Below are 56,603 nucleotides of genomic sequence, written 5' to 3'. Positions count from 1 at the left end.
CGATCACCGATTCTGTGATCACGGAGCTCGAGGGCCTGCTCGAGAAGGGCGACCTCGTGATCGACGGCGGCAACTCTCGCTTCACGGAGGACTTCAAGCACGCCGAACTGCTGGCTCCGAAGGGCATCGATTACGTCGACGCCGGCGTCTCCGGCGGAATCTGGGGGCTCGAGAACGGCTACGGCCTCATGGTCGGCGGCAGCGCCGAGCAGGTCGAGCGTGTGATGCCCGTGTTCGACGCGCTGCGCCCCGACGGCCCTCGCGACGAGGGCTTCGTGCACGTGGGCGAGGTGGGCGCGGGCCACTACGCCAAGATGGTGCACAACGGCATCGAGTACGCCCTCATGCAGGCCTACGCCGAGGGTTACGAACTGCTCGACACGCGCACCGACATCATCAAGGACGTCACGGGAACGTTCAAGGCGTGGCAGCGCGGCACGGTTGTTCGCTCCTGGCTGCTCGAGCTTCTGGTGCGTGCGCTCGAGCAGGATCCGGAATTCGAGCACATCGAGGGCTACGTGCAGGACTCCGGTGAGGGCCGCTGGACCATCGAGGAGGCGCTCGACAATGCGGTACCCGTTCCGACCATCAGCGCGTCGATCTTCGCGCGGTTCGTCTCCCGCCAGGAGGATTCGCCGGCGATGAAGGCCGTCGCAGCCCTGCGCAACCAGTTCGGCGGCCACGCGGTCAAGGCGGTCGACTAGCCGCGATTGGGAGACGAGCGATGCGCATCGTGCACCTCTCTCTTGCAGACTTCCGCAACTATGAGCGGGCCGAGGTCGCGCTCGAGCCCGGGCCCAACCTGTTCGTCGGCCGCAATGGGCAGGGCAAGACCAACCTCGTGGAGTCACTGGCCTACCTGAGCACGCTCGCATCGCATCGCGTCTCGAGTGACGCGGCGATGATCCGCCAGGGGCAGGATGCCGCCGTCGTGCGCGCGCTTGCGGAACACGCCGGCCGCGAGTTCCTCGTGGAACTGCAGCTCAACCGGTCTGCGCCGAACAGGGCCCAGGTGAACAGGGCGGCGATCAAGCCTCGCGATCTGCCACGGTACGTGAGCACCGTGCTCTTCGCGCCGGAAGACCTCGCCCTCGTGCGCGGGGAGCCCGGTGTTCGCCGGCGCTTCGCCGACGAGCTGCTCGTGCAGAGAAACCCGCGGCTCTCGGGTGTGCTCGCCGACTACGACCGTGTGCTGCGGCAACGCAACACGCTTCTGAAGTCGGCACGCGCATCCGGTGTCAAGGCGCAGAATCTCAGCACCCTCGACATCTGGGACGACCGCCTCGTGGCCCTCGGTTCTGAGATCATCGACGCGCGTCTCGAGCTTGCGAGGCGCCTGAGTGAACCGCTGAGTTCGGCGTATCGTTCGGTCGCCGGCGGCGAGCACGGGCCGCGCATCGGCATGCTCTCGAGCATCGGCGACGACTCGGATCTCGACACTACCGAGGGGGCATTCGACCTTCAGCGAGGCGATACCGCCGAAACCTTCCGCACCGCGCTGCCCGGGCTGCGGGCCAAAGAGCTGGAGCGAGGCGTGACCCTCGCCGGCCCGCATCGCGACGACCTCCTCTTCGAACTCAACGGCCTGCCCGCGAAGGGCTACGCCAGCCACGGCGAATCCTGGTCGTTCGCGCTCGGGTTGCGACTGGCATCCGCTGAGCTTCTGCGCGAGGACTCAAGCTCGGGCGACCCTGTGCTCATTCTCGACGACGTGTTCGCCGAACTCGACCAGAACAGGCGCCGCATGCTGGCGTCGGCCGTACAGGGCTACCGCCAGGTTCTCATCACCGCGGCGGTCTTCGACGACGTGCCAGAGCAACTGCGGGCGCACACCGTGCACATCGAGGCCGGCCGCGTGATCGAAGCCCGCCGCGTGATCGAAGCAGGTGGCGCGGTGGGCGACGAGAGTGACCCTGACGCTGCTGCTGGTGTCGGTAGTGAGAAGAGAGCAACGGATGTCTGAGCACCGCGATCCCGCCGGCGGCGACCCGGCCACCGAGTCCGCCGCGGTGTACCTGCGCTTCAAGGCCCTGTTCGGCGGAACGACGAGCCGGGCGGCGGGGCGGCGCCGGCGGCGAGTGGAGCCGAACGAATCGGTACCGTACGGCGTCGGCCGCGACCCGCGCGGTCTCGGTGACGTGGTCGACGACCTGACGAGTGAGCTCGGCTGGAACTCGCCGCTCGCCCGGTCGGAGGTCATCGCATCCTGGCCAGACCTCGTGGGAATGGAGACGGCGGCGCATTCCGAGCCGGTCGGCATCGACAACGGGGTTCTGACGGTGAGCTGCGCCTCGACCGCGTGGGCAACGCAGCTGCGGATCATGCGCGGCGAGCTGATGAAGCACATCGCGCTGCGGTTTCCCGAGGCGGGCATCGAGTCCATTCGTTTTCGCGGGCCAGACGCCCCTTCGTGGAAAAGAGGACCCAGAGCGGTTCCAGGGCGTGGTCCACGCGATACCTACGGTTGAGAAGACAAATTCGGTCAACCATCCACAGAAAGCGGCTCAGAGGGCCGTTTGTGGCCGTTCCCCAACCGATTGCTTGGTAGACTGGGAAGGTCACGAATTGTGCGGTCAGGAGCCTAATTTCATATGACAGCGGAACCAAGCAACGCTCTTCCCGAAGACGCCGAAACGGCCGTCGAGAACACCCAGACTCCGAGCGCTGCTCCGGCCGAACGCGCACACGTCGAGCACAGCTATGGTGCGAGCGATATTCAGGTTCTCGAGGGTCTCGAAGCGGTGCGCAAGCGGCCCGGAATGTACATCGGCTCGACCGGGCCGCGTGGCCTGCACCACCTTGTCTATGAGATTGTGGATAACTCGGTCGACGAGGCTCTTGCGGGCTTCTGCGACACCATCAAGGTGACGATCAATACCGACGGCAGTATTCGCGTCATCGACAACGGCCGCGGGATTCCGGTCGATCCGCACCCCGTCGAGAAGATCTCGACCGTCGAGGTCGTTCTCACGAAGCTGCACGCCGGCGGCAAGTTCGGTGGCGGCGGCTATGCGGTATCCGGTGGTCTGCACGGCGTCGGCAGCTCGGTGGTCAACGCCCTCTCGACGCGCTTCGAGGTCGAGGTGCGCCGGAACGGGTATTCGTGGAGCATGGACTTCGCCAACGGGGTACCGAATCGGCCTCTCGAGCGCGGCGAAGCGACCGACGAGACCGGCACAATCATCACCTTCTGGCCCAACGCCGACATCTTCGAGACGACAGACTTCGACTACGAGACGCTGCGCACCCGGTTCCAGCAGATGGCGTTTCTGAACAAGGGGCTGCGCATCATGCTGCGCGACCTTCGCGCGCCCGAGGAGGGTGAGGACTCGCGGGTCGAGGAGTTCTTCTACGAGCACGGCCTCGTCGACTACGTTCACTACCTCAACAACCTCAAGAAGTCCGAGGTCGTGCACGACGAGATCATCTCGTTCGAGTCCGAGGACACCGACCGCAAGATAGCGCTCGAGGTGGCCATGCAGTGGACCACCGCGTACTCGGAGAGCGTGTACACCTACGCGAACACGATCAACACGCACGAGGGCGGCACGCACGAGGAGGGGTTCCGCGCGGCGCTGACGACGCTGGTCAATCGCACGGCGCGTGAGCGCGGCATCCTCAAGGAGAAAGACGAGAACCTCTCCGGTGACGACGTGCGTGAGGGGCTGACAGCGGTCATCTCGGTGAAGCTGGCGGAACCGCAGTTCGAGGGCCAGACGAAGACCAAGCTCGGAAACACCGAGGCAAAGGCCTTCGTGCAGAAGATCGTCTTCGACCAGTTGGGCGACTGGTTCGCACGAAACCCGAACCAGACCAAGGAGATCATTCGCAAGTCGCTCTCGGCAGCAAGCGCCAGGCTCGCGGCCCGCAAGGCCCGCGAGACCGCCAGACGCAAGGGCCTGCTCGAGTCGGGCGGAATGCCCGGCAAGCTCAAGGACTGCCAGTCGAAAGATCCGACGGTCTCCGAGATCTTCATCGTCGAGGGTGACTCGGCCGGCGGCTCGGCCGTGCAGGGCCGAAACCCCGAGACGCAGGCGATCCTGCCGCTGCGCGGAAAGATCCTGAACGTCGAGAAGGCGCGTCTTGACCGTGCGCTGAACAACAATGAGGTTCAGGCGATGATCACGGCGTTCGGCGCGGGGATCGGCGAGGACTTCGACCCCGCGAAGGCCCGGTACCACAAGATCGTGCTCATGGCCGATGCCGACGTCGACGGCCAGCACATCACCACGCTGCTGTTGACGCTGCTCTTCCGTTACATGCGCCCGCTCATCGAACTCGGTTACGTCTACCTGGCGCAGCCGCCGCTGTTCCGGTTGAAGTGGAGCAACTCGCCACATGAGTACGTGTACTCGGACGCGGAACGCGACGCGCTGCTCGTGGCCGGGCAGGCGGCGGGCAAGCGCATCCCGAAAGATAACGGAATTCAGCGCTACAAGGGCCTTGGCGAGATGGACTACAAGGAGCTCTGGGAGACGACCATGAGCCCCGAGACGCGCACGCTGCTTCAGGTCACGCTCGACGACGCCGCGGCTGCCGACGAGATCTTCGCCACGCTCATGGGTGAAGACGTGGAGTCGCGTCGCAGCTTCATCCAGAAGAACGCGAAAGACGTGCGCTTCCTCGACATCTAGGTGACGCGGGCTGAGGAGCGCGACGCGCGTCTCGAAGCCCGACATCCGTGATGACCTCCAACTGAACATCTGGGTTTCGAGATGGCCCTTTGGGCCTCCTCAACCCGCTGGTACCAACGAAGAGAAGAACTGATGGCAGACGACACGAACAACGCCGACGAGCACATGGAAGCCGCGGAAGAGGGCGGCACCTCGAGGTACGGAGTGCACGGCCGGATCGACCAGGTCGACCTGCAGCTCGAGATGCAGCGGTCGTACCTCGACTACGCGATGAGCGTCATCGTCGGTCGCGCGCTGCCCGAGGTGCGTGACGGCCTCAAGCCGGTGCACCGGCGCGTGATCTACGCCATGTTCGATGGCGGTTACCGGCCAGACAAGGCGTTCTCGAAGTGCGCGCGCGTCGTGGGCGACGTGATGGGGCAGTTCCACCCGCACGGTGATTCGGCGATCTATGACGCGCTCGTGCGTCTCGTTCAGCCGTGGAGCCTGCGCTACCCGCTCGCGCTCGGGCAGGGCAACTTCGGCTCGCCCGGCAACGACGGTGCGGCCGCCCCGCGATACACCGAGACGAAGATGGCCCCGCTGGCACTCGAGATGGTGCGGGACATCGACGAGGACACCGTCGATTTCATCGACAACTATGACGGCCGCACACAGGAGCCGTTCGTTCTGCCGAGCCGGTTCCCGAACCTGCTCGTCAACGGGTCAGTCGGCATTGCGGTCGGCATGGCCACCAACATTCCGCCGCACAACCTGCGTGAGGTCTCCGAGGGTGCGCTCTGGCACCTCGCGAACCCGGATGCCACCCGTGAGGAGCTTCTCGCCGCGCTCATGCAGCGCATCAAGGGCCCCGACTTCCCGACCGGCGCCCAGATTCTCGGCGTCAAGGGCATTCACGACGCGTACACCACCGGCCGCGGCTCGATCACGATGCGCGCGGTCGTCAGCGTGGAGGAGATCCAGGGCCGCACGTGCCTGGTCGTCACCGAGCTCCCGTACCAGGTGAACCCGGACAACCTCGCCATCAAGATCGCCGAGATGGTCAAGGATGGCCGCATCTCCGGAATCGCCGACATCCGCGACGAGACGTCGGGCCGTACCGGCCAGCGGCTCGTCATCGTGCTCAAGCGCGACGCGGTCGCCAAGGTGGTGCTGAACAACCTCTACAAGCACACGCAGCTGCAGGAGAACTTCGGCGCGAACATGCTGGCCATCGTCGATGGCGTGCCCCGCACGCTTCCGCTCGACGGCTTCATCACCGCGTGGGTCGACCACCAGATCGAGGTGATCGTTCGGCGCACGCAGTTCAGGCTGAAGAAGGCCGAGGCCGAGGCTCACATTCAGCGTGGCTACGTGAAGGCGCTCGACGCTCTCGACGACGTCATTGCGCTCATCCGACGTTCCCCCACGGTGGACGAGGCTCGTGAGGGTCTCATCGCGCTGCTCAACATCGACCAGTTGCAGGCCGACGCCATCCTCACCATGCAGCTGCGACGCCTCGCTGCGCTCGAGCGACAGAAGATCATCGACCGGCTCGCCGAGCTCGAGCTCGAGATCGCCGAATACCAGGCGATCCTCGCCGACCCGGTTCGCCAGCGCACGATTGTCAGCGATGAACTCACGGAGATCGTCGACAAGTTCGGTGACGACCGCCGCACCGAGATCATGTTCGGCTTCGACGGCGACATGTCGATGGAAGACCTGATTCCCGAAGAGGAGATGGTCATCACGGTCACCCGCGGTGGCTACATCAAGCGCACGCGCAGTGACAACTACCGATCCCAGCACCGCGGCGGCAAGGGCGTGCGCGGTGCGCAGCTGCGAGCGGATGACGTGGTGGAGCACTTCTTCGTCACCACGACCCATCACTGGCTGCTCTTCTTCACGAACAAGGGCCGTGTCTACCGTGCCAAGGCGTACGAGGTGCAGGAGGCCGGCCGCGACGCGAAGGGCCAGCACGTCGCCAACCTGCTCGCCATGCAGCCCGACGAGGAGATCGCCGAGATCCTCGACATTCGCGACTATCAGGCCGCGACCTACCTTGTGCTCGCCACGCGAGACGGGCTGGTGAAAAAGACCGCGCTCGAGGAGTACGACACCAACCGCTCCGGGGGCATCATCGCCATCAAGCTGCGCGAGGAGGACGAGCTCGTCGCAGCCCTTCTCGTGAACGAGGATTCGGATGTGCTGCTCGTGTCGCACAAGGGCATGTCGATTCGCTTCACCGCGTCCGACTCCGCCCTGAGGCCGATGGGGCGCTCGACGTCTGGCGTGATCGGGATGCACTTCCGTGGAGACGACAGCCTGCTCGCGGCATCCGTCGTCAGTGATGACGGGTACGTGTTCGTCGTGACCGAGGGCGGCTACGCCAAGCGCACCTCGGTGGAGCAGTACCGGCTTCAGGGGCGTGGCGGCCTGGGTATCAAGGTGGCCAAGCTGAGCGAGGATCGAGGCGACCTGATCGGCTCGCTGATCGTTGACGCAGAGGACGAGGTTCTTGCGGTTCTTGCCAGTGGCAAGGTGGTACGCTCTGCCGTGGCCGAGGTTCCTGCCAAGGGCAGGGACACCATGGGGGTGGTCTTCGCGCGGTTCGCCGACAACGATCGGATCATCGCACTGGCCAAGAACAGTGAACGACCCCTGGCCATCGAATTGGACGAGCAGGAGCAGCCGGAGGGCGAGCTGCCGAAGGAAGAGACCACAGATGAGCAATAGCGTCGCCGAGAAGCTGGCCCGAAAGTCGACGACCCGAAAGCCGAACTCGAAGCAGGTACGGCTGAAGCTGGTCTACATCGACTTCTGGTCGAGCGTGAAGCTGGCATTTCTTGTGGGGCTGTGCCTGGCGATCATCGCCATCGTCGGCATGTTCCTGGTCTGGACCATGCTCAACCAGTTCGACATCTTCGACAAGCTCAACAGCGTCTTCAAGGACATCTCGGGCACATCGGGCAGCGATTTGAAGTCGATTCTCAGCCTGGGCCAGGTCATGGGATTCTCGATCATCGTCGCGATTCTCGACATCGTCGTGGCAACCGTGCTCGGCGCCGTCTTCGCCCTGCTGTACAACCTCAGCGTGAAGATCACGGGCGGTCTGCTCGTTGGTTTCACGAACAACTGAATTCGCAAGTAGGGCACGGGTCAGGTAGTCTTCTATCTGCCCAATCGGGGATATAGCTCAGGCGGTTAGAGCGCTTCGCTGATAACGAAGAGGTCCGAGGTTCAAGTCCTCGTATCCCCACGGAATTGATTCCTGGCGGCGCCGGTCCTCGGCCGGCGCTCGCTCGCTCCGGCGCCATTCACGCTGTCGCCTTCGCTAGGATCGATACGCAGGGGGCCATAGCTCAATTGGTAGAGCGCCTGCTTTGCAAGCAGGAGGTCCGGGGTTCGATTCCCCGTGGCTCCACCAGATCACGTGAACGAAGCGGATGACGAAGAAGGCGGCACCCGCGCGGGTGCCGCCTTCTTCGTGTACGGGGTTGCGCCCGCGATTAGCGCTACTCGAGGTTGCCAGGGGTGCTCGGATCGGCCGCCGCAGCGATCGGCTCCTCGTCATCGGCCACCCAGAGCTCGTCGTCGGCACGGAAGGTCTGCCACACCGCGTAAGCGAGCCCGATCGCGGCAACCGCGGCCACGCCGAGCGCAATGAACGTGCCGGCGCCCGGGCCCGACTTGGTGACCTTCTTCTTGGCCTTGCCCATGCGGTCGACCGCGGCCTTCACCCGGGTGTCCTTCGCGATGTCGGCGACCGACAGCGCGGTTCCCAGCGCGGTGCCCACGGCCGGGATCACCGAGCGCTCTATTGTGTGACCGGCGCGCTGAGCGAGGTCACGAGCATCCGAGACGCGCGGGCGAACGTAGTTGTCGTACCCCTCACGCAGCCGGGGGCTCACCTCTTCTCGCGTGAGGTGCCCGAGCTGCTGCCGTGCCTCGCGCGCAACGGTGTTCGCGCGATCCATGACTGCCTGCTGCTGGCCCCACAGCTCTTCGGCGCTCGCGCGCAGTCGCTTGAGTTCCCTCTTGCGCTTGCGTGTCAGACTCATCCGAACCTCCATTGCGTCGTATGGCGAACGCATCCATCTTGCCACCATTGCCCTGAGAGCGCCCGCGAGCTGCGCGGAACTCGGGCACGCACCGCCCGTGCAAGAATTGAACCCATGTCCAAGCACACCGCCGTCGCCACGCTGCACACCAACTACGGAGACATCAACGTCAACCTCTTCGGCAACCACGCGCCGAAGACGGTGAGAAACTTCGTCGGCCTCGCCACGGGTGAGATCGAGTGGACCCACCCGCAGACCGGCAAGAAGAGCAACGACCCGCTCTACGACGGCGTGGTCTTCCACCGCATCATCCCCGGCTTCATGATCCAGGGCGGCGACCCGCTCGGCCAGGGTGTCGGCGGCCCGGGCTACCAGTTCGACGACGAGATCAACCCCGAGCTCGACTTCACGAAGCCGTACATTCTCGCCATGGCGAACGCTGGAATCCAGGGCGGCCGCGGCACGAACGGCTCCCAGTTCTTCATCACGGTGGGCCCGACCACGTGGCTGCAGGGCAAGCACTCCATCTTCGGCGAGGTGGCCGACGACGAGTCGCGTGCGGTGGTCGACAAGCTGGCGAACCTGCCGACGGATGCGCGTGACCGCCCTCTCGACGACGTTGTGATCGAGTCGGTCAGCGTCGAGAACGTCTGACGGCGACCCGAGGACCACTGCGTGAGAACGGGTCGCACGACGTGAGCCGCGCTGAGGAGAGTGCCGACCACTGCTACCGGCACCCGAACCGGCAGAGCTTCGTGCTCTGCCAGCGCTGCGGCCGCACCATCTGTCCCGAGTGCCAGACACCCGCCGCCGTTGGTGTGGTCTGCCCCGAGTGCATGCGCGAGCAGCGGGCGAACGCGCCGCGCACGAAGCCGCAGGTGCTCACCCGGGTGAAGCGGATGTCGGGCGCTGGCGCGCCCGTGGTCACCTACACGCTGATCGCCATCTGCGTGGTGGTCTACATTCTGCAGTTCACCCCCGGCATCGGCGGGAACGTGACTCAGGCGCTGCAGTACGCGGGTGCCTACTCAGACCCGGTGCTGTTCCAGCCGTGGCGCATGATCACGAGCATCTTTGCGCACGCATCGATCCTGCACATCGGCCTGAACATGTATACGCTCTGGATCTTCGGCCAGGTGCTCGAGCCGCTCATCGGCAAGGGCCGCTACCTCGCCCTGTTCCTCATGAGTGGCTTCGGCGGATCGCTCGCAGTGCTGCTGCTGGCCTCGCCGTTGCAGGGGGTGATCGGCGCCTCGGGCGCGATCTTCGGAATGATGGGGGCGTTCCTCGTCATTCAGCGCAGACTGGGCGGCAGCGCGACGCAGCTGCTCATTCTCGTGGGCATCAACCTCGTGATCAGCTTCATACCCGGATTCAACATCGCCTGGCAGGCGCACGTGGGCGGACTCGTGGTCGGCGCCATCATCGGGCTCATCTATGTGGAGACGAGACCGCGATCTCGGCGGCCGCTGCAGATCGGCCTGATGGTTGCGCTCGGCGTGGTTCTCGTGGTGGCAAGTCTGTGGCGGGTGTTCGCGTAGGGTGCGACTGGGTTTCGAGACGACCGCTTCGCGGTCTCCTCAACCCGCGTAGGTGAGTTTCGAGACGACCGCTTCGCGGTCTCCTCAACGAGCGTAGGTGAGTTTCGAGACGACCGCTTCGCGGTCTCCTCAACCCGCCTTGGCGAGTTATCCACAGGGTTATTCACACTGGGGAAAGTTACACCGGTGTAATTGGCACTCGTTTGGGGTGCGTGTGGGGGACGCGGCTCAGCGCCACCGGGTCGTCATGAGGAAGCCGATGAAGGCGATGCCGAAGCCGATGAGAATGTTCCAGTTCTCGAGAGCCGGAATGGGGTATTGGCTGCCGCTCAGGTAGTACACGATGATCCACGCCAAACCGAGCAGCATGAAGCCGAACATGACGGGCTTGAACCACACGGGATTCGGGAGGTCCTCGCGCGAGCGGTTCTCCGTTGAAGGGCGCTCGGGCTCGTTGCGTGACTTGGTGCGTGCCATGGCCCCGAGTCTATCGGTTCGCGTCGCCGTTAGGATTGGTCGCATGACCGACCCCCGCGAGCCGAGCCCCGGCGCGGGCGAGCGCCGCGCGAGCGCACGACTGAGCGTTGTCGGCCTGATCGGCGAACTGCTCATCACGGCGGGCGTTCTCGTCGCCCTCTTCCTCGGCTGGCAGCTGTGGTGGAACAACGTGGTGTCGTCGAGCGCCCAGGAACGAGCCGCCACCTCGCAGAGCGAGAGGTGGCTCGAGCAGGCGAGGGCGGAGCCTGACGCGAGCGGGCAGGCGCCGGCGCCATCCGATAACCCGAACGCCGGCGGCACGACGGGCGGCACTGTGAGCACCGACCCTCCCGTGATGAAGCCGGCCGGGCTGTACCAGCCCTTTGCCGTGATCTACGTGCCGCGGTTCGGCGACGAGTGGCGGCGCGTGGTCAAGGAGGGTGTCAGCGCTCCGCACGTCCTCAACAGCGAGCACTCGGGCATCGGCCACTACCCCGGCACTCAGATGCCCGGGCAGGTGGGCAACTTCGCGATCGCCGGCCACGTGAACGGGTACGGCAACGCGTTCATCGACATGTCGAAGCTGCGGCTCGGCGATCGCATCTACATTCAGACGAGCCAGGGCTGGTACACCTACCGGTTCCGCGACTATGAGTACGTGCAGCCCGACGCTGTCGCGGTTCTGCTGCCCGTGCCGCGCGAGCCCAGCACGGCGCCCGAAGACCGCCTCATCACCATGACGACGTGCAACCCGCCGTTCCACTCGGGCGAACGGCTCGTGGCCTACGGCGTCTTCGAGTCGTACCAGCCCCTGACCGCCGGTGCGCCGGCCGAGATCGCGGCCCACGTGGCCGCTGTTGGAGGATAGTAGATGTATGCGGCGCTCTGGCGCGTGCTTCCCGGGCCGGTGTGGGTGCGCATCCTCATTCTCATCGTGCTCGCGGCACTCGTTCTCTTCGCCCTCGTGACCTGGGTGTTCCCCTGGGTCGACTCCATGATCGCCACGCAGGAAGACACGGTGAGCGTATGACACGCGTGCTCGTCATCGACAACTACGACAGCTTCGTCTACACGCTGAACGGCTACCTGCATGAGCTGGGAGCCGAGACCGACGTCATGCGAAACGACGCATTTTCTGCAGCGGATGCCGGTGAGACGCTCTCGTCGTATGACGCCGTGCTGCTCTCACCCGGCCCCGGCAAGCCCGCCGACGCGGGAGTATCGATCCCGCTCGTCGTCGCCGCCGTCGACGCGGGGACGCCCCTACTCGGCGTGTGCCTCGGTCACCAGGCGATCGCGGAGGCCTTCGGCGCGACCGTGACGAACGCCGAGGAGCTCATGCACGGCAAGACGTCGCTCGTGGAGCATGACGACGGGCCGTTCTATGAGGGAGTTGCGCAGCCGTTCACGGCCACCCGGTATCACTCCCTGGCCGTGGTCGACGGCACCGTGCCCGACGTGCTCGAGGTCACGGCGCGCACGACCGCCGGCGTGATCATGGGGCTGCGGCATCGTGACGCGCCGATTGAGGGTGTGCAGTTCCACCCGGAGTCGGTGCTGACCGAGGGCGGGTACCAGATGCTCGGCAACTGGCTCGAGTCGGCTGGACTCGCGGGTGCCGCGGCCGCAGCCGAAGGGCGCACGCCGCTGGTGCGGCTGAGCTGAACGCGGGGTTGGCGGGGGCGGGGTTCGAGACGTGGCCTTCGGCCACCCTCAACCCGCGGTCAGGTCGACTCAACCCGCGGTCACGTCAGCCGGTGCAGTACGTGAGCGTGACGGTCGAGCCCTGTGGCACCTCGCCGGGTGCGAGTGACTGCTGCGAAACGGTTGCCTGACCCTCGGCCGGGCACGAGGGATCTGACTTCGGGATTGCCGTGAGCTGCAGATCCGAGCCCTGCAGTTTCTGCGTGGCATCAGAGACGCTCAGGCCCGTCACGTCGGGCAGCAGTACGGTGCCGCTCGAGACGACGAAGTTGATGACGTCGTCTTTGTGCGCCTTCGTACCCTGCGCCGGATCCGTCGACATGACGATGCCGGCGACGATGGTGGGCGAGTCGACCCGATCGACCTGGCCGGGCGTGAAGCCGGCGGTGGTGATCGCGGCCTGCGCGTCATCGATGCTCATGTTGCGCACGTCTGGCACGGATGCGGTCTTCGTGCCGCTCGAGACGTAGACGGTGACCGTCTCGCCCTTGGTCATGATGGTGCCGTGCCCGGGGTCACTGCGTGTGACCTGCCCCTCGGGCGTCTTCGCGCTGGCCTCGGCAACGCGTTCCGCCTTCAACTGCACGGCCTTCAGGCTCGCGACGGCCTCGTCGTACGTCTTGCCGACGAGCGTCGGCACACGGCGCGAGGTCTCGGGCAGAGTGCTCGTGGGCGCCTGGCTGAAGAACCACGAGAGAACGGCGATCACGATGACGGCGACCACGGCGATGCCGGCCCAGATCCAGACGACGGGCGGCCGGTGCTGGGTGTGTGACATCGTCTCGTCGTCGGTGAGCTGGCGCAACGCTGCCTGCGGGCTGGCGATGGCGCCGGTCGGCGCGCCGAAGAGGGTGTCTTCGAACTCGTCGTGCTCCTTGTGCACCGGCACGTGCCCGGAGCCGGCCGACTCGACATCGTCGCGGAACTCGGCGGCGCTCTGGTAGCGCAGCGAACGATCCTTGATGAGTGCGTGCGCGACCACGACGTCGAGTGCGGGCGAGACCTTGGGGTTGATCGAGCTGGGCTTGGCCGGCGTCTCGCTCACGTGCTGGTACGCGACGGCGACGGCGGTGTCGCCACGGAAGGGCGCTCGGCCCGTGAGCATCTCGAAGAGCACGACGCCAGCGGAATAGAGGTCGGTGCGCGCATCCACCGACTCGCCCTTGGCCTGCTCGGGGGAGAAGTAGCTGGCGGTGCCGAGGATGGCCGTGGTCTGTGCCACGGTCGTCGATGAATCGCTGATGGCGCGGGCGATGCCGAAGTCCATGACCTTGACCTGGCCGGCGCGCGTGATCATGATGTTGCCCGGTTTGATGTCACGGTGCACGACGCCGGCGCGGTGCGAGTACTCGAGGGCGGTCAGGATGCCGGAGGTGATGCGCACCGCCTCGGCGGGGTCGAGCGGGCCCTCGGCGATGATGTCGCGCAGAAGCCGCCCCTCGACGTATTCCATGATGATGAAGGGCAGCTGCATCTCGCGCCCGTCCGGCGTGAGGATGGTCTCCTCGCCGGCGTCGAAGACGCGCACGATGGTGGGATGCGCCATGCGCGCCGCGGCCTGAGCCTCCTGCCGGAAGCGGGTGCGGAACGCGGGGTCGACCGCGAGGCTCGGCTTGAGCAGCTTGACGGCGACCGTGCGGCCAAGGCGCGTGTCGGTACCGCGATGCACGTCGGACATGCCGCCACGACCGAGAAGCTCACCGACGAGGTATCGCCCTGCGAGCAGGCGGCTTTCATCGGTCACGTATGCACTCCCGGTCGGTCTGATGTCGTCTCGAGTGTATCGGGCCGATACTGGGTGTCTGCTATGGGGCCGGTGGCTCCGTCGACCCCGGCGTCACGGTGATCGACGTTGCCTGTGACTGGGGTGATTGCACCGAGCCCTCACCGCAGTACACGGTGTATGTGAACGAGTGCTTCGTGCCCGTGGTGTCGGTCGCGGGGACCACCCACGTCGTGGTCGGCGTCTTCACCGGATCCTGCGCGGTTCCATCGACGTAGAGCGAGTGCCCGTTGACGGATTGGCCGGCGGGGCAGATGCCGTTTCCAAAGGTCACGGTCACCGTATCGCCGGGTGCCGGCGTGGCGTTATCGACCGTGGGAGTGTCACCAGGCGCATCCGGTGTGACGTGATCGCCGAAGACGTAGAACGTGATGACCGCCGTCTTCTTGACGTTACCCGTCGGATTCACGTCGTACACCGTGCCCGGCTTGTCGTCGGGGCCAGCCGCCTTTCCGACGTTTCGCGTCGGTGCCGTGACCATGCCCTTCGAGCTCAGGGTGGCGGACGCGACCTCGAAGGTCGTTCCGACGTAGTCGTCCTTGACGATGTCGACGAGGTCGCTATCCGGAGTCGCCTTCGGGGTGTCGACCGGTGTCTTCGGAGTCTTCACGGTCTGCTTGTCGCTTGTCGGCGGCGGCGTGACCGTGCCCGACTGGGTGACCAGGGCGATGATGGTGCCCGCCAGAACGATGGCGAGCAGGGCGATGAGGGCGATGAGGGGCCAGGTCCACGGGCTGCGCTTCTTGGTGGTGGTCGGCGCCGGAGTGGTTGCCGCGCCTGCCGCGGCGCCTGCCCCCGCGCCGATGGCGGCGGTGACACCGCCCGCGCCGAGAACGGTCGTGGCCTCGGTCGCGGCGCCCGGGCCGGGCATGAGCTGGGTCGCCGCGGTGGCCGCCACTCCACCAAGGATGGCCGGGACCGCCCCGGCGGCGGCCTGCACGTCGCCACGTCGCAGCGCCTGCGCGGCGCGCGCGAGGTGGGCGGAGGACGCCGGGCGATCCGCCGGATTCTTGGCGATGCACGAGAACACGAGGTTGCGCACCGGCTCGGAGACGGTGACCGGAAGGTCGGGCGGCGCCTCGTTGATCTGTGCCATGGCGATGGCGACCTGGGACTCGCCGGTGAACGGCCGGCGCCCCGCTAGAGATTCGTAGGCGACGATGCCGAGCGAGTAGATGTCGGTCGACGGCGATGCCGGGTGGCCGGAAGCCTGCTCGGGCGAGAGGTACTGCACGGTTCCCATGACCTGGCCGGTGGCGGTCAGGGGCACCTGGTCGGCGATGCGCGCGATGCCGAAGTCTGTGATCTTCACCCGGCCGTCCGGTGTGATGAGCAGGTTGCCTGGCTTGATGTCGCGGTGAACGAGGCCCGCGGCGTGCGCCGCGTGCAGGGCTGCCGCCGTCTGCGCGACGATGTCGAGCACCTTGTCGGTGGAGAGAACGTGCTCGCGCTCGAGGATGGTGGAGAGGGCCTCGCCCGGCACGAGTTCCATCACGAGGAAGGCGCTGCCGTCTTCCTCGCCGTAGTCGAAGACGTTCGCGATTCCTTCGTGGTTCACGAGTGCGGCGTGGCGGGCCTCGGCGCGGAAGCGCTCGAGGAATCCCGGGTCACCCAGGTACTCGTCCTTCAGGATCTTGAGCGCGACCGTGCGCCCGATGACGCTGTCGGTCGCCTTCCAGACCTCGCCCATGCCGCCGATCGCGATGCGCGACTGCAGCTCGTATCGTCCCCCGAAGGTGAGCCCTGCTGTGGGTCTCATTTGCTAAGCACCGCCTCTAGTACTTTCTTCGCGATAGGCGCGGCAACCGTGTTGCCGACACCGCTTTGACCGTGTCCTCCGCCATTCTCAACAACGACCGCGATGGCGTACTGCGGGTTGTCGGCGGGGGCGAATCCCTCGAACCAGAGTGTGTACGGCTGGCCGGGGCCGTTCTCTGCTGTGCCCGTTTTACCGCCCACGCTGACGCCGTCTATTCTCGCATTACCGGCCACACCGCGATTGACGTCGTCGACCATCACGCTCGCGATGGTGTCAGCCGTCTGCGCGCTCGTCGCCTGGTTGAAGACGGTCGGGGAGAACGACTCCGTCGTCTCCAGATCGGCAGAACGGATGGACTGCACGAGGTTCGGGTACATCACCTTGCCGCCGTTCGCAATGCCCGCCGTCACCATGGCCATCTGCAGCGGCGTAGCCCGATCGCTCGCCTGACCGAACGCGCTCAGCGCGGTCTGCGGCTCGTTGTAGTCGTCGGGATAGCTGCTCGGTGTCACGGGCATGGGGATCTTCAGACTCTGGTTGAAGCCGAAGGCCTCGGCCTGCTTGCGGATCGTCTTGGTGCCGAGCTTCATTCCGAGTTCCGCGAACGGGATGTTGCACGAATTGATGAGCGCAAGGGTGATGGTGACCTCGCCGCCACCGACGCACGTGCCGAAGTTGTCGTTGTGCACGACCGAGTTGGTGCCGGGGAGGGGGAGCGTTGCGACATCCGGCAGCGTGCTGTCTTTCGTGAAGTCGCCGGTGCCGAGCGCCGCGGCGAAGACGATGGGCTTGAACGTGGAGCCGGGGAAGTTGAGGTCGCCGGCGATGGCCCGGTTCTTGAGGGGTGCGCCCGGGGCGGTCAGCAGCGACTGGTAGGTCTTCTCGACCTGCGTGGTGTCGTGGCCGGCCAGGGTGTTCGGGTCGAAGTCTGGCTTGGAGACCATGGCGAGGATCTTGCCGGTCTTCGGCTCGAGCATGACGACGGCGCCCTGCAGGTCACCGAGGGCATCGTAGGCGGCCTGCTGCGCCACCGGGTCGATCGTGAGTTCGACCGAGGCGCCCTGCGGGTTCTTGCCCGTGAGAATGGCGTTCACCCTGTCAAGGAACTGGGCGTTCGAGGTTCCGGAGAGCTTCTCGTTCAACGCGCCTTCGATGCCCGTCGGGGCGCCGTTGATGGGGAAGAAGCCGGTGACCGAGGAGTAGAGCGGCCCGTTGCTGTAGGTGCGCTGGTACCGGTACGAGTCGTCCGACGGCACCGACTGGGCGATGGGCTGCCCGGCAACGAGGATGGCGCCGCGCTGAGCGAGGTAGCTGTCCTGCCGCACGCGCTGGTTGCGGGGGTCGGCCGCGAGCGTGTCGGCCTGGAACACCGTGAGGATCGAGGTCGAGACGAACAGTGTGACGAACATGGCGAGCACGACGAAGCTCACGCGCTTGAGCTCACGATTCATGTCAGATCACCATCCTCGGTTGACTTCGTACGGTGTCGGAGAGCCGCAACAGCAGGGCCACGATGATCCAGTTCGCGACAAGCGAGGAACCACCCGCCGCCAGGAACGGTGTGGTCAGGCCCGTGAGGGGGATGACGCGGGTGATGCCGCCGACGACGATGAAGCACTGCAGGGCGAGGGTGAACGCGAGCCCGACTGCGAGCAGCTTGCCGAAGTCGTCCTGCCCGGCGAAGCCGATGCGCAGCCCGCGCGAGACGAAGAGAAGGTAGAGCGCGAAGATGGCGAACAGGCCGGCGAGGCCGAGCTCTTCGCCCAGGCTGGCCACGATGTAGTCGCTTTGCGCGACCGGCGTCGTCGCGGGCCTGCCCTCGCCGAGACCGGTGCCGATGATGCCGCCGTACGCGATGCCGAACAGCCCCTGCACGAGCTGGAAGCTGCCGCCGCGCGCGTTGTACACCTGCTGACTGAACGGGTCGAGCCAGTTCTGGAACCGGTCGCCGACGTAGGCGAGCACCTGGCTGGCGATGAGCGCACCACCCACGAAGAGGGTGAGTCCGAGCAGCACCCAGCTGAGCCGCGAGGTGGCGACGTAGATCATGACGAGGAACAGGCCGAAGTAGAGCAGGCCTGTGCCGAGGTCGCGCTGGAAGACGATGACGGCCATCGAGATGGCCCACAGCACGAGGATGGGCCCGAGGTCGCGCCAGCGCGGGAAGCGCATGCCGAGAACCTTCCTGCCCACCATCGAGAGCGAGTCGCGGTGCTGCACCAGGTAGCCCGCGAAGAAGACGGCGAGGGCGAGCTTGGCGATCTCGCCCGGCTGGAAGCTGAACGGGCCGAGAGCGATCCAGATGCGCGCGCCATAAACCGTGACGCCGAGCCCCGGGATCATGGGCAGCAGCAGCAGGATGACGGCGCCGAGACCGAAGAGATAGGTATAGCGCTGCAGGAACCGGTGGTTGCGCACGATGAGGATCACGGCGATCGCAATAGCGATGGCGATCGCCGTCCACGCGATCTGCTTGACCGACGCGCTGTCCCACCCGCTCTTATGCAGCTCGAGGTCGATGCGATAGATCTCGGCGATGCCGAGGCCGTTGAGCACGGTGGCGATGGGCAGAATGAACGGGTCGGCGTTCGGCGCGACAATGCGCATGGTGATGTGCAGGCCGATCACGAGCACCGACAGTGCGACGCCGAAGTAGAGGAGTGAGAAGTCCACGCGCTTGAGCGCACCGAGCTGCACCAGCAGGATCGCCGACGCGTTGATGAGGCACGCGACCAGCAGCAGCAGCAGCTCGAGGTTGCGCAGCTTGGCAGGCAGACGGATGCGGCCGGCCGCCTGCGGTGCGGCCTGGCCTGCCGCGGCGCCCTTCGCCGCGCGCGCGTTCTCAACTGCCGGGGGCATCGTTCAACTGCTCCACAATGTGTCTGGCGTGCGTCAGGGAGTCGGCGTTCATGGTCTGCTCGACCTGCTGGCGCTCGTACGGGCTGAGAGTGGAGACCGAAACGTCGGTCTCGTCGTACACGTGCGAGAGCGAGAACGGGCCGACCCCCTGCTGCACGCCCTGGTAGATGGCGACGTGCCCGTCGCTCACGCCCACGTAGTACCGCGTCTGCGTCCACTGATAGCCGAGGATTCCCGCCGCGACGAGGGCGGCGACCACGACGACGATGGCCACGAGCCAGGTGACGCGGCGACGGCGCGCCCGCCGAGCATCCTCTTCTATGAGCTCGTCGAGGTAGTCCTCACTCTCGGGCTCGAAGTGCGTGGGGCCGGCCGGCGGGCGCATGGGGTGCAGGCGGAGCGTCGGCAGGCGCAGCGCGCGGCTGCGGCCGAGCTCCTGCTCGAAGGCGAGGGGGGCCGCGGCGGAGCCGACCGTGAGGGGCTGCGAGCCGTGGGCGCCGGGCATCTGGTCGGCGATGTCGAGGATGACGACGGTGACGTTGTCGGGGGCTCCGCCGTCGAGGGTGAGCTGCACAAGACGCTGCGCGGCATCCGCTGGATTGTCTGTTGTTGCGAGGGCCGACTGGATGTCCTCGTGCTTGACGACCCCGCTGAGGCCGTCTGAGCAGAGCATCCAGCGGTCGCCCGGCTTCGTGTCGAGGCACCAGGTGTCGATCTCGGGAGAGGCGTCGACGTCGCCGAGCACGCGCATGAGCACGCTGCGCCTCGGGTGCACCATGGCCTCCTCCTCGGTGATGCGGCCGCTGTCGACGAGACGCTGCACGAAGGTGTGGTCGGTGGAGACCTGCTTGAGTTCGCCGTCGCGCAGCAAATAGATGCGCGAGTCGCCGATGTGGGCGAGCGCGATCTCGTCGCCGACCCGGGCGATGGCGCTCACGGTGGTGCCCATGCCGGTGAGCTCGGGATGCTCGAACACGGTCTCGGCGAGCTGCGCGTTGGCGGCGATGAGCGCGGCCTGCAGCGAGAACTCGGCCTCCTCGCCGCTCAGGTATTCGCGGTCGGCCTCGCGGATGCGCTGCAGGGCGATGGCCGAGGCGACGTCGCCGCCCGCGTGCCCGCCCATTCCGTCGGCGACGACGAACAGGTGAGCGCCGGCGTAGCCGGAATCCTGGTTGTTCGACCGGATCTTGCCGACGTGCGAAGCGGCGGCGGCGCGGTTGACCTCTGCCACGCGCTACCGCCGCAGCTCGAACGTGGTCGTGCCGATCTTGATCGGGGTGTCGAGCGGGATCTTGGCCGGTGAGGTGACGCGCTTGCCGTCGAGGAACGTTCCGTTGGTCGAGTCCAGATCCTGCAGCATCCACGTATCGTTCCACAGCATGAGCCGGGCATGGTGGGTCGACGTGTAGTCGTCGCGGATGACGAGGCCCGACTCGGCCGAGCGGCCGATCGTGATCGGCTCGCGCCCGAGGTCGATCGAGGTGCCCTGCTTCTGGCCGGACGTGATCACCAGGTGGGCAGCGGTGGAGGTGGTGGCCAACGGGTGACTGGGACCGTCCGCGGCCGCGCCGGGCATGTTGCTGAGCGGCGGATGCTGCATGACGATGCCGCCGGAGGACGCGGCCGGCGGGGGGAAGGGGGACGAGGGGGCCTGGCGGCCAGGCGCGGATGCGGCATCCGCTGGCATCTTTCGCACGCGCTGGCCGAAGAGGTCGCTGCGGAGGGCATAGACGATGCCGAAGACGAAGAACCAGAGCAGCAGCAGGAAGCCGATGCGCAGTATGAGGAGCGTGAGTTCGCTGGTCACGGGGCGTCCCAGAAGCCGCCGATGTCGTGGCGCCTCGTCGCGTCGTCGCGCTGGCGGTCTGCTGCGCTGCGGTCGTTCGCGCCGCGGTCATGGGAGGCCTGGGGGAGCACCTTGAACACGATACGGGTGCGGCCGATGGAGATGACCGAGTCTGGCTCGAGAACCGCCTTCTTGAGGGGGCGGCCGTCGAGCTGGGAGCCGTTGGTCGAGCCGAGATCGACGGCCTGGGCGCGCCTGCCGTCCCAGACGACCTCGACGTGGTGGCGGGAGATTCCGGTGTCGTCGACCGTGATGTCGGCGCTCGAGCTGCGGCCGATCACGGTGTGCTCCTGCGTGAGGGGGTAACGCGTGCCGGCGATCTCGAGCACGGGCACCCACGTGACGGTGCCCTTCACGTTCTCGGACTCGACGGTGAGCAGGCCCTCGCTGAGGTGCGGGTCTTCTTCGAGCCTGATCGAGATGCCGCCCGCGAACTGGTAGTTCTGCGCGGCGGCGTGCTGCTCGACGAACTGGGTGAGGTCGTCGATGAGGGTGGGGCCGATGCGGCGCATGCGCTGAAGGTCGGCGGTGCTCATGCGCAGGGTGAAGTCGTTGGGCGCGAGCACGCGGTCGCGGCTGACGACGGCCGCCTTGGTGTCGAGCTCGCGGCGCAGGCCACTCGTGAGCTCGACCGGCTGCAGCCCCGAGCGGAAGGTCTTGGCGAAGGCACCGTTGACGGCGCGCTCAAGACCCTTCTCGAAGTTGTCCAGTATGCCCACAGGTCTCCCGATCTCGGCTCGACGACTATGTGCATGTTAGTAGGCCGGGGTGAGAAGGCGCCCGTGGTGCGCGGTTTCTCGCGGAATATCGTTCGAGCGAGGGACGTGGGGTGGCGGCGTCGAGCGAGTGGACCAAATGGAGATTGGCGGCGTGAAATGCTACTCTCTGTTAGTTCGCGCGAGTGGCGGAATTGGCAGACGCGCTGGCTTCAGGTGCCAGTGCTCGAAAGGGCGTGGGGGTTCAAGTCCCCCCTCGCGCACGCGAAGAAGGTGGCCTCTGACCTGGGCTTTAGATAACCAGGTTGGGGGTCATTTTTGCGCCATGTGCTGAGATATGTGCTAAGCGTTCCCGAGATGAGCCGCGAAGCGGTCTGCTGCGGCCTTCTGCATCGTCGGGGTGACATGGCTGTAGATGTTCATCGTGGTGGTGATGGTGGAGTGCCCGAGGCGCTCCTGCACCACCTTGGGGTGTTCGCCCAGTTCCAGTAGGAGCGTGGCGTGCGTGTGACGGAGCCCCTTGATCGTGACGCGGGGCAGCGTCTTGTGGGTCTTGGTGATCCACTTCAAGCGACGATCCCATCGGCTCGTCATCGCGTCCGGTGATCGGAGCTTGCCTTCGTCGTCGCCGAACACGTGGGCGTCGGCCTTGGCGAGGTCGAACGACACTTCGGCGCGGGCGACCTTGTAGGAGGCGAGCACTTTGAGGGTGTCGGCGTCCACGTCGATGACGCGGGCGTTACCGGTCTTCGTTGTCTTCGTGGTCGTCCAGTCCTCGGTGTTCACCGCGCGGCGGATGCTAATGCGCCCGGTTCTGGTGTTGATGTCGTTCCATTTGAGCGCGAGGGCTTCGCTGCGTCGCATCCCGGTGTAGGCGATGAGTCGCCAGAGCGGAAACAGTTCGTCTTTCAGCTCGTCGCGGTTCCAGGTGAGGAACGTCTGCAACTGTTCGCCTGTCCAGGTGACGATCTCGGGTTTCTGGGCGCGTACCTGGGAAGACTTCGGCGCGTTCACAGTGCGCTTCTTCTTCGTCGGGTTCACGGTCAGCAGCTCGTCGTCGATCGCGGCGTCGAGCATCGCCCCGAGGACGACGTGCACCTTGTGGATGCTGTTGGCCGACAGCGGTTGCCCCTTGCCGTACTCGTCCTTGCGCCCGTGCTTCTCTAACTCCCGGTAGTGGGAGCCGATGCGAGTCGCGGTGAGCTTGTCGATGCGGGTGTTCCCGAGGTCGGGGGTGATGTGGTTGCGGATGATCTTCCGATACCCCTTCACCGTGGAGTCGGCCAGCCGGAGACTGTCGGCCCAGTGCTCGGCGTAGATGGCGATCGTGGGCGTCTTGCCCTGGAACTTCTCGTTCCGGGCCTTCTTCCGCAGGGCCTCGGTGAGTGCAGCTTGGGCTTCTTCGAGGTCGGTGAACCCGCCACGGGTCAGCCGCTTCTCTCCGAGTTCGGGCTTCTCCGGGTCGATGAGCACATAGATCTGAAACTTCCACCGCTTCCCCTTGCGGGTCTGGTAGTCGCCCAGCGATCCCTGATGCCTCGACCGTGACCGGCGCTGCTGCTTCTGCTTCACCCCCTCGGGTGCGTCTGCCGCCTCATCCGGCGGCGGGTCGATGTGCGTCGCCATGCTCTGGCTCCTTTCTCCTTGACGTGGTTCCTCTCGCCCGTTTGTCATGAGCGGGCGAGTGGGCTTGGCGATTGTTACTCGAATGCGAGGGAGGCGTTGGGGTCGAGCTGCAGCAGCCTGCCGGTCGCGTCCGCTTCCCTGGCGCTCTGCGCGTCGTAGCGTTCCTGGTACACCTCGCGCGGGGTGACGCCGACCTGCCCGCGGTCGTACTTGGCGAGCATTTCCTCGGCCCAGTGCGCGGAGCTGATCGCCTGGAACCGCTGCTCTTTCCAGTACCGCACCAGATCGTCGGTGGTGAGCTTCACCCCGCCCGCGATCCAGACCTGCACCTCTTCGGGCAGAAACGTTTCGGGCACTCCCGACAGCGTGACCGCCTCCGCGGGCGGGGTGAGCAGGGCTGCCGGGGTCGTGTTCAGCACATAGGCGAGCGCGGTGAGGTCGTCCACGTCCACCCGACGATCGCCATTCTCGATCTTGCTGATCCCCGAGGGCGCGATCTTCCGGCCCGCATCGGTCATCCGTCGTGCGGCCGTGCGCACGTCCATGCCGATCGCCTGCCGTGCGGCGCGGAGGTTCGCGGCGACGTGCTCGTGTGTGATGCCTGCGGAGTTGCCCCGCACCCGTTCTGTTTCCATACTCGGAACATACAAGCCTGTTCTTGACTCGTCAAGACTCCTAATGTAGTTTTAGAAACGTACGACGCTTTACAGGGAACGGTAGGTGGCGTGATGAGGACAGTGACGGTGACCTTGGATGATCTGCGGGCATCGCGCAGCGCGGTCATCACTCGTGCGGAGGCGGCTGCCGCTCTCGGGGTCGATCCCCGCACGATCACCGCGAGCATCGACAACGGCACGATCCCTTCGGTCCGGCTCGGGCGCAGGGTCGTGATCCCTCGTGAGAAGTTCCTGCGCCTCTTTGACGACACCGAGGTCGTGGGCGCTTCCTGAACCCCGCGCGGCGGTGCCGAATCGGCATGCTCGCGCCCGTCGCCCCGCTTGATTGTCGGGCGTGCCCCGTAAACTTGTTCCCAGACGCCGACCATAAGGAGGCACCCCGAATGGCGACCGAGACTCGCGTTACCGAGGCGCATGTGCAGCGCGTCCTCGCCGAGGTGCAGGCCGGACAGCAGACCGCTGGCGAAGAGATGTCCCCCGAGGGTCTTGAGCTTCTGGCCCGCCAAGTGCGCGGCGAGATCACCGTGGAAGAGGCCGTCGAAGTGATCGCCGCTCGCACGCGTGCACGCGTGGCCGCTCGCACGGCCTGAGTCACTGGCCGTCGCAATGCCAGATCGGTACACCTATCCGGGCAGCGATGTTCTGATCAACAAGTTCGGCATCACCGACTACGACGACTGGAAAGAAGCCGAGGCCGACTTCATCGGCGCCCGCATGGGTGCACTGCGCGAGCATCCCATCGCCGGTGCCTACGATCTTCCGCACCTGCAAGCGATCCACGCCTATCTGACGCAAGATATGTACTCGTGGGGCGGCGAGATTCGCGACACCGACACCCACCCCAGCGGCACGGGTATCGCACACTGTCGCCCGCAGTTCATCGTGCCCGAAGCCGAGCGCGTCTTCGGCGTTCTCGCCGCCCGCGACCACCTGCGCGGCCTCGATGCGGATGCATTCTCGGACGGGCTGGCGTGGGTGTGGGGCGAGACGACCACGATCCACCCGTTCCGCGACGTGAACACGCGCAGCCAGCACGTCTTCTTCAACCAGATCGCCCGTGATGCCGGATGGGTCATCGACTGGTCGCGTATCCCTGGCGACGTGTTCGCCCACGCCCGCACCCTCGCGATCGTGGAAGACCACTCGGGGCTCGACGCGCTGATCCGTCCGAACCTTCTCACCGCCGAGGACGCGGCCCGGCGAGACGGGCTGACGGAGCTGCTGCACGGGCACACTGAGGGCTTCGCGACCCGTAAGGTCACCCGCGACCCTGCCGTGCTCGACCGCGAGCTGGACGCCGCCCGGCAACGTCGCCGCCGGCTCCCACCCCTCGATGCGTTCGGACGTGATGACCGGCCCGGCGGCGGAAGGCGTGGGCCGAGCCTGGGAATCTGACTCCCGACACAGCCGCTCTTCTGGCTACAACCTTCGGCAACCCCGTCCGTCGAGGACTCAGCGCCCCAACCCTGGCGTCTCCCGGTGCGGATCACTCCTGGTCGAGTCGCGCTGTTCGATGCGGAGCCGTCGTGCCCGGTCGGCTGCGGCCTGCTTTGCGGCCTCGGCGGCGGCAGGTTTCGCTTCGACCAGGGCGGCAGCTTGCTCGGTCGGGAGTGCGCGGAGTTTGGCTATCTCGGTACGGGCGTCCTCGGCGCTGCGCGCCCATTTCCGGGCCTCGCGCTCGGGCTTGGCGAGTTCGTACCGTGCCGGGTCGAGGCGTACTCGTTCGGCCCCGTAGAGCCTGCCGAGCAGGGCGCGGTGCTCGGCACGGTGCCGTTCGGTCGTCTCCTGCCGCTCGCGCTCGACGGCGGTTACGGCGTGGGTCGCCTGCTTGACCTCGGGTGCATGCTCGGTGGCGCGGTCCGCGGCCTGTGCTGCCCATGCGTCGGCGGGCTGGTTCCTGTGGGGAGTATTGCCCCAGCGGTCGCGGAGTCTCGCCCGCACCTGTTCGGTGTGCTCGGTCGCGGCGCGGTGAGTCCGCCGAGCCTTGGACTTCCCGAACCGGGAGGCCGCCCTCACCTGCGCGGCGGTGTCGGCCTCGCGCGCCGTGGCATCCTCGTACTCGCGCCAATCTGCTTTGGCAGCGGGGAAGAGCGGCGCTCGCACGCTTGCCCGTATCTGCTCGGCCTGCTCGCGTGTCGCTTCGAGCACCGCCACCGTCTCGGCATCCTCGGCCTGGTGCCGGTGAGTCTGCACGTCAAGGTGCCGCGCGATCTGCATCCAGCGCTCCGTGCGCTGCTCGGCGTCCTGTGCCTGTCTCGTGAGCGTGGCTATCTCGTCGTTCACGAGCTTCACCGGGCCATCCGCGATCAGCCCGCGCACGTCCTCGGTGGCCCGGCGGGTGGCGTCGGTGAGGCCGCGGTCGGCGCGGTCGCGTTCCATCGCCTCGATGAACTGTGCGCGTGCGTCGGCCCGGTTCTCGGCGACGATGTGCAGCAGGTTCGTATCACGGCCTCGCGTCATGCCGACGTACACGCTCGCGGCACTGGTCGCGTCGGTGAGGACCGTGTGCGACCCGGCGACGGTTGTGCCTTGCACGCCGTAGGCGGTCGCGGCGTAGGACAGGTGCGCGTGCTCGGCCACGTACTCGGCGGGCAGGCGCACGGTGCGCTGCCGCTTTCGCCCGTTGCTGGCTTCGCGCACGCTGAGCGCGCTTTCTGCTTCGACGCGCTGCACGATCCAGTTCTCCCGGTTCGCCACCCCGAGATCGGCGTCGTTCTTCCGGGTCTGGATCACGTCACCCCGCCCGATGGGGAGGCCGTCGCTGCCGTACACGGTTCGCGTGTCGTCGACGAGGCCCTGCGCGACTCGTTCCTCGCGGATGCGGGCGTTCACGATGCGAGCCTCGTCGTTCGAGCTGACGGTGACGGCCTCACCCTCGCGCGCCCGCTGGGAGATGTGCTCGTGCACATCCTCCCCGTTGGCATGCACGCGGATCGAGCCGAGCTTTGCGAGTTGGTCGAACACATCGCCGGGGTCGCGTCCGTCGCGCATCCTGAGCGTGACGTCGGCGTACTCGGGATCGGTGAAGCGGTGCACCTCGGCCATATCGAACGTGCGACCCCGAATCTGCACTGCCATATCGAGCACTCCGCCACGGCCGACGGCGGCGAGTTGCGCCCGGTCACCGACGAGCGCGACCATCGCCCCTGCCTCGTCGCAGACGGTCAGCAAGGCGATCGCGGTGTCCTGGTCGAGCATTCCCGCCTCGTCCACGATCACCCGCTCACCCCGCGCCAGCCGCGCCGACTCGGGCGGGCCGCTGTAGATGCGGCCTGTCTCGGGGTCGGTGTCGCCGGGGTTGAGGCGCGTCCATACGCCGTCGTCGTTCCAGCGCCACCCGTGCGCGTGCACGAGCGCCGCAACGCTGGTGGCGGGCACGCCGAGTTCTTCCTGCGCCACCTGCGCCGCACGCAACGTCGGCGCGACCACCCGCGCGGCTCGCCCGTGCTCGCGTGCAACGTCGATCGCCACCCCGAGCATGGTCGTCTTCCCCGCGCCTGCCACGCCCTCCACGATCACCAGCAGGTCGGCGGAGGCGACGACAGCGGCGGCGCGCTCCTGTCCGGCATCGAGACCACGCGCCTGCGCCGCCTCGGTCAAGTCGGAGTGCTTCGGTTCGAGCGCCGGGGTGCGGGCGGCCAGGCGGTCGCGCAATTCAGTTTCCGCCTGCACCACGCGCAACGATGTGAGGTGGGCGACGTGCTCGGGGGTTGCGGTGCCGGGCGGGAGGATTGAGAAGCAATCCTCGAGCGCCAGCCGAGTAGCGACCTCAATGAACTCGCGCACCTCGTTAGGCGTGGCTTGCACGCCGTACTCGGTCATGATCCGGGTCGCATGCTCCTGGACCGTGTGGTGTGTCCACGCCGACGCGCCTGCCGCGCACCGATCCATCGCGCGGTTGGCGACCGTCTGCACGGAGAGGTCACCCAACGACGCCTGCGCTCGGCGGGTTGGCCGGCGCAAGGTGTCCGGGTCGTAGCCCGCCTCCCGCAACTCGGTCAGCCATGCCTGTTCTTCGTGGAGCGTGGTCGGCTTCTTCGCGGGCCTCTCATACGCCCACGCCCGCGCCGCCAACCGCGACGACACGACCGGCCCCATCGTCTCACCCGGATGCGCCGCCTCCCACTCCGCTTCCAGACGTTCCAGGTTCTTGCGTACCTGCTCGCCCCGCTTGCTCATCACAGCGTTGAACGGCGCCAACTCCACCACTTCGCCCGTCGCAGGGTCGAGGGTGAGGCCGTACCGATCCAACACCCCTGCAAGCTTGGGATGCGCCACGATCACGGCAGTGCCGAGAGCACGGATCGCTCCTTGCTGCCGGAACAATGCTGCGGTGTCCAGCCCGCGCCACTTCCCCGCCGCCCATACGCGAGTGCCGATCTGGAAGTGGATGTGCCGGTGCGGGTCGCCCGCCCGGCTTGTGCGGTGGGTCACGGCGACGGTCTGCATCTGCTCGACGGGCACGCACTCCTGTTTCCCGCGCGGGCCGACACGAGTCACCGAGTGCCGGGCGAGCCACCGCCGTATCTCAGATACGGCATCTTGCTGGGCCCGGTCGAGCGCCGCCGAGACTTCGGGATGCAGCGCGGCCGCGATCGACAGGCTCTTGGGAGCATTCACGACCATCTCCGCAAACCGCGGCGATCCCTGCCGCCCCTCACCCGGCAGGCGCGGTCTGCCCGTCGACTCGCCCGTGACCGGATTCACCCAGTCCACCCACCTCGCATACCCCACCGGATCAAGCCCCAGCTCGGCCGTCACGTTCCCCTCGCCGTCCAGCGCGGCGAAGTTCGCGACGGTTGCCTCCGCACCGAGGAAGTAGTCGTCAGCGCGAGAGCGGTCCGCCTCGACATAGCGGCGCGCATCGGCTCCGGTTCCCCGGAACAAGATCACGCCGCCATGCATGAGACGCCTTCCAATTGTTTCTAAATACGAAACATTATATATCTACCACGGTAGTATACGTTCATTCAGAAGGGAACAGTGGGTGAAAGTGGCGGGAGAGCGAGTGAAGGTGGCTGGAAACCTGTAAAAGGGAGGTCGAGTACGGAGGGGGTTGGGCGCGGACCGGAGGCAGGCCGAATGCGTGACGCATTCACCGCTTGCGCCGGGTGGCAAGATCCCGCACGCTCGTGCGACGGACGTGCTCACACCCACTCAAACTCACTGGTGTCGTCCGAGATCTGCCCGTAAGGGGAACCGTATGCGGGACGCGGTCCACGCTATGGGGTCATTTTTCACGCGTAGCCGCGGCACCGGAGCGGCCTCAGGCCGCTCCGGTGCCGAAGAGCAGGCCGAGTAGGTAGGTGACGGCGGCCGCACTGTAGCCGATCATTAGTTGGCGAAGGCCTCTTTTGAGGGGTGAGGCACCGGAAAGCAGCCCCACGACTGCTCCGGTGCCTAAGAGAGTGAGCCCGACGAGGCCTGCTGCGACGAAGACCGCAACCAGGCCTTGCAATCCGAAAAGGTAGGGCAGGACCGGGATGATCGCTCCCGAGGCGAAGAAGCAGAAACTGGAGATTGCGGCGCCCCATCCGGTTCCTACTGATTCGTGTTTATCGACGTCGGGTTTTACCGGCGACCGTTGCGCTACGGTGTTGCCTTTAGCGAGCACGTCGGCGGCGTGCGTCTCTGCTTCTTCGACGCCCATGCCGCGGGCGCGGTAGAGCAGGGCGAGTTCGTTTGCGTCCACGTCCAGATGCGGTAGCGCCTTGTCGGCTTCGGGATCTGGCGTGGAGGCCTCCAGCAGTTCCCGCTGGGATCGGACCGAGACGTACTCGCCGGCGCCCATAGAGAGCGCACCGGCGAGGAGGCCGGCCAGACCCGTGAGGAGGACGACGTGGGTGCCGACGCCGCTGGCGCCGACGCCGAGGATCAGCGAGAGGTTGCTGACGAGCCCGTCGTTGGCACCGAAGACAGCGGCCCGGAATGAACCGGAGAGCCGATTCCGGCCCCGGGTGGCCAGCCCCCGAACGACCTCGCCGTGGATACGTTCGTCCGCGGCCATCGTGGAGGTCGCGTCTGGGTCAGCATCATACGCTGAGCGGGCTTCGGCGCGTTGCGCCAAGGCCAGCACGAACACGGAACCAAATCGACGAGCCAGTAGTCCAAGGAATCGGGTCCGGATGTCGCCGCGGCGCGGCTTCCCTACGTGTTCTCCCAGTAGCGCCAACCAATGGGCCTCGTGGCGGCCCTCGGCAGCGGCCAGGCCGAGGAGAATCTCACGTTCTTCGCCGGTTCTCCGGCGGGCCAGATCACGATAGACAGCGGCTTCGGCCCGCTCGTTCGCGAGGTACTGACGCCAGCGGCGAATCTCAGCGGGGGCCGGCGTGGAGTGAGGAGATGTCATCGTGGTCCTTCGGTCGGAACCGACCGAAGGACCACAGGTGCGTGAGGGCTCCGGCCAGAGGATCGAACACCATTGGCAGTGTTCGATGATCGCCTGGCTGAAGGTCTCGTTCGCCCGTATGGTGTGAAGCCCGGGTGGCACGCCGGGTCCGTGTGGGACGAACCAGTGTGTCGACGTACCGCTTTCCTGTGACGTAACAGGAGTGGGAACTACTCCCCTTCAACAACTAAGTGTCCTACTATATACGTATGCGTGAAGATATGCAGGAATGTACGTTCGGTGTGGATAGCGGTTACGTGGAGCTGGCGGCGGAGGTGTTCACGATGCTGTCTGATGCGACTCGAATCCGGATCATTCTGGCGTTGCGGGACCATGGGGAGCTGTCGGTGAACCATCTGGCCGACATCGTGGACAAGTCACCAACGGCTATATCGCAACATTTGGCGAAGCTGCGCTGGGGCCGGATCGTAGCGGCACGACAGGAGGGCACCCGCGTGTTCTACAGTCTCATCGACGAGCACGCACGGGAACTTGTACAACAGGCCGTGTTCCAGGCCGAGCATGCCGTCGAGGACCAACCACGCCACCACAATGGGACACATCCCTCGCCCGCGCGACTGGTCATCAGCGGGCCGGCGGCATCGTGAGCCAGACAGACACGTCCGCGACGGTCACTGCCCCGGAAGGCGTAGGGGATGCGGAGCAGACCTTATGGCAGCGGGTCGATCGGAAAGACTTGACCCGCACCATCTTCGTGGCGGTCTGCGCCGCGGCCGCGGGAATCGCCCAGGCCGCCGGCGTTGTATGGCCGGTACTGGCCGGTATCGCCGCGGTCGGCCTAATCATCGGGTGCTGGCCGATCCTGGTCGAGGCGTGGGAGGACGTGCGCCACCGGCGGATGAGCATGGAGTTATCGATGCTCATCGCGATCGCCGCGGCTGCGGCGATCGGCCAGTGGGTGACCGCGCTGGTGGTCGCCGCGTTCGTCCTGGCCGCGGAAATCCTCGAAGACCTCTCCATGGACCGAGGCCGCGACGCGCTGGGTGACCTGATGGCATTCCTGCCTCGCACGGTCCAGGTGCGCGATGGGGACCGGCTGCGGACCCTCCCGTTGGATGAGGTCCTTCCCGGTCACATCGTCGTCATAACTCCGGGAGGCAGCGTCCCCGTGGATGGGACGGTGATCGCCGGTAACTCCACAGTGGATCAGTCCCGGATCACCGGCGAGTCGATGCCGGTGGACGTGACGGTCGGGGCGAGCGTCTATGCGGGGTCGGTGAACCAGACGGGCGCAGTTGAAATCCGTGCCGAACGTGTCGGTGCCGGCTCCTCCTACGGGCAGATCATCGAAGCCGTCCGCGCCGCACAGGCCCAGCAGGCCCCCGTCCAGCGCCTCGCGGATCGGCTCGCCGCCTGGCTGGTCTACGTCGCACTGGCGGCTGCGGCCATCACTTACCTCATCACCCGCGACCTGCAAGCCACAATCTCCGTCGTCGTGGTAGCCGGAGCATGCGGAATCGCCGCCGGAACCCCGCTGGCCGTGCTCGCCGCGATCGGCCGCACCGCCCGCGCCGGCGCATTCGTCAAGGGCGGCACGCACCTGGAAGCCCTCTCGACCGTGGACACCGTCGTTTTCGACAAAACGGGCACCCTCACCACCGGAACCCCCACGGTCATCGACGTGCAGCCCGCACCGGGGCTCGAGGCCGACCGGCTGCTCGCCCTCGCCGCGGCCGCGGAATGGTACTCCGAACACCCACTCGGACAAGCAATCGTCGAGCATGCCAGAGTCCGCGGCGTGCATTCGAGAGAACCCGAATCCTTCGACTACCAGCCAGGCCGCGGCGTGACCGCCACGGTCGAGGGCCGCACCGTTCGCGCCGGGAACATTCGGCACGTCCCAGAAGCCGCCCACACAGGCGGCGGCATGCAACAGGGGCAAGAACGTGAAGCGACAGCAGTGCACGTAGCCGTCGACGGCGACTACGCAGGTGTCATCTTCCTGGCCGACACGGTGCGCCCGTCCGCGGCCCAGTGTGTGGCCGACCTCCACAGGCTCGGCCTGCGGGTGCTGATGCTCACCGGAGACAGCACCGCCACCGCAGGCCGGATCGCCGCGCAGCTGCACATCGACCACGTCCGCGCCGAACTGCTGCCCACCGACAAGCTTGACGCCATCGAGGCCGAGCGAGCTGCCGGGCATCGCACCGTCATGGTCGGCGATGGTGTCAACGACGCTCCCGCCCTGGCCAAAGCCGACGTCGGCATCGCGATGGGCTCCGGCACCGACATCGCACGCGAAACCGCCGACGTGATCCTGATCGGCACCGACCTGGCCAACCTGACCCGCACCATCGGCATCGCCCGGCGGACACGAAGGATCATCATGGCCAACTTCATCGGAACGATCGCGGTCGATGTGGTCGGCATGGTCCTGGCCGCCCTCGGCATCCTCGGCCCCGTCACCGCCGCGATCGTGCACGTCGGCAGCGAATCCGTGTTCATCCTCAACTCGGCCCGCCTCATTCCCAGACGCACCGCACACCACGTGCCCCAACCCTCCAAGACGGTGACGGTGACGGTAGCCTCCCCCGGCGGCCTGAGCCGCGGAGAGTGACAGGGTACGTTGATCCTTCCGGAACAGCACCTACGTGAACCTTTCAGCGCCCAGATGGCTGCGCACGAGCGCACCGGGTCCGCTGACGCCGGACGGGTCCGCGCGCTCAGTCGTTGTCGAAGTCGATGTCGGCTCCGCGTAGGGCGGCGATCGCCTGTGCCGCCAGTCTGGCCCCCGCGTAGCCGATCACGGCGGCCAGAACGAGGGCGATGACCGGATCGAGCCAGTAGAGCCCGGCGGTGAGCCAGATCACAACGCCCGCCACGAGAACGCCAGCGGCAGCAGCGGCGTCGGCGAGCGTGTCCAGGAGTACTGATTTCATGTGGATGTCCTCGCGGTGCGCGGACAGTCCAAGCACGAGAGCACCAGCCACCATGACCGCGAGGGTGATCAGGCTCACCACGGCCATCGGGAACCCCAGCACCGCGGGCGATCCCTCGGCCAGTCGCGCGAACGCTTCGATCGCGACGCTGATGGTAACGGCGATCAGGATCGCGGCGTTGATCAGAGCGACGATCGCGATCGGCCGATTCGCCCGCGGGTGATCCGGGTCGCGATCCCGAAGCGCCACCGCGACCAGCCCCAACACCAGCGCGATCGAGTCAGCCACAGTGTCACCGGCGGCCGCCAACACCCCTACCGAGTTGGCAGTGACGCCGACGATCACGAGACCGCCGATCAACGCAAGATTCAGCGTCAGCACAATTGATAATCTCCGCCGCTGGCTGAATCGTGCTGCGCCGGCAGGTGAATTCATGCGTGGGTGCCGGGGTTGAAGATCGCTACGATCCGTGTCGGCAGGACTCATTCGAGTGCGTCGCTGCTTGTGCTGGGGACGGTGGGCGTGTCGATCGCCGGGGTGCTGCCGCGCATCACCTGATACACCTGCTCGGCATAACCATCGAGCACCGCCTCACAGTTTCGCAAACGCACCTCCGCAGCTCCGGCTTCGGCCAGTTCCAGGACGTCACGCTTCTTCAAGTCTCGCAACCAGCGCCGCAGCCGGTCCATGCTCTGTTCTTCCTCTTCGAGTTCGCCGAAGGTGAATTTCGCCTTGGCGATCTCACGGGCGATTTCCGCCTCGAACTTGCCGCAATCGGCCTCGAACTCAGCCCACTCATCAACCCGCGCCGCCACGAACGCGTCCCGGATCAGCGCCGTCGAAGCCTCGTCCCGCGGGGACGCGTCGATCACGGCGAACGTGCCGCCACCCCTGCGGCACAACTCGCCGGCACGATCCAGGGCCGGCTGAAACGCCGGGCCGGATGGCAGCGCCCAGGTCCCCGGGGACACCGGCACCGCTCCCGCCTTCCGCAACTCTCGCCACACCGCCACCCGGTGCCGGGACGGTTCGGACGGCAATTGCACCAGCACTAACACCCATCGGATATTCTTCGTCACAGGACATACTGTAACAACAGTTACACGGAAGAGGATGTGATGGGCACAACGGAACATCGGCTGACCCTGCTCGATGAGGCATTCTTCGTCAGCCTGATCCTGAAGGGCCTAGACGGCGTTCTCGAACTCGTCGGCGGCATCCTGCTCCTGCTCGTCTCTCCGCACCAGATCGGCGTGATCGCCCAGGTCCTGACCCAGCACGAACTATCCGAAGACCCACACGATCTCATCGCGAACGCCCTGCTGCACCTCACCAGCAACCTGAGCTTGTCCGCGACCGTGTTCGGGGCAATCTACCTGCTCCTGCACGGACTCGTGAAGATCGTGCTGGTCTGGGCACTGCTCAGAGGCCACCTGGCGGCATACCCGTGGATGATCGCCTTCCTGATGGCCTTCATCCTCTACCAGGGCTACCAGATCATCGTCGCCTTCTCCTGGGGACTCACCTTCCTGACCGCCTTCGACATCTTCTTCGTCTACCTCACCTGGCGCGAATACGGAATTCACAAGCGGCGACGCGCAGCAAAAGCCGGCGACGACAGCACACACGTGCCCGATCAGACCCACGAACCCTAAAGGCCGGAACCCGATATCCGTATCCACACCAGCCGCGACACACCCGTGGTCTTCGCAGAAAAGTGGCGGGATTCTTTTGACTCGGATGACGAAGTCGGCGGCCAGCCCGCCGTGTCATATGCCGGACGCTGAGCCGGACCGCCAAACCGGCGACCCGCACTGACGAAGATCCGCGTGGTTCCGAGAGGTGACATTCCCGTAAGACCCGCCCGAGAAATTGCCCGGTGAAGGGGCGCTAAACGCTACAGGCAAATCCATGACTGAATAACCGCGGGAAGCCTTGGCCGTGTGTCGCGACGGCGACACCCTCGTCGCCACGAAACTCGATCGCCTGGCCCGGTGGCTACGCGATGCGAAAGACATCCTCGATGCCTCGCCCGCTGTCACGTGAAGCTGCGCATCGGCGGCTTTGCACATGGCCCCGCCGACCTTCTGGGCCAACTGTTGTTCAACCTGTCGCCATGGTCTCCGAATTCGGGACCGATCTGATTCGCACACGAACGCGTGAGGGCATGCTCTTTTCATGTGCTAACTCATGTGCTACCGGCTATGTAGGTCCGTGAATCCTGAAGGAGTTATCCACAGTCCCCTTCTCTGACTTCCCTCTGCTTACGGGCCAGAACGCGCGTTCACGATCCTGCGCGCGAGCGGGCACAGAACAGTTCAAGTCCCCCCTCGCGCACGGTGTGGCTGATTCGGGAAAAGTCCGAGCGACTTCACGAAGCAGCACAGGCGAACGGATGAAGGGCCGGGCCGACGGAAACGTCGGCCCGGCCCTTTGCGTATTCGCGGCTATCCCGGCCGATCAGCGACGGTGCGGCCCGGTGTACGCCACGTGCTGAAGCGCCAGCTCGTACCCGTGGGCGCCCGCACCCACGATCACCGCCGTCGCGATCGGTGAGATGCGGGAGTGGTGCAGGTACTCCGCGGGCCGCGCCATGATATTCGTGATGTGCACCTCGATGACTGGCACCGGCAGCATCGCCAGGGCGTCGCGCAACGGCACAGAGGTGAATGACAACTCGGCGGGGTTGATGACCACCGCGTCGAAGGCGTTCATCGCCTCCTGCGCGGCATCCACGAGTTCGGCTTCGCTGTTGCTCTGCCGAACGTCCGCGGTGACGCCGAGCCGTGCCGCCTCCGCTGCCACCCGATCGTCGATCTGCTTCAGCGTGACCTCGCCGTAGATCTCCGGTTCGCGCCGCCCGAGCAGATTGAGATTCGGCCCGCTGAGTACCAGAGCGGATGCGCGCGGCGTCTCCGGTACGCCGGCGTCCGACACCGCCGGGGCGACGCTCAGCAGTGACAGCGCGTGTTCGAGCGCGAGCAAGTAACCGTTCGTTCCCGCACCGACGATCACGGCCGTGGCGACATCCGAGATAAAGGAATGGTGCCGAAACGACTCTCGTGCGTGAATGTTTGTGACGTGCACCTCGATCACGGGCACGGGCAGCATGGCGAGCGCGTCGCGCAGCGCGACGGACGTGTGGCTGAGTCCGCCGGCATTGATGATCACCGCATCGACGTCGCTCATTGCTTCCTGAGCCGCATCGATGAGCACGCCCTCGCTGTTGCTCTGCCGAAAGTCGAGACCCACGCCGCGACTCTCGGCGCGCTGGGAGAGTGATTCGTTGACCGCGTCGAGCGTGACCGAGCCGTACAGTGCCGGCTCGCGCCGCCCGAGAAAGTTGAGATTGGGGCCGTTGAGCACCAGAACGCGTGGTTGGGTCATCGCAGTTGACCACCTTTCCATTCCTCGAAGCCGATGGCCCTTGTACCTGGGTCGATGACCCGGGCTCGCTTCTGACCTCTGCACGATACCGCTGAGAGCGTCGGGATATGCCAATCATCGACCCCGACCGTGACATTCATCCTGTCGAGCGCGGGACGATGCGCTCTGTTGGCCGCCCCGGGCGTTTCCTAGCGTGGGAGGCGAACACACACGTGAAGGGAGTGGGACATGACTCAGACGTTTTCGCCCGTATGGCCGGTAGAGGGTGGCGCGCGTCGGCTGCGGCTCGGGCGCGCGGGAGTGGTAGCGGCATCCGCTGCGGTTGCCGTGGTGCTCTGGATCATCTGCGTTCCGGTCATGGGGCTTGAGCTGGTGGTCGGTTCCGCAGCCGCGTCGCAGACGGTGGGGTTGGCGGCCGTGATCGTCGTACCGCTTCTCGCCGGAGGAGCCGCGTGGGGCCTGCGTGCGCTGCTCGAGCGGATGCCGCGTGGCGGGCGCCGCACCTGGCTCATCACGTCGTGGGCCGTACTGGCGCTGTCGCTGCTGGGGCCGCTCGGCGTGGCGAGCGGTGCGGTGCTGATTGCGCTGCTCGCGATGCACGTGGCGGTGGGGCTGACGCTCATCGTCGGGCTCTCGGCGCTCGCCGCATCCGCCAAGGGCGGCGCGCGGCGTCGACCCGCGAGAGGGCGCCCGGTAGCGTGATGAGCATCGACAGCGACACTGACCCCACCTACCGCGGTGCGGGTGCCGAGCCGGCCCTGGCCTGGTTCGCCCGGCGCCCCGGGCCGTGGTTCGCGCTCATCTGGCTTCCGGTGCTGATCGTCGGGCCGCTCGTGGACGCCGTCGCCGGCGGCAACGCGCTTCGCGTAGCGGCGCTCGTGGTGCTCGGTGCGGTCTTCGCCTGCACGGTCTGGCTGCCGTACCGGCGCACGGGTGAGCGCGCCGCGAACCGCCGTTTCGCCGAACTGTCGTTCACGCTGTTCCTCCTCCTCGGTGCCGGCTACTTCGTGGGGTGGCAGACCGACCGCCAGTTCCTCTTCCCGCTGCTGGCGATCGCGGCCGCCGTGGCGATCCGGCGTGGCTGGGCGTTCGGCATCATCTGGGGCCTCGCGGTGAGCGGCGCATCCGCTGTGGGTTTCGAGCAGTCCTCTCTCGATGCGGCCATGCTGCTCGGATTCGCCACGTTCTTCGGCGGCGCCGCGAATCTGCTCGTGCGCTACCTCGTCGACCTCGTCGCCGAACTCAGGCGCACTCAGCACCGGCTGGCGCATGTCGCCGTCGGCGAGGAACGGCTGCGCTTCTCGCGCGACCTGCACGACCTGCTCGGCCACACGCTCTCGGTCATCGTCGTGAAGGCGGAGGCGGTGCGGCGACTGCTCGCTTCGGACCCCGAGGCGGCTGCGGCGCACTCGCGCGACATCGAGACGATCGGCCGTGAGGCGCTCGCCGAGGTGCGCGAGGCCGTGTCGGGCTACCGGTCGGTGGGTCTTGCTGACGAGATCGAGCGGGCGCGAGGCGCGCTCGCCGCCGACGGGATTCGGCTCGAACTGTCGATGCCCGAGGGCGAAGGCGTGCCTCCCGGCGCCGACTCGCTGCTCGGCTGGGTGGTGCGCGAGGCGACGACGAACATTCTGCGGCACGCCGAGGCGACGCGCTGCCGAATCACGCTGACACAGGAGCCCTCGAGTGCCCGCATCGAGATCGTCGACAATGGGCGGGGCGGCCGCACCGGCTACTCCGGCGGTTCGGCGGCGGGCAGCGGCCTGCAGGGGCTGGCGGAGCGCATCGGCGACGCTGGAGGCGAGCTTGGCACCACGGCAACCGCGCAGGGCTTCCGCCTGACGGCGTCGATTCCCCTGACATCGGATGGCTCGCCCGAGGGCTCGCGGCCATGACGCCCGGCGCGGCCCCGATCAGCATCCTCATCGCCGAGGACCAGCGGATGATGCGCTCCGCGCTCGTCAGCCTGCTCGAACTCGAAGATGACATGACCGTCGTGGCGGATGTGGGGCGCGGAGACGAGGTCGTGCAGGCGGCTCGCCACGCGCATCCGAATGTCGTGTTGCTTGATATCGAGATGCCGGGACGCAGTGGCCTCGACCTGATCGCGGAGCTGATGCGGGAGGTTCCCGGCTGTGCCGTGATCGTGGTGACGACGTTCGGGCGGCCCGGCTACCTGCGGCGGGCGATGGAGGCGGGGGCACGAGGGTTTCTCGTAAAGGACGACCCGGTTGAGGAGCTCGCCGGGGCGATCCGGCGGGTGCTGGCCGGCGAGGTGATCGTGAACCCGAGGCTCGCTGCGCAGGCGCTGAGCAGTGCTGCCAACCCGCTGACCGAGCGGGAGCGCGAGGTGCTCGCGGCATCGGCGAATGGCGCGACGATCAGCGATATCGCCCAGGCGCTGCACCTCTCGCACAGCACCGTGCGCAACTATCTCTCGTCGGCGATCGGGAAGACGGCGACGCGCAATCGCGGTGAGGCGCTGAGCCGGGCCCGGGACGAGGGGTGGCTGTAGGGTGCGCAGACCCCCAAACCGCGGGTGATCTGGGTATTTTTCTGCGTGTTTTGCCCTAGAGGCGCCCATGTCGGCGTACCCCTGACATACCGTTGGAGCGATCCTCGACGCTTCCCGTCGTTTCGGGAGGCTCGCACCCGACCGCCTGAGGTTCGATATGACGACTCTTCTTCGACGCCACCCCGGCGCACACGCCCGCATGCGACGCGCCCACTCGCTCTCTGGCGCGCGCACTCCGCTGAAGGTTCTGGCGCTCGCCGCCAGTGCCGCCCTCGTCTGCGCCGGACTCGTGACGACGGGTGCGCTGGCCGCATCCGCTGTCTCGTCAGGCACGCTTCTGCTGAAGGACAGCTTCACGAAGTCGAGCGTCACCTCGAGCGAATACGTCGTGGGCGGCACCGGTACGGTCGCCGGGGCGAGCGCGAACGTCGCGTGCCTGACGGCGGCCGGGTCGACGACCTCTGATGCGCCGACAAGATGTGCGAGCGGGGCCACCGATGCGAGTGACGGCGGCGCTCTTCGGCTCACGACCGCCGAAGGCAGCCAAACGGGCTTCCTGCTGTACAACCATGCACTGCCGACCAGGGCCGGCCTCGACATCCAGTTCAATATGTATCAATACGGCGGTAACGGCGCCGACGGCATCACGTTCTTCTTGAGCGACGGGCAGCATGAGCTGGACAGGGTAGGAGCGTCGGGCGGCTCACTCGGATATCACAACAGCACCGCAGGGTCGGGGATAGGGCAGAAGGGAATCCCGTACGCCCTGCTCGGCGTCGCCTTCGACGCCTACGGCAACTTCGTCTACGAGACGAACAATGTGGCTGACGGCGGAAGCTGCGCGGACCACTCCGCTGACTGGTCCAAGGCCAGGGCTCCTCAATCCGTCTCGCTGCGCGGACCGGGCAAGCTCGGTAGCGACGGCACCTGGGACGACGGCTACTGCCTGCTCGGCGCTCCGGTCGCTCCCGCAGGCGGTATCGACCTGACGAGCACCACGACCCGCGATGCGGCGCTTCGAAAGGTCAAGATCGAGATCGATCCGCCGTCGACCACGTCTCCCAAGGTGCGCGTCTACCTCGGGGCCATGGGCGACGCGAATGCCACTCCGCAGCTCGTGACGACGGTGGACGAGCCGGCCGAGTTCGCGACCACGAAGACGTTCAAGTTCGGCTGGTCCGCGAGCACGGGCGGGTCGACGGACATCCACGAGATCAACATGCTGAATGTGGCATCGATCAACGAGATCACTCCCGTGATCGAGGTGACCGCAACGAACCCATCCCCCGCGGACGCCGGTTCCGAGAGCAATGTCACCTTCTCGACCTCCACGAGCTCCAGCGACGGGCCCATCGCCGCAGGTGTGCCGGTGACGATGACCGTGACCAGCCCGACCAACATGACGCTCGGCACGCTTCCAGCGGCGATCAACGGATGGTCGCTCGGCTCGAACACCTCGACTTCTGCCGTCTACACCTACACGCCCGACGCCCTCGTGGTTCCCGGAACGGCCCTGCCAGACCTGACTCTTCCCGTGACCAGCACGACGCCCGGAACGTACAACGTCAGTGCCATCGTGAGCGGCGCCGGGATCGACACCGCCACGAGCACCGAAGCGGATCGCACGGGCACGAGCACGGTGACTGTTCGCCCGATTGCCGGCGACGGCCCGGTGGCGGGGCAATCGGCGACGGCGACGACTGCTCCGGCATCCGCAACCCCGGCGGTCACGACGATTCCAGTGCCTGACCCCGTCGGTGTGGGAACGCCCACGTATTCCATTGCGAGCGGGCCAACCCGTGGAGCGGCGACAATCGATAGCGCCACCGGTGTCATCAGCTACACGCCGGCGGCCGGGATGAGCGGCATCTCGAGAATCGAATACGTCGTCGAGATGAACGGGCAGACGTCGCTTCCGGCGACCGTGACCGTGACGACCCCTCCCGCTGCATCCGACATCAGCACGGCGACCGGCTATGCGACGCCGATCACCGTCGACCTCGCGACCACTTCTGTCGGTACCGGTCTCACCTTCGCTCTCGTCAGCGCTCCTCCGACGACCGCCGGCACCGCCACCGTCGACTCGGCGACAGGTGCTCTTGTATTCACGCCGGCAAGCGCCTTCTCCGGCTCGACGACGATGACGTATCGCGTCACGGACGCCGACAGCGTTTCCTCAGCGACAGCCGCCGTCACGATCGCTGTCGGCCCGCGCGCGCATGACGACAGCCTCTCTGTCTCGCTCGACAAGACGGGCAACGGCACAGTTTCCTCCACGCTGCCGGCGGTCGACGGCTCCGGCCCATTCACCTACACTCTCGTCGACGACACGGCGGCGGGCACCGTCGCGCTGGCCGCCGACGGATCGTTCACCTACACCGCGAAGAAGCAGACCACCGGTACGTTCACCGCAACGTACACGGCGACCGGCGCGTCCGGAGCCCCCAACGAGGACTCGGCCGTGCTCACCGTGATCGTGAAGCCATATGCCGGCATGGTCTCGGCGACCACACGGGCAGACACGAGCGTCACGGCCGCCCTCACAACGCAGGGAGCCGAAGGGGGCACCTTCACCATCACGCAGCCCGGCAGTGGAGCAGGCGCTGCCGCTCTCGGTGACGATCCCGCGACGCTCATCTTCACGCCTGCGGCGGGCACGAGCGGCATCGCCACCTTCTTGTACACGGTGAGCGCCAACGGGGTCACGAGCGATGCCGCCACCGTGAGCATCTCGGTGTGTCCCGTCGTCACCGACAAGACCGCCAGCACTCCGTACGGCAGGACGGCGACCGTCGATCTCACGGGCGGCGCGCGAGGTACCGCGCTCACGTACAGCATGGTCAGCGGCGCGAGCGCAGCGGGCGCGGCATCCGTCGACGCGGCCACCGGTCTGCTGACGTTCGCCCCCAAAGTCGGCTTCTCGGGGATCGCGGCCATCACGTTCAGAGCGACGGACGCTGCCGGCCTCGCCAGCGACGTCAAGACCGTGACGCTGACGGTGCTTCCTGAGGCGCAGTCGTCGGCGGCGACGGTCACCCTTCCGCCGTCAGGTGCAGGCGAGAGCAGCTTCGATGTGCCGCAGCCGGCCGGAACCGGGCCCTTCCACTTCGAGCTCGTGCCCGGCAGCACCACGCCGGGTGGCTCGTTCGCCATCGATGAGAGCACCGGGCGGGTGACCTTCACGCCAGAGCCGGGGGTCTCCGGCCACGTGCAAGCGAAATACCGGGTGACGGATGCCGCGGGGAACACCAGCAACGCGCAGGACGTCACGGTCACGGTGCTGCCCTTCAGCCGCACCCCGAACACCGCGCAGGATGTCGGATCGGCCACGCACGAGCTCGTCGCGGCGCAGACCGTGGGCACCGGCCCCTTCGTCTACGCGCTGGTCGACGCCCCCGATCCCACGATCGGAGCGGCACGCATCGACGCCGCGAGGGGCCTGATCACGTTTGAGCCCGCCGATCGGACAGCAAGCGGGCGGGTGTCGTTCACGTACACGGTGACGGACGCCGCTGGCGTGACGAGCACGCCTTCCCCTGCCATGCTGCAGTTACGCCCGACCGTCACCGACCTCAGCGGCTCCACGCAGGGTGCGCTCGCGAATCCTTTGCCGGCGGTTCTCACGCCGGCCCCCGTGGGCACCGGACCGTTCACGTATCGACTCCTCAGCACCGCGCCGCACGCGAACGTCGCGGGAACGGGCGCGGCCTTCGCCGTGACACCCGCAGACGGATACAGCGGAACGACGGCCTTCACCTTCGTCGCGGTCGACGTGCACGGCGTCGAATCCGCCGTTCGGACGGCGACGGTGGTCGTCGCCGGCATTCCGGGTGGTCTGGCGAAGACCGGCGTGGACGTTCCGGGAGCCGCCGCGCTTGGAGCGGTGATGGCGATTCTTCTCGGAGCGGGACTCGTTCTGGCGATGCGGCTTCGGCGGCGTCAGAGCGCGCGTCGTCAGAGCGGGCGGCGGCCGACGACGACCGTGGCGTAGAGCGCCGCGGAGCGCGCGATGCGGGGCAGCAGGCCGGCGGCCGTGAAGGCTGCGGAGGCGGCATCCGCTTGCTCCTCGCTTGTTTCGATGAGCAGGTAGCCGCCGGGGTTCAGCCAGGATGCGGCGGCGGCCGCGACTCGGCGCGCGATGGCGAGGCCGTCTCGCCCGCCGTCGTGGGTTGCGTTCGGTTCGTGCTCGCGCGCCTCGGTGGGCATGAGGGAGATCTCGTCGGTGGGCACGTACGGCACATTGGCGGCGATGATGTCGAGCGCGCCGCGGAGGCTCTCGGGGAGCGGGTCGAAGAGGTCACCGGTGTAGACGTGGCCGCCGAGCGGGGCGAGGTTGCGGCGGGCACACGCGGTGGCGGCGGGGTCGATGTCGGCGGCGTAGAGGGCGTGGGTGACGGCGCGCTCGGGGTCGCCGGGGAGTTCGAGGTCGCCGGGGAGCTCTGCGAGGCGGTGGGCGAGGGCGAGGCCGATGGCGCCGGTGCCGCAGCAAAGGTCGAGGATGACGGGAGCCGCGGGTGCGATGCGCGCCGCCTCGTCGACGAGAAACGCGGTGCGCTGGCGTGGGATGAAGACGCCGGCGTCGATGGAGACGCGCAGCCCGCAGAACTCGACCCAGCCCAGGATGTACTCGAGCGGCTCTCCCGCGATGCGGCGGGCGACGAGCGGCTCGAGCGCTGCGGCCGTGGGAGCGGCCTCGAGGAGCAGTCGTGCCTCGTCTTCGGCGAAGACGCATCCGGCCGCACGCAGGCGCGCAGTGAGGGCCGGGGAGTCGGGTGATCGTGATGCGGTGATCGCGTCAGATTAGCGCATGCCGCCTCGCCCGATTGCTAGCGTAGAAACGATTCGCGCCCTGCCGCCCGTGACGACGCGCCGGCATCGCGCGTAGAGAAGGGCTCTCAGTGCGACGCGGCATCAACTACGACACCGGCTTCAATCCATCGAACGAGGGCCTCAGCCGCATCGCGTTTGACGTCGGCGACGTGCGACGCGATATGACGACGATCTCGGAGGAGTTGCATTGCGATGCGGTGCGCGTCTCCGGCGGCGACGCTGAGCGAGTGGCGATGGCGGCCGGCGTGGCCGCGGAGGCCGGCCTCGAGGTCTGGTACTCGCCCTTCCCGTGCGAGCTCGAGCCGGAGGCGCTGCTCGATCATCTCGCGGATGCTGCTCGGCGAGCCGAGCAGGTCCGGCGGCACGCGCCGGCCGTCGAGGTGATCTTCGTCGCGGGCTGCGAGATCAGTCTCTTCAATCGCGGATACCTTGCCGGCGACGACCTGCTGTCCCGTCTGGACGCCCTCACGAGTCTCGCCGCTGGCGGCGACGCGGCATCCTTCGCCGACTTGTTCGGGCGCCTGAGCGTGGCGCTCGCCGACATCGCGACCGCTGTCAGACGGGAGTTCGGCGGCCGGATCAGTTACGCCTCGGGTCCATGGGAGTTCATCGACTGGGGCCCGTTCGACATCGTCGGTGTCGACGCGTATCGCAACGCCGAGAACGCCGGGGTCTTCCGCGACGAGCTGCGCGCCCACCACGCACACGGCAAGCCGGTGGCCGTCACCGAGTTCGGCTGCTGCACCTACCGTGGCGCCGGCGACGCGGGAGGCGAAGGGTGGCTCGCCGTCGATGAATCGGAAGGCGAGAAGCGGATGCGGCCGGGAACCCTTCGAGACGAAGGCGAGCAATCGCGCTACCTCACTCAGCTGCTGCCGATCTTCGAAGAGGAAGGGATGGACGCGGCCTTCTGGTTCACCTACGCAGGATGGGAGCTGCCGCATCGGCCCGACGACCCGGAACACGACCTCGACCTCGCCTCATACGGCGTGCACGCCGTGTTGCCCGACGGCAGCCTGCGCCCCAAGCAGGTCTTCGAGACGATGGCGGCGCTCCACCGTGGATAGCTCGGTGCGAGGCGAGGGGGTTTCGAGACGCCGCTTCGCGGCTCCGGGGCCCGCTCAGCCGAGGAGGCGAGGGGGTTTCGAGACGCCGCTGCGCGGCTCCGGGGCCCGCTCAGCCGAGGAGGCCGTTCTCGTAGGCGTGCGCCACGAGCTGCACGCGTGAGGTGAGCCCCAGCTTGGCCAGAATGCTGCGAACATGGCTCTTCACGGTGGCCTCGCTGATGTACGCAGTGCGGCCGATGTCGGCGTTGCTGAGCCCGCGCGCCGCAAGCAGGAACACCTCCTTCTCGCGCGCCGAGAGCGGGGCGATCGCCGTGTCGTCCGGGCGCCGTCGCACGCCCTGCCGCGCGCGCAGCAGGTCGGCCGTGTCGCTCGGCGCGATCACCGAGTGGCCGGCGTGCACCGTGCGGATCGCGGCGAGAACGAACTCGGGAGCGGCATCCTTCACAATGAAGCCGTCCGCGCCCGCGTGGATCGCCCGCACCACCGCCTCGTCGCGCTGGAACGTCGTGAGCACGATGACCTTCGGCCGCGGCTCGGCGTCGAGCGTGGCCCGCGCCTCGGAGCGGATGCGCGCTGTCGCGGCGATCCCGTCCATGACGGGCATGCGCACATCCATGAGCATGACGTCTGGTGACTGCGTCGTCGCGAGCTGCACCGCCGCGGCTCCGTCGTGCGCCGACCCCACGAACTCCAGATCGGGCTGCGATTCGATGAGCATCTGCATGCCGGAGCAGAAGAGCTGCTGGTCGTCGACCACCGCGACACGGATGCCGCTCACGGCGCGACCGCCGCGGCCTGGCCCGCGGTCGCGCCTTCGCGTTCTCCCGCGTCGGCGTCGTCGCTCTCACCGGCGTCGAGAGCCGCCGTGGGGATGAAGGCCGTGATGATGTACCCGCACTCATCCGACCCGGCGGTGAGCCAGCCGCCGGCAAGTCGGGCTCTCTCCCGCATGCCGAAGAGGCCCCGGCCCGTGGGGCGTTCCCGGCACTCCTCAGCGTCACCGACCGCAGCGTCGCCGACCGCCGCGTCGCCGACCGCCGCGTCGGCAACCGCCGTGCCGCTCGACGCAACCGTGATCGCGAGCCCCGGCCCGCGCCAGTCCAGGCTCACGCGCGCGGCGGGCGACGCCCCGGAATGCTTCAGCGCGTTCGTCAGCGCCTCCTGCACGATGCGCACGACGGCGAGTTGTTGCGCGGCCGTCATCTCTGAGGGGTCGCCGAAGTGGTCGACGGTGAGGGCGAGGCCGGCCTCGCGCATCCGCTCAAAGAGGGGGTCGAGATCGTCGAGTGTCGGATTCGAGTGGCCCTGAGGGTCTGTGACGAGGGATTCGATGAGCATGCGCACCTCGGTGAGTGACGCGCGGGCCGCGCCCGCGATCTGCTCGAGCGAGGTGCCGACGGCGGCGGGGCGCTCGTCGCTGATGAAGCGGGCGCCGTCAGCCTGGGCGATGATGACCGACAGCGAGTGGGCCATGATGTCGTGCACCTCCTGCGCGATGCGTTCGCGCTCGGTGGAGAGGGCGAGGTCGAGCTCGGCGGCGCGCAGTTCGGCCCGCGTCTTCTCGAGCCGAACCGCGCCGAATTGCTGCAGCATCCATGCCCGGTAGCCGAAGCCCAGGAACCAGGAGCCGAGGGCGAGGGCGGCCCCGACGAGCGCGCAGGTAGCGAAAGCTTGCGTCAGGTTCTTGGGAATTCCGTTTGGATCCTGGTACTCGACAAGGAGGCCGACGCCTGGTGCTGTCAGGAGTATCGCCACCACGACCGATCCCAGGACAGCGCTCCAGAGTGCCGCCCGGCGCACGAAGCGTGAACCGTGCGCGCTCACGCAAGCGAGAACTGCGAGCAGGCCGAAGTAGACGGGCCAGCCCGTGTCCGAGAAGCGAAGCTGCCAAACAACGATTTGGGCGGCTAGGAGCGTGGCGAAAAGCGCGAGTGCAACCAGTGGCTTCCAGCGTGAAACTGCGATCGCGACACTGACCACGCCAAGTGCGATGAGCCAGCCAAGAGTGTTCCAGCGCGAGCCGAAGAAGAGCGACATGCGCCCCGCCTCGGCAATGACCCAGAGCGTGAAGAACAGAGCGGCGACCGCCGGTTCTGCGAGCGGCCGTAGCCGGGTGAGAAGTACCTGCATGGCTTTCACGCTAGGGGCCAAACCGTTGGTGTGGTCGGTAATCGGAGCGTCATTCAGCCCAAAGGATGAGACAAGCCGGTCTTCGGGCTGACGACAGGGCGCGCGTTCGGTCGCTTGGCTTGAGGCATGGAAACCACGCGCGCATCCACTGCCCCTGTTCGCCCGAGCGGCGCAATCGACCCGGCATCGGTCGAGCTGCCGCCGACGCACGTCGTCGAGATCGCGGTCGAGGTCGCGAGAGCGGCGGATGCGCCGGCCTAGCGGCCGACGATCTCGATCGGGCCTCCGCCGAGCAGCACGAACGCGAGCGCGGTGCCCGACATGACGACGAGCGCGAGCGTCAACGCCAGGTGAGGCAGCGCCCCGCCGGGAAGCGTCGCGTCGGCGTGCAGCGACGCGTGCGCCCTGCGGTAACGCGCGGACGCGGTGACGTAGGCACCGGCGGCGAACACGAGCCCGAGCGCCCCGAGCACAATCGCGGCCGGCCCCACGATGTCGAGGAACACGCGCGCGCCAGCCACGCTCGCCGCGGCGAGTGACAGCGACGTGCGGCGCCACGCGAGCAGCGTGCGCTCTGCCTGCAGGCCCGCGTCGAACGGTGTCGCGGCGGCGAGACCCTTGCCTCGCGCGCTCACGCGCATCCTCGCCCGATCACGATCGCGGCAGGAACAGGCCGATCGCGATCAGCAGAGTGGCGATCACGACGCCGACCGTGAGCAGCAGCGACAGCGGCGTTCCCGGCAGCGCGCGGCCGCTGCGCAATGCGATCTCGGTGCGCGCCCACCCGGTCCACGAGAGTGCGGCGGCGAGCAGGGCCAGAACGATGAAGACGAGCGCGGCCGTGAAGCGGAACTCCGCGCGGATCGGCAACTGCAGCGCCTCCAGTGCCACACCCGCCGCGAGCAGGGCGAGCGACGTTCTGATCCACGCCAGGAACGTGCGCTCGTTCGCGAGACTGAAGCGCGCATCCGGTTCGCTGCCGCGGCCGTACACGAAGCTCGGAAAGCGTCTCATACGGTGGCCTTTCGTGCCGGTGCGCGGGGTTGTCATGCCACCAGCAGTCTAGAGGCGCCTGGTCGATGCTCTAATGGAGGTGGGCACAACGGCTCGGCGGCGAGGGAGACGAAGGTCACGATGAGCGAGGAACGGCAGGGCGAGCAGTCGGTCGGCGGCGAGGCGGCCGGCGCGATCGACGGCGAGAGCACAGGCTGCACCTGCGGATGCACGGCGCCCGCGGCGCCGCGTACCCCGCTCACCCAGTCGCTCGGCATGCCCTCGTTCGGCCGCGCCCCGGCTGCGCGCCCCGGCGCCGGTACGGGAGTCGCCACCCACGCCATCGCACAGTGCGCCGTTCCCGCGCAGACGTTCACCATGGGCGACCCGTTCGGCGAGGGCAACCCGGGTGACGGCGATTCGGTGCTGCACGAGGTCACGCTCGACGCCTTCTCGATCGATGCGACCTCGGTCACCAACGCGGCGTTCGCCGCCTTCGTCGACGCCACCGGCTACCGCACCGAGGCGGAGACGTTCGGGTACTCGGCCGTGTTCCACCTGGGCCTTGCGGCGCCGGAGCACGATGTGATGGGGCCGGCGGCGGGCACGCCGTGGTGGTTCGGGGTACGGGGCGCCGACTGGCGGCATCCGGGGGGAAGGCAGTCGAGCATCGAGGGCCTCGAGCAGCACCCGGTGACGCATGTGAGCTGGAACGACGCCGTCGCGTACTGCGCATGGGCGGGTCGTCGGCTGCCGACCGAGGCCGAGTGGGAGTGCGCCTCTCGTGGCGGACTCGCCGGCGCTCGCTACCCGTGGGGTGATGAGCTGATGGCGGATGGCGAGGCCTGGCGCTGCAACATTTGGCAGGGGCGGTTCCCCACCCAGAACACACAGGAAGACGGATACCTGCTGACCGCGCCGGTGCACACCTTCGAGCCGAACGCCTACGGCCTGTGGCAGACCGTAGGCAACGTGTGGGAGTGGTGCGCGGACTGGTTCGACGCGCGCTACTACAGCGAGTCGCCTGCGGCCAACCCCGCGGGCCCGGCGCGCGGGGGAGCGCGGGTGCTGCGCGGCGGGTCGTACCTGTGCCACGACTCGTACTGCAACCGGTATCGCAACGCGGCCCGGTCGTCGAACACGCCCGACTCGTCGATGGGCAATGCCGGGTTCCGCACGGTGGCCGGGTGACGATCTCACGACGCGACGCGATTCTCGACGCCGCCGTCGAGGTCTTCGGTTCCGTCGGCTATCGCGGCGGTTCGCTGCGCGATGTGGCCGGTCGCGTCGGAGTGACGGTGCAGGGTGTGCTGCACTACTTCCCCAGCAAAGACGACCTGCTGCGCGGTGTGCTCGAGCGGCGCCAGCCGGAGGTGCTCGCCGAGAACGAGGCGGCGTTCGAGCGCGACGGCCTTGCCGGACTCGTCGCCGTGATCGTGCGCCGCAACCGGGACGCTCCCGGCGTGGCGAGACTCTTCACGACGCTGGCAGCCGAGGCGACGGATGCCGCGCATCCGGCCCATTCGTACTTCGTCGAACGGTACCGCTCGGTCGCGGCAGCGCTCGCCGAGAAGGTGACCGCAGAACAGAGCGCAGGGCGGATGCGCCCAGACGTGCCCGTGCAGACGGCCGTGCGCGTGCTCGTCTCCCTGCTCGACGGTCTGCAGCTGCAGTACCTGCTCGATCCTGATTTCGACGTCGAGCGAACGGCACGGGAAGCGCTGGCACTGTTCGAGGCCTCGCGACCTACCGAGCAGTAGGTAGGACATGATAGCGTCGGCGCATGAAGCCGCTGAACGTGCTCTGGATCTCGACCCACGACATCAACCCGCACCTCGGGTGCTACGCCGGCGTCTTTCCCGGTGCCGAGTATGCGGTCACACCCAACCTCGACGCCTTCGCGGCGGAGGGTGCGCTCTACGAGAACGCGTTCGCGACCGCGCCCGTCTGCGCACCGGCGCGGTCGTCGATCATGACAGGCTGCTTTGCCACCTCCATCGGCACGATGCACATGCGCACGAAGGCCGTCGTTCCGCCGGAGGTGCGACTGCTGCCCGAGTACTTCCGCGAGGCGGGCTACTACACGACGAACAACTTCTTCACCGACTTCCAGGTCGACATTCCCGGCACCACGTTCGATGACTGCAGCCCGCGCGGCCACTGGCGCAACAGGCCGAGCGACGACACCCCGTTCTTCGCCGCGTTCCACGGTCTCATCACCCACGAATCGCAGATCTACACAGACGACGAGGAGTTCGCGAGGGCGACGAGTCACGTCGCCGATGCGGACCGGCACGACCCTGCCCTGGCGCCGCTGCCGCCGTACTACCCCGACACCGAGGTTTTCCGTACATCGTGGGCCCGCTACAACGACCTCATCACCGAGATGGACCACTCGGTCGGCGAGATCCTCGCCCAGCTGGAGGAGGACGGGCTCGCCGAGTCGACGATCGTCGTCTTCTGGAGCGATCACGGGCTGGGCATGCCCCGAGGCAAGCGCTGGGTGAACGAATCGGGTCTGCGCGAGCCGCTCATCGTCCGCTGGCCGGGCGTGATCGAGCCGGGAGTGCGTCGCGACGAGCTCGTGCACGTCATGGACATCGCACCGACCATGCTCACCGTATGCGGTCTGGCCGTGCCCGAGCACATGCAGGCTGTCTCGCTCATCGACGAGAAGGGGCGCCTCGTCGACGAGCCCAACGAGTACGCATTCGGTGGCCGCGACCGCATGGACGAGCAGGAGGACACGTGCCGCACCGTGCGAGACCGGCGCTTCCGCTACATACGCAACCTGCACCCTGACCGGTCGGGCATGCAGCATTGCGAGTATCCCGACCACCTCGCCACCTGGGCCGAGCTGCGCCGTCTCTACAAGGAGGAAGCAGGGCAACTCGGCCAGGGTGAACCCCGTGACCGGCTCACCGAACTGCAGCGCAGCATCGTTGCGGCGAGCAAGCCTGAGCACGAGCTCTACGACATCGTGAATGACCCGCATGAAGAGGTGAACCTCGCCGCCGACCCGCGGTACGCGGACGACCTCGCACGCCTCTCTGACGCACTCGATGAGTGGCAGCGGCGCTATGGCGACCTCGGGCTCGTGCCAGAAGACGAGCTGATCGAGCAGTGGCGCCCTGGCGGTCGAAAGCGTCGCACCGCCGAGCCCATCGTTCGGGTCGTCGACGGCATGCTCGTTGCCGAGTGCGAAACCGACGGCGTATCCCTCGGCTGGACCACCGAACCGGTGCAGCCGCCACGCGAGCTCAGCATGCTCGAACGCGTGAGCGGAGGGCAGGATGACGGTGGTCGCCGCTGGAACCTCTACGCGCGGCCCGTCGCGCATCCCGGCGGCGACGTCTTCGTCAAGGCGTGGCGCATCGGATATGAGCCGAGCGCCGAGGTGCGCATCTCGGGTTGAGGGAGGCCGGTGCTGGGTTTCGAGACGCGCCTGGGGCGCTCCTCAACCCGCGTGGACTTCGAGACGCGCCTGGGGCGCTCCTCAACCGGCGTGGACTTCGAGACGCGCCTGGGGCGCCCCTCAACCGGCGGTCAGGAAGCGCGCCGTGGCGAGGTCTGTGATGAGCACGTCGAGCCAGCCCCCGAGCGCGGCGGCACGAATGGCCTCGTGCTTGCGCTCGCCGCCCGCGATGCCGACGGTGCGGTCGATGGCGCGCAGTTGTTCCACACTGATGCCGAGCACGCGGTCGCCCAGGTCGGTGTCGACCAGCTCGCCTGCTGCGTCGAAGAAGCGCAGGCACACGTCGCCCACGGCCCCGCGCTCTCTCAGCCGCTGCTGCTCGGTCTCTGAGATCGCGTTGCCCGAGTCTTTGAGCAGGGGTGACGGCTGAAGGCTGCCGATGCCCACGAGCAGCACGGTGAGCCGCGCCCATTCGGCGGCGACGTCAGCAACGTTCGGGTCGGCAAGCAGCGCGTCCCGCACGGCCGAATTCGCAACGATGCCCGGCACGGGAAGGAACTGAGCATCGGCGCCCGTGACGCGTGCGAGCCGGTCGGTCAGGCGCGTCGCCTGCACCTGGACCGCCGGGTTGCCGACACCCCCGAGAACCTGCACGACTGCGGATGCGGTCGGCTTCGGCCTCGGCGACATTTTGTCGACCGTGGCAAGCAGCGTAGACGACCACGACGACAGTCCCACCCGATCGCCGCCCGTCAGGGTGGTCTCAAGGTAGGCGGCACCCGCCGCGCCCAAGGCATTCAGCAGTGCGCGATCATCGTCGGAGGCGGCTTCGGCCACGACGACGTCGCGCAGGCCGTAGCGGTCGCGCACAGCATCCTCAAGCTCGGAATACACGCCGGGCGGAGGCACGACGACCGTGCGCACCACGCCCAGGGTCACCGCCTCCTTGAGGAACCGGGAAACGCGTGACTGCGAGATGCCGAGTCGTGCGGCGATCTCCGGCTGCCGCATGCCCTGCTCGTGGTACATGCGGGCGATCTTCGTGAGCAGTGACATGCGATCGGTGGCCAGGCGGCTTGCGTTGGCTTCCATCGACATGGTCACCAGAGTATTGCCTCACACGCCGCCGGCGGAGCGCCGCTCATTCGGCATAGCTGGAGAAGAGTGCTCGTTGCGCGAGAGCGAGGGCTCCGATGGCGTCGTGGCGATCCTGCGCCTCCTGAACGGCCGCGAAGTCGAGCTTCTCAAGCCCTCGGTGGGCTGCCTTGAGGAAGTCGATGGCGTGGTTCGCGGCCTCGACGCTGTTCTCGCGGAACGGGAACTGGTCGAGCTGCCAGACACCCTCCCAGTTGTTCTTGCGGAGCGTGTAGAAGAACTCGAAGAGCTCGATCGGATGCACCGTGCCGGCGACCATGTCGTCGTCCCATTGGCGCAGATTGTCGTTCACGTCCATGCCGAAGAGGCGGCCGTAGTCGATGGCGAGCTGAGCGGAGTCTGCTGGCGACTCCGCGCCGAACAGGGCGTGGCCGAAGTCGAGCAGGATGCCGACGTTGGGCAGGCCGATCTTCTCGATGCCGAGCAGGGTGCGGGCGACCGAGTCGAAGCTCATGTGCACGCGGGGCTCGCGCGGCTTGTACTCGATCACGAACTTCAGATCAGGGTTCTCGCTCGCGAGCTGCCCTACGCCGTCGAGGGAGTTCTTCCACAGCGCACCATGGTCGACCTGGAAGGGGTAGTCCCAGCCGTCCTGGCCAGGCCAGAGCTTGACGTAGTCGGCCCCGAAGTGCCGCACCACGTCGGCCGCCTGGGTAATCAGTTCGTGCGCCCTCCGCCGAACGCCCGGATCGGGGTTGGTGAACGCGCCCTTGGCGAATTCCCGCGTGTACATCTCCGGCGTGATGCCGATGACGCCGAGACCATTGCGGTCGAGCGCCTCACCCACTTGCTCGTTGGTGAACTCACCGCCGAAGAACGGGTAGTTCAGGTCGACGACCGAGAGGTCGCGCACCTGGCCGGCGAGGTCGATCGCATCGATGACCGTGCGAGGATCGCCGTAGCCGTCGGTCGCGTACCGGTCCACGTACGTCGCGAAGTGCCAGATGCCGGCTCCGTAGCGTTGCGTCTGTGTCATGTGATCTTCTCCTTGTTTAACGGGCAGTCGGTCTAACGCCGCAGGCGACTGGATGAGGGCTTCACGAGCCCGTGACGCTCGCGGCACTCCGGGAGAGCGTCACGGCATGGTGCCACCGCTCGCGCCGCCTCTCGGCTGCCGCCGCGCCGATCGCCGGCTCGAAGACGGCGCTGCCGTCGCCGAACGAGAGCACCTGGTCCGGCCGCCAGAGACCACACGAGATGCCGCCGAGATAGGCAGCGCCGAGGGCCGAGAGCCCTGACGCATTCGGCCGCGTGACCACGCGCTGGCTCAGGTCGGCCAGCAGCTGAGCCAGCCAGTCGTTCGACGCCGGTCCGCCGTCGATGAGGATCGTCTCGATGCGATGCTCCAGCCCGCGCTCGGCGGCGGCGAGCACGTCTTCGATCTGCAGCACGATCGACTCCGCCGCAGCCCGCGCGATGGTGCCTCGGGAGGTGCCGAGATCGAAGCCGGACAAGATGGCCCTCGCCGAGTCATCCCACCACGGGGCGCCGAGTCCGGCGAACGCGGGCACGATGTCGACGGATCCCGCCACGGGTGTCTCCTCGGCGAGGGCGAAGAGCTCTGCCGTCGTGGTGTCGAAGAGTTCGGCGAGCCAGACCAGGGTGCCGCCGGTTGAGAGGATGTTGCCCTCGAAGGCGTACGCCGGCTTCTCCGTCGACCACGCGAGGGTCGCCACGAGGCCCGCAGGCGCGCCCGCGGCATCCGTGCTGAGACCCATGACAGAGGAGCCCGTGCCCAGCGTCACCTTGACCGTGCCGGGTGTGCGAACACCGTGACCAAAGAGCGCGGCATGGGAGTCGCCAAGCACCGCGTTGATGCGCACGTTCTCGGGCAGCGACGGCAGTGCGGTGACCGGCCCGCTCGGCTCGACGGAGGCCGCGAGCGGCGGGAGTGCGGCGCGGGGAATGTCGAAAAGGTCGAGCAGCTCGTCGCTCCAGTCGAGCGCGGCGAGGTCGAGAAGCTGCGTACGGCTGGCGTTGCCCAGCTCGATGCGATCCGTACCGGTGAGGGCGCGCAGAATCCAGGCGTCGATCGTGCCGAGCGTGATCTCGCCGGCGCGCGCTCGTTCACGGTCGGGGTCGATCTCGTCGAGCAGCCACGAGAACTTGAGGGCAGAGAACATGGGGTCGAGCGGTAACCCGGTGATCGCTTTGGCGCGCGCGCCATGCCCCGCTGCCTCGAGTCGCATGGCGTGATCGAGCGTGCGGCGATCCTGCCAGCCGAGCACAGGGGTGAGCGGTTGCCCCGTGCGGCGATCCCACGCCAGGGCGGACTCTCGCTGATTGCTGACGGCGAGTGCCACGACCCGGTCCTCGATGCCGGCACTGGTCGACTCGATGGCCGAGATGACGCTGTCGGCGATGGCCGTGGCGTTCTGCTCGACCCAGCCCGGCCTCGGGTGCTCTTGCTCGAGCGCGACGGACGCCCAGCCCACGACCTCGCCCGCCGCGTCGATCGCGACGGCCTTGGTCGAACTGGTGCCTTGGTCGACTGCGACCACGACCGCCGTCGACGCGTCAGTCATGCGCAAGGGCCTCCCTGGCCGCCTCAGCCAGCCCGGCGGCGGTGAGCCCGAAGTACTCGAGCAGAAAGTCCGTGTTGCCGGTCGGTGCGAACTCGGTGAGGCCAAGAATACGCAACGGAACGCGCGCCTCGCGCTCCAGCGTGCCGACGTGACTGGCCACGGCGGCGCCGAGGCCGCCGGCGACGTTGGCCTCTTCGGCGGTCACGATCGCGCGTGTCTCGCGGGCGGCACTGGCGAGCGCATCCGTGTCGAATGGTGCAATGTACGCGGCATTCAGAACGCGTGCCCGGAGGCCCGAGCCGGCGAGGCGGTCGGCCGCCTCGAGGGCGCGCGAGACGAGCGTACCGGTCACGATGAACGTGACGTCGTCGCCCGGGCGCGCCGTGAGCATGCGGCCACGCTCGAGAACGTCGCTCTCGCTCGTGACATCGGGCACCTTGTGCCGGCCGACCCTGATGAAGGTCGGACGCGGTTCGGCGGCAGCGGCCCGCACGGCCTGCCGTGTCTGCCGGCGGTCCGCGGGAACGACGATGTCAAGGCCGGGCAGCGCGCGCAGCCACGAGAGGTCTTCGACGGAATGGTGGGTCGGGCCGAGCTGACCGTACGCCATACCGGGGCTCATGCCGCACAGGATCACGGGGTGCTGGCTGTAGGCGACGTCGGCCTTGACCTGTTCGAGCGAGCGGCCCGTGAGAAACGGTGCCGCGCCGCAGACGAAGGGCACCAGGCCGGATGCCGCGAGGCCGGCCCCGACACCGACCATGTTCTGCTCGGCGATGCCCACGTTGATGAGCCTGTCGGGGAACTCGTCGCGGAACGCCACCAGGTTGCTGGAGCCGACCGAGTCGTTGCACACGGCGACGATGCGCTCGTCTTCTCGCGCGAGGGCGATGAGTTCGTCGGCGAACGCCGTGCGGTTGTCATACGTCGGCAGGGCCGTCTTCTCTTGTGCTGACGCGATGGTCATGCGAGTTCCTCCAGCGCCTGGCGCACCTGCTCGGCGTTCGGCACCTTGTGGTGCCATTCCGCCCGATCTTCCATGAACGAGACGCCCTTGCCCTTGATGGTGTTGGCAATGACGGCGACGGGCCCACCCCGCTCCGCCGGGCGGAAGGCCTCGATGAGCGCGGCGAAGTCGTGGCCGTCGCTCACGCGCACCTCGCAGCCGAACGAGGCGAGCTTCTCATCCAGGGGATCGAGGGCATTCGTTTCCTCGGTGCGCGCCCCCTGCTGCAGCCGGTTGCGATCGACGATGACGACGAGGTTATCGAGACGGTACTGCGAGGCCGCCATGAGTGCCTCCCAGTTGCTGCCCTCCTGCAGCTCGCCGTCGCCCATGACCACGAAGACGCGGGCATCGCTGCCGGTGAGCCTGGCACCGATGGCCTCTCCGACCGCGACGGGCAGGCCATGGCCGAGCGGGCCGGTGTTCGTCTCGACGCCCGGCACCGTGGTTCGGTTCGGGTGCCCGTTGAGCGCCGAGAGCGGCTGCATGAACGTGGCCAGCTCGCGCGGCGCGAAGTATCCGCTGTAGGCAAGCGTCGAATAGAGGGATGCGGCGCAGTGGCCCTTGCTCAGAATGAACCGGTCGCGGCCTGCTCTCTCGGGCTCACCCGGATCGAGGCGAAGAACGTAC

The 56,603-nt window shown here is 67.3% G+C and carries 52 protein-coding genes, 3 tRNA genes and 2 pseudogenes (2 of these 57 cut by a window edge); 30 read left to right on the top strand and 27 right to left on the bottom strand.

Annotated features, from left to right (window positions below; all coding sequences use genetic code 11):
- The 8 genes from gnd to OSC27_RS10735 form a co-directional block, all read left to right on the top strand.
- On the top strand, positions 1 to 704 hold the 3' portion of the coding sequence (gene gnd, locus OSC27_RS10770) for a phosphogluconate dehydrogenase (NAD(+)-dependent, decarboxylating) (protein WP_267181733.1). Its footprint begins 349 nt before the window's first position; only the last 704 of its 1,053 coding nucleotides appear in the window; its start codon lies off the left edge, out of view; the stop codon is at positions 702 to 704.
- A gap of 20 nt (positions 705 to 724) precedes the next feature.
- Positions 725 to 1,963, top strand: a complete 1,239-nt coding sequence (gene recF / locus OSC27_RS10765; protein ID WP_267181455.1) for a DNA replication/repair protein RecF — start codon at positions 725 to 727, stop codon at positions 1,961 to 1,963.
- The gene (locus OSC27_RS10760; RefSeq protein WP_267181454.1) at positions 1,956 to 2,468 is read left to right on the top strand and encodes a DUF721 domain-containing protein; all 513 of its coding nucleotides are present in this window, start codon (positions 1,956 to 1,958) and stop codon (positions 2,466 to 2,468) included. The genes recF and OSC27_RS10760 overlap by 8 nt, the downstream gene beginning before the upstream one ends.
- A 123-nt stretch (positions 2,469 to 2,591) precedes the next feature.
- A complete protein-coding gene (gene gyrB / locus OSC27_RS10755) occupies positions 2,592 to 4,634 on the top strand; it encodes a DNA topoisomerase (ATP-hydrolyzing) subunit B (protein WP_267181453.1) in 2,043 nt (680 codons plus the stop codon).
- Positions 4,635 to 4,799: 165 nt separating this feature from the next.
- Complete coding sequence (gene gyrA / locus OSC27_RS10750; RefSeq protein ID WP_267181732.1) at positions 4,800 to 7,349, top strand: DNA gyrase subunit A; 2,550 nt, start codon at positions 4,800 to 4,802, stop codon at positions 7,347 to 7,349.
- On the top strand, positions 7,339 to 7,752 hold the full coding sequence (locus tag OSC27_RS10745; RefSeq protein WP_267181452.1) for a DUF3566 domain-containing protein: 414 nt from the start codon (positions 7,339 to 7,341) through the stop codon (positions 7,750 to 7,752). Before gyrA ends, OSC27_RS10745 begins: the two co-directional genes overlap by 11 nt.
- Positions 7,753 to 7,798: 46 nt before the next feature.
- A tRNA-Ile gene (locus tag OSC27_RS10740) sits at positions 7,799 to 7,872 on the top strand.
- Between the two features lie 92 nt (positions 7,873 to 7,964).
- Positions 7,965 to 8,040, top strand: a tRNA-Ala gene (locus tag OSC27_RS10735).
- An 88-nt stretch (positions 8,041 to 8,128) separates the two neighbouring features.
- On the opposite strand, the gene OSC27_RS10730 is transcribed toward OSC27_RS10735, so the two are convergent.
- A complete protein-coding gene (locus OSC27_RS10730) occupies positions 8,129 to 8,674 on the bottom strand; it encodes a hypothetical protein (protein ID WP_267181451.1) in 546 nt (181 codons plus the stop codon).
- A gap of 114 nt (positions 8,675 to 8,788) precedes the next feature.
- Between OSC27_RS10730 and OSC27_RS10725 the strand changes: the two genes are divergently transcribed.
- Positions 8,789 to 9,328, top strand: a complete 540-nt coding sequence (locus OSC27_RS10725; protein WP_267181450.1) for a peptidylprolyl isomerase — start codon at positions 8,789 to 8,791, stop codon at positions 9,326 to 9,328.
- Positions 9,329 to 9,369: 41 nt separating this feature from the next.
- A complete protein-coding gene (locus tag OSC27_RS10720) occupies positions 9,370 to 10,215 on the top strand; it encodes a rhomboid family intramembrane serine protease (protein ID WP_267181449.1) in 846 nt (281 codons plus the stop codon).
- Between the two features lie 228 nt (positions 10,216 to 10,443).
- Here OSC27_RS10720 and OSC27_RS10715 read toward each other — a convergent pair whose 3' ends face one another.
- Positions 10,444 to 10,692: a cell division protein CrgA gene (locus tag OSC27_RS10715; protein ID WP_267181448.1), complete on the bottom strand. Its 249-nt coding sequence runs from the start codon at positions 10,690 to 10,692 to the stop codon at positions 10,444 to 10,446.
- 43 nt (positions 10,693 to 10,735) lie between these two features.
- Here OSC27_RS10715 and OSC27_RS10710 point away from each other — a divergent pair, with 43 nt between their 5' ends.
- Genes OSC27_RS10710 through OSC27_RS10700 form a run of 3 tightly spaced genes read left to right on the top strand, consistent with a single transcriptional unit; the run spans position 10,736 to position 12,357 of the window.
- Positions 10,736 to 11,560, top strand: coding sequence for a class E sortase (locus tag OSC27_RS10710; RefSeq protein WP_267181447.1), 825 nt, complete (start codon positions 10,736 to 10,738; stop codon positions 11,558 to 11,560).
- Between the two features lie 3 nt (positions 11,561 to 11,563).
- Positions 11,564 to 11,722, top strand: coding sequence for a hypothetical protein (locus OSC27_RS10705; RefSeq protein ID WP_267181446.1), 159 nt, complete (start codon positions 11,564 to 11,566; stop codon positions 11,720 to 11,722).
- On the top strand, positions 11,719 to 12,357 hold the full coding sequence (locus OSC27_RS10700; protein WP_267181445.1) for an anthranilate synthase component II: 639 nt from the start codon (positions 11,719 to 11,721) through the stop codon (positions 12,355 to 12,357). The genes OSC27_RS10705 and OSC27_RS10700 overlap by 4 nt, the downstream gene beginning before the upstream one ends.
- A gap of 85 nt (positions 12,358 to 12,442) precedes the next feature.
- On the opposite strand, the gene pknB is transcribed toward OSC27_RS10700, so the two are convergent.
- The 7 genes from pknB to OSC27_RS10665 all read right to left on the bottom strand — a co-directional run bounded on the left by pknB (position 12,443) and on the right by OSC27_RS10665 (position 21,362).
- On the bottom strand, positions 12,443 to 14,140 hold the full coding sequence (gene pknB / locus OSC27_RS10695; protein WP_267181444.1) for a Stk1 family PASTA domain-containing Ser/Thr kinase: 1,698 nt from the start codon (positions 14,138 to 14,140) through the stop codon (positions 12,443 to 12,445).
- Positions 14,141 to 14,201: 61 nt separating this feature from the next.
- Entirely contained in the window at positions 14,202 to 15,938 is a 1,737-nt protein-coding gene (locus tag OSC27_RS10690) for a serine/threonine-protein kinase (RefSeq protein ID WP_267181443.1), read from the bottom strand.
- Positions 15,935 to 17,389 (bottom strand): peptidoglycan D,D-transpeptidase FtsI family protein, encoded by a 1,455-nt coding sequence (locus OSC27_RS10685; RefSeq protein ID WP_267181442.1) that lies wholly within the window; start codon positions 17,387 to 17,389, stop codon positions 15,935 to 15,937. The genes OSC27_RS10690 and OSC27_RS10685 overlap by 4 nt, the downstream gene beginning before the upstream one ends.
- 1 nt (position 17,390) lies before the next feature.
- Positions 17,391 to 18,797, bottom strand: coding sequence for an FtsW/RodA/SpoVE family cell cycle protein (locus tag OSC27_RS10680; RefSeq protein WP_267181441.1), 1,407 nt, complete (start codon positions 18,795 to 18,797; stop codon positions 17,391 to 17,393).
- Positions 18,781 to 20,028: a PP2C family protein-serine/threonine phosphatase gene (locus tag OSC27_RS10675; RefSeq protein ID WP_267181440.1), complete on the bottom strand. Its 1,248-nt coding sequence runs from the start codon at positions 20,026 to 20,028 to the stop codon at positions 18,781 to 18,783. Before OSC27_RS10675 ends, OSC27_RS10680 begins: the two co-directional genes overlap by 17 nt.
- 3 nt (positions 20,029 to 20,031) lie before the next feature.
- Positions 20,032 to 20,604, bottom strand: a complete 573-nt coding sequence (locus OSC27_RS10670) for an FHA domain-containing protein (protein WP_267181439.1) — start codon at positions 20,602 to 20,604, stop codon at positions 20,032 to 20,034.
- The gene (locus tag OSC27_RS10665; RefSeq protein WP_267181438.1) at positions 20,601 to 21,362 is read right to left on the bottom strand and encodes an FhaA domain-containing protein; all 762 of its coding nucleotides are present in this window, start codon (positions 21,360 to 21,362) and stop codon (positions 20,601 to 20,603) included. Before OSC27_RS10665 ends, OSC27_RS10670 begins: the two co-directional genes overlap by 4 nt.
- A gap of 176 nt (positions 21,363 to 21,538) precedes the next feature.
- Between OSC27_RS10665 and OSC27_RS10660 the strand changes: the two genes are divergently transcribed.
- A tRNA-Leu gene (locus tag OSC27_RS10660) sits at positions 21,539 to 21,622 on the top strand.
- A gap of 79 nt (positions 21,623 to 21,701) precedes the next feature.
- On the opposite strand, the gene OSC27_RS10655 is transcribed toward OSC27_RS10660, so the two are convergent.
- Both OSC27_RS10655 and OSC27_RS10650 read right to left on the bottom strand, forming a co-directional pair.
- On the bottom strand, positions 21,702 to 22,985 hold the full coding sequence (locus tag OSC27_RS10655) for a tyrosine-type recombinase/integrase (RefSeq protein ID WP_267181437.1): 1,284 nt from the start codon (positions 22,983 to 22,985) through the stop codon (positions 21,702 to 21,704).
- A gap of 74 nt (positions 22,986 to 23,059) precedes the next feature.
- Positions 23,060 to 23,620 carry a helix-turn-helix domain-containing protein gene (locus tag OSC27_RS10650; RefSeq protein ID WP_267181436.1) on the bottom strand — a complete coding sequence of 187 codons (561 nt, stop codon included), beginning with the start codon at positions 23,618 to 23,620 and terminating at the stop codon, positions 23,060 to 23,062.
- Positions 23,621 to 23,728: 108 nt separating this feature from the next.
- Here OSC27_RS10650 and OSC27_RS10645 point away from each other — a divergent pair, with 108 nt between their 5' ends.
- From OSC27_RS10645 to OSC27_RS10635, 3 genes are all read left to right on the top strand, one after another.
- On the top strand, positions 23,729 to 23,935 hold the full coding sequence (locus OSC27_RS10645) for a helix-turn-helix domain-containing protein (protein ID WP_267181435.1): 207 nt from the start codon (positions 23,729 to 23,731) through the stop codon (positions 23,933 to 23,935).
- A 110-nt stretch (positions 23,936 to 24,045) separates the two neighbouring features.
- On the top strand, positions 24,046 to 24,252 hold the full coding sequence (locus OSC27_RS10640) for a hypothetical protein (protein ID WP_267181434.1): 207 nt from the start codon (positions 24,046 to 24,048) through the stop codon (positions 24,250 to 24,252).
- Between the two features lie 16 nt (positions 24,253 to 24,268).
- On the top strand, positions 24,269 to 25,057 hold the full coding sequence (locus tag OSC27_RS10635; protein ID WP_267181433.1) for a Fic/DOC family protein: 789 nt from the start codon (positions 24,269 to 24,271) through the stop codon (positions 25,055 to 25,057).
- 57 nt (positions 25,058 to 25,114) lie between these two features.
- On the opposite strand, the gene mobF is transcribed toward OSC27_RS10635, so the two are convergent.
- Both mobF and OSC27_RS10625 read right to left on the bottom strand, forming a co-directional pair.
- Positions 25,115 to 28,555, bottom strand: coding sequence for a MobF family relaxase (mobF, locus tag OSC27_RS10630; protein WP_267181432.1), 3,441 nt, complete (start codon positions 28,553 to 28,555; stop codon positions 25,115 to 25,117).
- Positions 28,556 to 28,928: 373 nt separating this feature from the next.
- Positions 28,929 to 30,011 (bottom strand): VIT1/CCC1 transporter family protein, encoded by a 1,083-nt coding sequence (locus OSC27_RS10625; protein ID WP_267181431.1) that lies wholly within the window; start codon positions 30,009 to 30,011, stop codon positions 28,929 to 28,931.
- Between the two features lie 248 nt (positions 30,012 to 30,259).
- Here OSC27_RS10625 and OSC27_RS10620 point away from each other — a divergent pair, with 248 nt between their 5' ends.
- Positions 30,260 to 30,658 carry a metalloregulator ArsR/SmtB family transcription factor gene (locus OSC27_RS10620; protein ID WP_323374049.1) on the top strand — a complete coding sequence of 133 codons (399 nt, stop codon included), beginning with the start codon at positions 30,260 to 30,262 and terminating at the stop codon, positions 30,656 to 30,658.
- Between the two features lie 89 nt (positions 30,659 to 30,747).
- Positions 30,748 to 32,628 carry a heavy metal translocating P-type ATPase gene (locus OSC27_RS10615; RefSeq protein ID WP_267181430.1) on the top strand — a complete coding sequence of 627 codons (1,881 nt, stop codon included), beginning with the start codon at positions 30,748 to 30,750 and terminating at the stop codon, positions 32,626 to 32,628.
- 106 nt (positions 32,629 to 32,734) lie between these two features.
- Here the strand turns inward: OSC27_RS10615 and OSC27_RS10610 are convergent, their stop codons facing one another.
- Positions 32,735 to 33,436, bottom strand: a complete 702-nt coding sequence (locus OSC27_RS10610) for a cation diffusion facilitator family transporter (RefSeq protein ID WP_267181429.1) — start codon at positions 33,434 to 33,436, stop codon at positions 32,735 to 32,737.
- Positions 33,433 to 34,029 (bottom strand): Chromate resistance protein ChrB, encoded by a 597-nt coding sequence (locus OSC27_RS10605; RefSeq protein ID WP_267181428.1) that lies wholly within the window; start codon positions 34,027 to 34,029, stop codon positions 33,433 to 33,435. The genes OSC27_RS10610 and OSC27_RS10605 overlap by 4 nt, the downstream gene beginning before the upstream one ends.
- A gap of 39 nt (positions 34,030 to 34,068) precedes the next feature.
- Between OSC27_RS10605 and OSC27_RS10600 the strand changes: the two genes are divergently transcribed.
- Positions 34,069 to 34,605, top strand: a complete 537-nt coding sequence (locus OSC27_RS10600; RefSeq protein ID WP_267181427.1) for a DUF2127 domain-containing protein — start codon at positions 34,069 to 34,071, stop codon at positions 34,603 to 34,605.
- Between the two features lie 271 nt (positions 34,606 to 34,876).
- A pseudogene (locus OSC27_RS10595) lies at positions 34,877 to 35,120 on the top strand (recombinase family protein); the annotation flags it as partial.
- A gap of 290 nt (positions 35,121 to 35,410) precedes the next feature.
- Here the strand turns inward: OSC27_RS10595 and OSC27_RS14520 are convergent.
- Both OSC27_RS14520 and aroQ read right to left on the bottom strand, forming a co-directional pair.
- Positions 35,411 to 35,887, bottom strand: coding sequence for a type II 3-dehydroquinate dehydratase (locus tag OSC27_RS14520; RefSeq protein WP_416348855.1), 477 nt, complete (start codon positions 35,885 to 35,887; stop codon positions 35,411 to 35,413).
- Between the two features lie 12 nt (positions 35,888 to 35,899).
- A pseudogene (gene aroQ, locus OSC27_RS14515) lies at positions 35,900 to 36,337 on the bottom strand (type II 3-dehydroquinate dehydratase); the annotation flags it as partial.
- A 228-nt stretch (positions 36,338 to 36,565) separates the two neighbouring features.
- Between aroQ and OSC27_RS10580 the strand changes: the two are divergent.
- The 4 genes from OSC27_RS10580 to OSC27_RS10565 all read left to right on the top strand — a co-directional run bounded on the left by OSC27_RS10580 (position 36,566) and on the right by OSC27_RS10565 (position 42,843).
- The gene (locus OSC27_RS10580) at positions 36,566 to 37,039 is read left to right on the top strand and encodes a DUF6069 family protein (protein WP_267181426.1); all 474 of its coding nucleotides are present in this window, start codon (positions 36,566 to 36,568) and stop codon (positions 37,037 to 37,039) included.
- Positions 37,039 to 38,232 carry a sensor histidine kinase gene (locus OSC27_RS10575; protein WP_267181425.1) on the top strand — a complete coding sequence of 398 codons (1,194 nt, stop codon included), beginning with the start codon at positions 37,039 to 37,041 and terminating at the stop codon, positions 38,230 to 38,232. Before OSC27_RS10580 ends, OSC27_RS10575 begins: the two co-directional genes overlap by 1 nt.
- Positions 38,229 to 38,852, top strand: coding sequence for a response regulator transcription factor (locus OSC27_RS10570; protein ID WP_267181424.1), 624 nt, complete (start codon positions 38,229 to 38,231; stop codon positions 38,850 to 38,852). The genes OSC27_RS10575 and OSC27_RS10570 overlap by 4 nt, the downstream gene beginning before the upstream one ends.
- Before the next feature lie 157 nt (positions 38,853 to 39,009).
- Positions 39,010 to 42,843: an Ig-like domain-containing protein gene (locus OSC27_RS10565; protein ID WP_267181423.1), complete on the top strand. Its 3,834-nt coding sequence runs from the start codon at positions 39,010 to 39,012 to the stop codon at positions 42,841 to 42,843.
- On the opposite strand, the gene OSC27_RS10560 is transcribed toward OSC27_RS10565, so the two are convergent.
- Complete coding sequence (locus OSC27_RS10560; protein ID WP_267181729.1) at positions 42,807 to 43,556, bottom strand: putative protein N(5)-glutamine methyltransferase; 750 nt, start codon at positions 43,554 to 43,556, stop codon at positions 42,807 to 42,809. The genes OSC27_RS10565 and OSC27_RS10560 overlap by 37 nt on opposite strands.
- 194 nt (positions 43,557 to 43,750) lie before the next feature.
- On the opposite strand from OSC27_RS10560, the gene OSC27_RS10555 reads away from it, so the two are divergent.
- On the top strand, positions 43,751 to 44,749 hold the full coding sequence (locus OSC27_RS10555; RefSeq protein ID WP_267181422.1) for a hypothetical protein: 999 nt from the start codon (positions 43,751 to 43,753) through the stop codon (positions 44,747 to 44,749).
- 109 nt (positions 44,750 to 44,858) lie between these two features.
- Here the strand turns inward: OSC27_RS10555 and OSC27_RS10550 are convergent, their stop codons facing one another.
- Both OSC27_RS10550 and OSC27_RS10545 read right to left on the bottom strand, forming a co-directional pair.
- Entirely contained in the window at positions 44,859 to 45,527 is a 669-nt protein-coding gene (locus OSC27_RS10550) for a response regulator (RefSeq protein ID WP_267181421.1), read from the bottom strand.
- Positions 45,524 to 46,879 carry a sensor histidine kinase gene (locus OSC27_RS10545; protein ID WP_267181420.1) on the bottom strand — a complete coding sequence of 452 codons (1,356 nt, stop codon included), beginning with the start codon at positions 46,877 to 46,879 and terminating at the stop codon, positions 45,524 to 45,526. The genes OSC27_RS10550 and OSC27_RS10545 overlap by 4 nt, the downstream gene beginning before the upstream one ends.
- Positions 46,880 to 47,005: 126 nt before the next feature.
- On the opposite strand from OSC27_RS10545, the gene OSC27_RS10540 reads away from it, so the two are divergent.
- The gene (locus tag OSC27_RS10540) at positions 47,006 to 47,140 is read left to right on the top strand and encodes a hypothetical protein (protein WP_267181419.1); all 135 of its coding nucleotides are present in this window, start codon (positions 47,006 to 47,008) and stop codon (positions 47,138 to 47,140) included.
- On the opposite strand, the gene OSC27_RS10535 is transcribed toward OSC27_RS10540, so the two are convergent.
- Complete coding sequence (locus OSC27_RS10535) at positions 47,137 to 47,514, bottom strand: YidH family protein (protein ID WP_267181418.1); 378 nt, start codon at positions 47,512 to 47,514, stop codon at positions 47,137 to 47,139. The genes OSC27_RS10540 and OSC27_RS10535 overlap by 4 nt on opposite strands.
- Positions 47,515 to 47,530: 16 nt before the next feature.
- Positions 47,531 to 47,929: a YidH family protein gene (locus OSC27_RS10530; RefSeq protein WP_267181417.1), complete on the bottom strand. Its 399-nt coding sequence runs from the start codon at positions 47,927 to 47,929 to the stop codon at positions 47,531 to 47,533.
- Positions 47,930 to 48,013: 84 nt separating this feature from the next.
- Here OSC27_RS10530 and OSC27_RS10525 point away from each other — a divergent pair, with 84 nt between their 5' ends.
- From OSC27_RS10525 to OSC27_RS10515, 3 genes are read left to right on the top strand one after another with little or no spacing between them, the layout of a single operon-like run.
- Complete coding sequence (locus OSC27_RS10525; RefSeq protein ID WP_267181416.1) at positions 48,014 to 49,063, top strand: formylglycine-generating enzyme family protein; 1,050 nt, start codon at positions 48,014 to 48,016, stop codon at positions 49,061 to 49,063.
- Positions 49,060 to 49,632 (top strand): TetR/AcrR family transcriptional regulator, encoded by a 573-nt coding sequence (locus OSC27_RS10520; protein ID WP_267181415.1) that lies wholly within the window; start codon positions 49,060 to 49,062, stop codon positions 49,630 to 49,632. Before OSC27_RS10525 ends, OSC27_RS10520 begins: the two co-directional genes overlap by 4 nt.
- Before the next feature lie 23 nt (positions 49,633 to 49,655).
- The gene (locus OSC27_RS10515; protein ID WP_267181414.1) at positions 49,656 to 51,287 is read left to right on the top strand and encodes a sulfatase; all 1,632 of its coding nucleotides are present in this window, start codon (positions 49,656 to 49,658) and stop codon (positions 51,285 to 51,287) included.
- Positions 51,288 to 51,407: 120 nt separating this feature from the next.
- Here the strand turns inward: OSC27_RS10515 and OSC27_RS10510 are convergent, their stop codons facing one another.
- From OSC27_RS10510 to OSC27_RS10490, 5 genes are all read right to left on the bottom strand, one after another.
- Positions 51,408 to 52,385 (bottom strand): sugar-binding transcriptional regulator, encoded by a 978-nt coding sequence (locus OSC27_RS10510; RefSeq protein WP_267181413.1) that lies wholly within the window; start codon positions 52,383 to 52,385, stop codon positions 51,408 to 51,410.
- Between the two features lie 43 nt (positions 52,386 to 52,428).
- Entirely contained in the window at positions 52,429 to 53,418 is a 990-nt protein-coding gene (locus OSC27_RS10505; protein WP_267181412.1) for a sugar phosphate isomerase/epimerase family protein, read from the bottom strand.
- A gap of 61 nt (positions 53,419 to 53,479) precedes the next feature.
- Positions 53,480 to 54,967, bottom strand: coding sequence for an FGGY family carbohydrate kinase (locus OSC27_RS10500; RefSeq protein WP_267181411.1), 1,488 nt, complete (start codon positions 54,965 to 54,967; stop codon positions 53,480 to 53,482).
- Positions 54,960 to 55,934: a transketolase family protein gene (locus OSC27_RS10495; RefSeq protein ID WP_267181410.1), complete on the bottom strand. Its 975-nt coding sequence runs from the start codon at positions 55,932 to 55,934 to the stop codon at positions 54,960 to 54,962. Before OSC27_RS10495 ends, OSC27_RS10500 begins: the two co-directional genes overlap by 8 nt.
- Positions 55,931 to 56,603, bottom strand: the 3' portion of a protein-coding gene (locus OSC27_RS10490; protein WP_267181409.1) for a transketolase. 248 nt of this gene lie beyond the right edge of the window; only the last 673 of its 921 coding nucleotides appear in the window; its start codon lies beyond the right edge, outside the window — the gene reads right to left on this strand; the stop codon is at positions 55,931 to 55,933. The genes OSC27_RS10495 and OSC27_RS10490 overlap by 4 nt, the downstream gene beginning before the upstream one ends.

This window comes from Microbacterium sp. STN6 (assembly GCF_026410545.1).
Lineage (GTDB): Bacteria > Actinomycetota > Actinomycetes > Actinomycetales > Microbacteriaceae > Root112D2.
Note: the sequence above shows the minus strand (reverse complement) of the source record. Positions and strands in the feature narration are given on the sequence as shown.

Coding starts and splice junctions, on each gene's coding strand:
- OSC27_RS10635 (WP_267181433.1), top strand. CDS start 24,269: ATGCCAGATCGGTACACCTATCCGGGCAGCGATGTTCTGATCAACAAG.
- OSC27_RS10545 (WP_267181420.1), bottom strand. CDS start 46,879: ATGCAGGTACTTCTCACCCGGCTACGGCCGCTCGCAGAACCGGCGGTC.
- OSC27_RS10510 (WP_267181413.1), bottom strand. CDS start 52,385: ATGTCGATGGAAGCCAACGCAAGCCGCCTGGCCACCGATCGCATGTCA.
- OSC27_RS10575 (WP_267181425.1), top strand. CDS start 37,039: ATGAGCATCGACAGCGACACTGACCCCACCTACCGCGGTGCGGGTGCC.
- OSC27_RS10525 (WP_267181416.1), top strand. CDS start 48,014: ATGAGCGAGGAACGGCAGGGCGAGCAGTCGGTCGGCGGCGAGGCGGCC.
- OSC27_RS10495 (WP_267181410.1), bottom strand. CDS start 55,934: ATGACCATCGCGTCAGCACAAGAGAAGACGGCCCTGCCGACGTATGAC.
- recF (WP_267181455.1), top strand. CDS start 725: ATGCGCATCGTGCACCTCTCTCTTGCAGACTTCCGCAACTATGAGCGG.
- OSC27_RS10625 (WP_267181431.1), bottom strand. CDS start 30,011: ATGACATCTCCTCACTCCACGCCGGCCCCCGCTGAGATTCGCCGCTGG.
- gyrB (WP_267181453.1), top strand. CDS start 2,592: ATGACAGCGGAACCAAGCAACGCTCTTCCCGAAGACGCCGAAACGGCC.
- OSC27_RS10655 (WP_267181437.1), bottom strand. CDS start 22,985: ATGGCGACGCACATCGACCCGCCGCCGGATGAGGCGGCAGACGCACCC.
- OSC27_RS10515 (WP_267181414.1), top strand. CDS start 49,656: ATGAAGCCGCTGAACGTGCTCTGGATCTCGACCCACGACATCAACCCG.
- gyrA (WP_267181732.1), top strand. CDS start 4,800: ATGGAAGCCGCGGAAGAGGGCGGCACCTCGAGGTACGGAGTGCACGGC.
- OSC27_RS10680 (WP_267181441.1), bottom strand. CDS start 18,797: ATGCCCCCGGCAGTTGAGAACGCGCGCGCGGCGAAGGGCGCCGCGGCA.
- OSC27_RS10715 (WP_267181448.1), bottom strand. CDS start 10,692: ATGGCACGCACCAAGTCACGCAACGAGCCCGAGCGCCCTTCAACGGAG.
- OSC27_RS10725 (WP_267181450.1), top strand. CDS start 8,789: ATGTCCAAGCACACCGCCGTCGCCACGCTGCACACCAACTACGGAGAC.
- OSC27_RS10600 (WP_267181427.1), top strand. CDS start 34,069: ATGGGCACAACGGAACATCGGCTGACCCTGCTCGATGAGGCATTCTTC.
- OSC27_RS10610 (WP_267181429.1), bottom strand. CDS start 33,436: ATGAGTCCTGCCGACACGGATCGTAGCGATCTTCAACCCCGGCACCCA.
- OSC27_RS10500 (WP_267181411.1), bottom strand. CDS start 54,967: ATGACTGACGCGTCGACGGCGGTCGTGGTCGCAGTCGACCAAGGCACC.
- OSC27_RS10650 (WP_267181436.1), bottom strand. CDS start 23,620: ATGGAAACAGAACGGGTGCGGGGCAACTCCGCAGGCATCACACACGAG.
- OSC27_RS10530 (WP_267181417.1), bottom strand. CDS start 47,929: ATGACAACCCCGCGCACCGGCACGAAAGGCCACCGTATGAGACGCTTT.
- OSC27_RS10580 (WP_267181426.1), top strand. CDS start 36,566: ATGACTCAGACGTTTTCGCCCGTATGGCCGGTAGAGGGTGGCGCGCGT.
- OSC27_RS10570 (WP_267181424.1), top strand. CDS start 38,229: ATGACGCCCGGCGCGGCCCCGATCAGCATCCTCATCGCCGAGGACCAG.
- OSC27_RS10690 (WP_267181443.1), bottom strand. CDS start 15,938: ATGAGACCCACAGCAGGGCTCACCTTCGGGGGACGATACGAGCTGCAG.
- OSC27_RS10730 (WP_267181451.1), bottom strand. CDS start 8,674: ATGAGTCTGACACGCAAGCGCAAGAGGGAACTCAAGCGACTGCGCGCG.
- OSC27_RS10540 (WP_267181419.1), top strand. CDS start 47,006: ATGGAAACCACGCGCGCATCCACTGCCCCTGTTCGCCCGAGCGGCGCA.
- OSC27_RS10760 (WP_267181454.1), top strand. CDS start 1,956: ATGTCTGAGCACCGCGATCCCGCCGGCGGCGACCCGGCCACCGAGTCC.
- OSC27_RS10705 (WP_267181446.1), top strand. CDS start 11,564: ATGTATGCGGCGCTCTGGCGCGTGCTTCCCGGGCCGGTGTGGGTGCGC.
- OSC27_RS10700 (WP_267181445.1), top strand. CDS start 11,719: ATGACACGCGTGCTCGTCATCGACAACTACGACAGCTTCGTCTACACG.
- OSC27_RS10745 (WP_267181452.1), top strand. CDS start 7,339: ATGAGCAATAGCGTCGCCGAGAAGCTGGCCCGAAAGTCGACGACCCGA.
- OSC27_RS10710 (WP_267181447.1), top strand. CDS start 10,736: ATGACCGACCCCCGCGAGCCGAGCCCCGGCGCGGGCGAGCGCCGCGCG.
- OSC27_RS10685 (WP_267181442.1), bottom strand. CDS start 17,389: ATGAATCGTGAGCTCAAGCGCGTGAGCTTCGTCGTGCTCGCCATGTTC.
- OSC27_RS10565 (WP_267181423.1), top strand. CDS start 39,010: ATGACGACTCTTCTTCGACGCCACCCCGGCGCACACGCCCGCATGCGA.
- OSC27_RS10505 (WP_267181412.1), bottom strand. CDS start 53,418: ATGACACAGACGCAACGCTACGGAGCCGGCATCTGGCACTTCGCGACG.
- OSC27_RS10640 (WP_267181434.1), top strand. CDS start 24,046: ATGGCGACCGAGACTCGCGTTACCGAGGCGCATGTGCAGCGCGTCCTC.
- OSC27_RS10620 (WP_323374049.1), top strand. CDS start 30,260: ATGCGTGAAGATATGCAGGAATGTACGTTCGGTGTGGATAGCGGTTAC.